Origin of the sequence: Rhizobium sp. SG2393, from assembly GCF_042610495.1 — a bacterium.
GTDB lineage: Bacteria > Pseudomonadota > Alphaproteobacteria > Rhizobiales > Rhizobiaceae > RU20A.
Genome location: NZ_JBHGAP010000007.1, coordinates 115,344 through 171,726 on the forward strand (window position 1 = coordinate 115,344; position 56,383 = coordinate 171,726).

Below are 56,383 nucleotides of genomic sequence, written 5' to 3' on the forward strand. Positions count from 1 at the left end.
CGGAAAGCGCGTCCTGTGGCACGAAATAGATTGGTGGCACTGTTTTGCGCAGCATGTGCGACACGCCGGCCGTCGATCCGTCCGTGATGATCACGTCGCTCATGTCATAGAAGGCGGCCGAGTTCAGATCGGGCGCTGCAACGCGAACGCGCGGAACGGTTTTCAGCGTCTCGCACAGCTGTGCAATCTGGGGGCGGAACAGGTCGCCGGGGTAAGGCTTGAAAAGGATGGAGCACTGGGGAAAGCGCTCCAGGATCATTTTCAGGATCGGGATGATGCTGTTGTACAGGCTGATATTCGCCGGTATTGCCTCGATATAGGTCGGCAAAATGCCAACGGTAAATCCTTTGGACGGGATGGCCGACTGCGATGCGGAATGGACCTTGTCATTCTTCATCGGGAGGCTTGGCATGCAAAGGGTCCGGCGCATATCTGTGCGCACAGCCGTTGCGTGTGCCGGTCGAGCGCCCTGTCTGCGCCCTGCTCGATAGTCGGACATTCCCTGTGCCGTCAACGCCTGCAAGGAGCGGGAGGAAAGCGCAACCACATCGTAGCTCGCCATCAACTCCGCCATGAAGAACGGCGACAAGGTTGGCATTGGTACGGATCCGTGCGTCACGCAGACGGCCGTGATCGTCTCTTGGATCTGACTCCCAAAGGTGCCGTCGGTGCAGATAATCGCCTGAAAATCCTCATCATTCCAGTCGTGCACATCGCCATATCCGATATCATGCACCCGCATTTCCAGAATTGCTGCGACATCCTCAGCTTTCATGCCGGTCACTTCTGGCACGTTGAACGCGGTGACTTCGATGCCCTCGGCCAGTGCGGCTTTGCTCTGCTTGAGATACTCGACGTAGACAGGTCCGCCATTTTGCAGCCCATGCAACAGAGCAACGCTCCTCGTTCTCGTCATCTGGCTGCCTTTCGAAACATCGCTGCAAATCGCCTGCGTCATCCCCCGTGGCAATGGCCGGCTTTCGTACAACTATGATGATCGAGGCTGGAACGAACCTGACGTGTTGCAGACTTATGGTTGATTTCTACTTACTAATATCCCTTAATGGTAATTATTATCTTACATATCCTAATACTCTAATGTATCTGACGAGATGAACGACGTCCTGCCTTTCCCTCTTTTTCGCGACGAAGCGGAAAGGTCGGGTCTGGGTTTGCGTGTCTGTCGTTCCCGTCCGGTCGGCGACGTCTTTGCTTGCCTCGGGGTCCGGCCAAGGGGCGGTCGTCGTTCAGACGATCAGGCCCTTCAGTTCTGCCTGGGCATTCAGCAGCGCTGGGAGGTAGCGGGCGACGAGATCTTCCATCGTGCCGCTGGAGGCCGCGACGCCGACATTGAGGGCTGCGACCGTTCGACCGCGGACGGTTTTGAGCGGCACGGCCAGCGATCTGAGCCCGATCTCCACTTCCTGGTCGATCATGGCGTAGCCCCGCGCTGACGTGGCGTCGATCTCCGCCATCAGCGCATCGATGTCCGTCACGGTCATCGGCGTGCGCGCGGTGATGCCGGAGCGCTCCAGAAGCGCGCGGCGTTCCTCGACGGGAAGTGCGGCAAGCAGCACGCGGCCCATGGAGGTGCAGTAGGCGGGCAGGCGGGAGCCCGGCATCAGCGCGATCGACATGACGCGGCGCTGGGCGGCGCGGGCGACATAGACGATTTCGGTGTCGTCAAGGATCGATGCGGAGGTGCTCTGGCCGATCTCTTCCGACAGGGTGTCGAGGAAGGGCTGGACGATGCGCGGCAGCGGCATCGTGGCAAGGCAGCCGGTGCCCAGCCGCAGCACCTTCGGGGTGACGGTGAAGAACTTGCCGTCATAGGCGGCGTAGCCGAGTTCGGCGAGCGTCAGCAGGCAGCGCCGCGTGGTTGCCCGGTCGAGACCGGCGATGTCGGCCGCTTCGGAGATCGACAGCCTGGGGCGCTCTGCGCTGAAGGCCTCGATGACGGCCAGCCCCTTGGCGAGACCGCCCATCATGTCGCGTTCCTTGACCACCATTCCCGTCACCCGTGCTGTCGTTTTGTGCGATAATCGAACAAAGATTTTATATCGCACAAATTGCTTGATGTCGAGGCGGCCTTGGATTTACCTGCCTCCCAGAAGACGAGGCTGCGCGGCCATCCGCTTTTCCGGCGGGCGCGCTCCAGAGGAGGACCGAATGGACAAAAGGATCGACAGTCTGGCCGACGCCGTGGCCGGCATCGAGGATGGCGCCACCGTAATGATCGGCGGCTTTGGCGGCTCGGGCGCGCCGATCGAGCTCATTCACGCGCTGATCGACCGCTTCAAGGCCACCGGCAGCCCGGCGAACCTCACCGTCATCAACAACAATGCCGGCAATGGCCGCATCGGTATCGCCGCGATGATCGATGCGGGCATGGTCAAGAAGATGATCTGCTCCTTCCCGCGCTCCTCCGATCCGCGCGCCTTCAGCGACCGCTATCTGGCGGGTGAGATCGAGCTGGAGCTGGTGCCGCAGGGCACGCTCGCCGAGCGCATCCGTGCCGGCGGCGCCGGTATTCCGGCCTTCTACACCCCGACGGGCTTCGGCACGGAACTGGCCAACGGCAAGGTGATCGCCGAGTTCGATGGCCGCTCCTACGTTCAGGAGCGCTGGCTGAAGGCGGATGTCGCCATCGTCAAGGGCCACATCGGCGACACCATGGGCAACCTGACCTTCCGGCTGGCCGGCCGCAACTTCAATCCGCTGATGTGCATGGCCGCCGCCGTGACGATCGCGCAGGTGTCGAAGATCGTCGCTCCCGGCGAGATCGATCCCGAGCAGGTGATCACCCCCGGCATTTTCGTCAACGGCGTCGTCGAAGTCGCCGATCCCAAGCAGGAAGAAGAGCTCATCCGAGCCGGAGTGGCCTACGCATGACCGACGCAGCGACCATCAACACCCGCGAGGACATCAAGCTCACCAACGCCCAGATCGCCTGGCGTGCCGCGCAGGACATTGCCGACGGCGCCTATGTGAACCTCGGCATCGGCTTTCCGGAAATGGTGGCGAAATTCCAGCCGCCCGGCCGCGAGGCGATCTTCCACACCGAAAACGGCGTGCTGAACTTCGGGGAAGCCCCTGCCGCCGGCGAGGAGGACTGGGATCTCATCAATGCCGGCAAGAAGGCGATCACGCTGAAGAAGGGGGCCTCCTTCTTCCACCACGCCGACAGCTTCGCCATGGTGCGCGGCGGCCATCTCGACGTCGCGATCCTCGGTGCCTATCAGGTTGCCGAAAACGGCGACCTCGCCAACTGGCGCGTCGGCTCCAAGGGCGTTCCGGCCGTTGGCGGCGCCATGGACCTGGTGCACGGCGCCAAGCAGGTTGTCGTCATTACCGAGCATGTGACCAAGGACGGCAAGCCGAAGCTGGTCGAGCGCTGCACCTTCCCGCTGACCGGCGTCGGCTGCATCACCCGCGTCTATACGAGCCATGCCGTGATCGACATTGTCGCGGGCAAGTTCGTGGTGCGCGAAAAGCTCGCCGCCATGACCATGGACGAGCTGCAGGCCATGACGGGCGCGACGCTGCACACGGACGGCCCTGTCGCCGACCTCGTCGTGCCGACACTCTAAGGACAAGCATGATGACCGAAGCCTTTATCTGTGCCTATATCCGCACGCCCATCGGCCGTTTCGGCGGGGCTCTTTCTTCCGTGCGCGCCGACGATCTCGGTGCCGTTCCGCTGAAGGCCCTGCTGGCCGCGTATCCGACCGTCGATTTCGAGGCGGTGGACGATGTCATCTACGGCTGCGCCAACCAGGCGGGCGAAGACAACCGCAACGTCGCGCGCATGTCGCTGCTGCTCGCCGGCCTGCCGGTCTCGGTGACGGGCACGACCATCAACCGCCTGTGCGGCTCGGGCATGGATGCCGTCATCACGGCGGCCCGCGCCGTGAAGTCGGGCGAAGCCGAGCTGGTCATTGCCGGCGGCGTGGAATCGATGAGCCGCGCGCCCTTCGTCATGCCGAAGGCCGAGACGGCGTTTTCCCGGCATGCCGAGATCCACGACACCACCATCGGCTGGCGCTTCGTCAACCCGTTGATGAAGAAGCAGTATGGCGTCGATTCCATGCCGGAAACCGGCGATAACGTCGCCATCGACTTCAAGATCTCCCGCGAGGACCAGGACGCCTTTGCCGTGCGCAGCCAGGCCAAGGCAGCCGAAGCGCAGGCCAATGGCCGTCTGGCGAAGGAAATCACGCCGGTCAGCGTTGCCCAGAAGAAGGGTGATCCCCTGCTCGTGGATCGCGACGAGCACCCGCGCGCGACCTCGATCGAGGCGCTGGCCAAGCTGAAGCCGGTCAACAAGATCGAGGGCGGCACGGTCACGGCCGGCAACGCCTCCGGTGTCAACGACGGCGCGGCGGCCCTCATCATCGCGTCCGAAGCCGCGGCAAGGAAGCACGGTCTGACGCCGATTGCCCGCGTCATCGGCGGTGCCACGGCCGGTGTTGCCCCGCGCATCATGGGCTTCGGCCCCGCACCCGCGTCGAAGAAGCTTTTGGCGCGTCTCGGGCTGACGCAGGACCAACTCGACGTCATCGAACTCAACGAAGCCTTCGCCTCCCAAGGCCTGGCGACGCTGCGGGATCTCGGCATTGCCGACGATGACCCGCGCGTCAACATCAACGGTGGCGCCATCGCGCTCGGCCACCCGCTCGGCATGTCCGGCGCGCGCATCACCGGCACGGCAGCGCTGCAGCTTGCGCTGTCGGGCGGCCGCTACTCGCTGTCCACCATGTGCATTGGCGTCGGCCAGGGCATCGCGGTCGCGCTCGAACGGGTCTGATCCGGGCGCGTCTGAGCCGGGCGGCTCAACCGCTTCCGTCCCATCGCCTCGTGTGATGGCGGCACCGGCGACGTGAACGGCACGCCTGTCAGAGACTGTCGCGTTTCCAGACAGGCTCTCAGGCCGCCGTTCCGTGGCGGGCCGCCTCGCGGATGGCGTCGATCATCATCGCGAGCGAGGCCGGAACCAGAGTGTCGGTCCGCATGGTCAGGCCCACGGGACCGCGGGTGTCCGCGGTGTCGAAGGGCAGGACGGAGAGCGTCCCTGTCACGACATCGCCCGCGACCACGCCTTCTGAAATGATCCACACCGCATCGCTCATGCGCACATAGGCGCGGCCGAAGGCATCCGAGACCGTCTCGATCTGGGTGGGCGGCATGGCGATGCCCTGCGCGATGAGAAACTGCTCGACGATCGGCCGGATGACCGAATTGCGGGTCGGGACCAGCATCGGGTAGGCCGAAAGCTCCGCGAAGGCGTCGGCCGCCGGCGAGAGCAGCGCATGGCCCGGCCGGACGACGAACACCACCCGCTCGGAATAGAGATGTTCGAAGGTGAGGCCGGTCATCTTTTCCGGTGCCGCCAGACGCCCGACGACCAGATCGAGATCGCCCTGGCGCAACTGTTCCAGCAGGATGGCATTTTCCCCGGTGACGATCTTCACCGGCGCACCGGCCGCGTCGATGAGAAATCGTGTCATCGCATGCGGCATGATGCGTGCCGATACCGTCGGCAGGGCACCGATGCGGACCGGCGGGCCGGACTGCGCGGCCTCCCGCGAGACGGCGTCGATCGCCTGGCGCAGCGTGGCCATCGTCGCGCCCGCATGGCGCAGGAAAATCTCGCCCAGCCGTGTCGGGCGGATGCCGCGCCCCTCGCGCTCGAAGAGATCGACGCCGAGCACCTCTTCCAGCTCCCTTATGGTCTTTGTCACCGCCGGCTGACTGACATGCAATACCTCGGCCGCGCGGATCACGCTCTTCAGTCGCGCGACCTCGACGAAGGCTTGCAGATGCCGGAGCTTGATGCGGGGGTCGATCAGGAAAGCCATAACCGCCAAGTTATAGAAGAGGAGGAAAATCTCATTTTACTTAACCGGAATGATCTTGCAATGTCCGGACAAGAGGAGTGAGCCATGAACTTTCTGCAAATCGACGATACGGCCATCCACTACCGGGCCGTCGGGCTTGCACCGGGCAAGCCGGTCATTGCCTTCGTCAATTCGCTCGGCACGGATTTTCGCATCTGGGACGCCGTCATGGACGAAATTGGCGATGCCTATGCCTATGTGCTTCATGACAAGCGCGGCCATGGCCTGTCCGGCACGGGCACGCCTCCCTATACGATCGAGACCCACGCGGACGATCTCGTCGCCCTTCTCGACCACCTGAAGATCGGCAAGGTGATTGTCTGGGGCCTGTCGGTCGGCGGCCTCATTGCGCAGGCCATCGCCGTCGCGCATCCCGAGCGCGTCGCGGCCCTGGTTCTTTCGAACACCGCCGACAGGATCGGCACGGCCGAGATGTGGAACGCCCGCATCGACGCCATCGGCGCGCAGGGTCTTGCGAGCCTGGTCGATCCCGTCATGGAGCGCTGGTTCACGCCCGCCTTCCGCCGCGACGACAATGCGCTCTATGCCGGGGCCCGCGCCATGCTGGTCCGCCAGCCGGCGGACGGCTATTGCGGCACCTGCGCGGCGATCCGCGATGCCGACTATACCGAGGCCGTGACCCGTATTGCCGTGCCGACGCTTTGCGTGGCCGGCGATCAGGACGGATCGACGCCCTCTGATCTGGTGAAGGCCCTGTCCAGGCGCATTGCCGGCAGCCGTTTTGCAGAGATTGCCGGGTGCGGCCACATTCCCTGCCTTGAACAGCCGGCGGCCTACGCCGCCGTGGTTGCAGATTTCCTGAAGAGCGTTCTCGTAGCAGGGTCTGCAACGGCGCCCGTGGATCGTTACGGCCAGGGTATGGTGACGCGCCGCGCGGTGCTTGGCGATGCGCATGTGGACCGCGCCAGCGCGCAGGCCACGGTCTTCGACCAGCCGTTCCAGACATTGATCACCGAAGCCGCCTGGGGCACCGTCTGGTCCGGCGACCGCTGGACGAAGCGCGAGCGCTCGAACGTGACCATAGCGCTTCTCGCCGCCCTTGGCCATTACGACGAGGTGGCCATGCATGTCAGGGCGACGGCGAACACGGGCGCGACCGAAGAGGATATCCGCGAGGCCTTGATGCATGTGGCGATCTATGCCGGCGTACCGGCGGCGAACCACGCCTTCAAGATTGCCAAGCAGGCGCTGGCAGACCGGACCGCATCCTCCCAGCAGAAGGAGCAGACGACGTGAGCAATCGACCCCCTGAAACCGGCCCGTTCTTCGCACGCGACCGCGACCTGCAGCCGCCGGCCTATGCGCCCTGGTACAAGACCACTATCCTCAGGTCCCCCCAGCGTGCGCTGATTTCGCTGGAAGGCACCAAAAGCGAAATCACCGGACCGGTTTTCGGCCATTCGCTCCTGAACCCGCTCGATAACGATCTGATCCTCAACTATGCCCGGCCCGGCGAAATGCCGATCGGACCGCGCATCCTCGTGCATGGCCGTGTGCTCGACCAGCGCGGCGTCGGTGTGGCCGGAGCGCTTCTCGAATTCTGGCAGGCCAATGCCGGCGGCCGCTACCGCCACAAGAAGGAAAGCTATCTCGCGGCCGTCGATCCGAATTTCGGCGGTGTCGGCCGCACCATTACCGACGAGAATGGCGCCTACTGGTTCAAGACCATTCTGCCCGGCCCCTATCCCTGGCCGAACGGCGTGAACGACTGGCGCCCGGCTCATATCCACTTCTCGGTCTTCGGCCATGGCTTTCAGCAGCGGCTGATCACGCAGATGTATTTCGAAGGCGATCCGCTCATCTGGCGGTGCCCGATCGTCAAGACCATTCCGGACGAGGATGCCATTCGCCGTCTGATCGCACCGCTGGACATGAATGCCGCGATCCCGATGGACATGCGGGCCTACAAGTTCGACATCGTGCTGCGCGGGCGCCGCTCAACCTTCTTCGAGAACCGCCCGGAGGGCAACTGACATGGTGCAGCCTCTCGACTACCTCAAGGAAAGCGCCTCCCAGACGGCCGGCCCCTATGTCCACATCGGCTGCGCGCCGAATTTCGTCGGCATCCACGGCGTCTTCGAGCGCGATCTCGGTGCGGGCAAGCTTTATGACGACGCGGCGACCGGCACGCGGATCACCATTCGCGGCACGGTGTTCGATGGCGGCGGCTATCCGCTGAAGGATGCGCTGGTGGAGATCTGGCAGGCGGACGCCGCCGGGCTCTACAACAGCCCGAGCGAGACCGGCGGCGCCGCCGACCCCCATTTCATCGGCTGGGGCCGCTCGCCGGGCGACATGGACACCGGCGAATTCGTCTTCGAGACCATCAAGCCGGGTCGGGTCGCCTTCAAGGACGGCCGCTGGATGGCGCCTCATGTCACGTTCTGGATCGTCGCGCGCGGGATCAATATCGGCCTGCACACGCGGATGTATTTCCCCGAGGAAAGCGCCGCCAACGCGCAGGATCCCGTACTGGCCCGCATCGAGCACAAGGACCGGATCGCAACCCTCATCGCAAAGCCCGAGGGCGAGAACGCCTATCGTTTCGACATTCGCCTGCAGGGCGACGGCGAAACCGTGTTCTTCGACATCTGATCCGCCATGAGCCTCTCGCCCTTCGATCATCCCTTCCTGTCCGGTCTCTTCGGCGATGCCGAGGTCGCGGCGCAGTTTTCGGCAGAGGCCGACATTGCCGCCATGGTTCGCTTCGAGCGGGCCTTGGCGCTGGCGGAAGCGGAATGCGGTGTTCTCGATGCCGACATCGCGACGGCGATTGATGCGGGGCTTGCCGGTTTTTCGCCTGATATGGCGGGGCTTGCCGATGGCGTGGCAAACGACGGCGTCGTCGTTCCCGCCCTCGTTCGGCAGATGCGGGCTGCTGTGGGGGGTCCGGCGGGGGAGAAAGTACATTTCGGCGCTACGAGCCAGGATGTGATCGACACCAGCCTGATACTGCGCCTGAAGGCCGCGACCGAGGGGCTCGATGTCAGGCTTGCGGATGTGATCGGCGACCTCGATGGTCTTCTGGAGCGGGACGGAAGCCGCCTGCTGATGGGCCACACGCGCATGCAGGCCGCTATCGACATTCATGCGGGCGACCGTCTGGGTGCCTGGCGCGCACCGCTGGAGCGGACACGCTCGCGTCTTGCGCTGTTTGCCGTCGATGGCTTCGCGGTGCAGTTCGGCGGCGCGGCGGGAACGCTGGAGCGCTTCGGCGACGCCGGGCCGTCCGTGCGCGCCGCGCTCGCTAGCCGCCTCGGTCTGTCTGACCGCGCGCAGTGGCACAGCCAGCGCGACGCGATGGCCGAGTTCGCCGGGCTTTTGTCGCTGGTAACCGGCAGCCTCGGTAAGGTCGGACAGGATATTGCGCTCTTGGCCCAGGCCGGTGGCGAGATCAGCCTTGCCGGCGGCGGCGGGTCATCGGCCATGCCGCACAAGCAGAACCCGGTTGCCGCAGAGCTGCTCGTCACGCTGGCGCGCTTCAACGCGGTACAGATTTCCGCGCTCCACCAGTCGCTGGTCCATGAGCAGGAGCGCTCGGGCGCGGCGTGGATGCTGGAGTGGATGACATTGCCACCCATGGTCATGGCGACCGCGACGGCCTTGCGGACCGCACATCGGCTGTTTGGTGATCTCAGGCGTATCGGGCGGGAGCCCGGAGAGGCAGGGGATCATCTGAACTGACCTGCGAACATCGCATTGATGCGTTTGGCAAGAGGCAGGCCCCGGCCCGGGCTCTCTCCTGCTATGCGTTGATATAATTGAGTATTTGGACTGTCTGTGCTTGGAAAATCGCTGAGAAATGCTGCTTTTCGTTCTCCTCAAGCGTTGACTCTGAAATGAACTAACTGGTACAAACATTCATCGGTCGGGTTCGGGGCGGCTTGGGAGAGCTCATTCGAAACACAACCCGGCAGAACAAGGGAGCGTTCGAAGCCCTCGGGTCGCGAACGGGAGACGGCTGAAACACCGTCTCATGCCTGGCCGAGAGGCCGTGGAGGAACCATGTCTTACAGTCTCGATTTCTCGGTGGTCATCGATCGCCTGCCTGAGTTGCTTGTTGCGTGTCTCGCCACCATCGGTCTGGCGATTGCCGGCATGTCGCTGGCGACCGTCATCGGCGTTCTTGGCGTCGTGGCGCGCCGGTCTCGCTTCAAGCTGCTGCGCGGTCTGGTCATCGGCTTCGTCGAGCTGATCCGCAACACGCCCTTCCTGGTGCAGATCTTCTTCATCTTCTTCGCGCTGCCCCAACTTGGGCTGCGCCTCAATCCGACGACGACCGCCATTATCGCGCTTGCGCTGAATGGTGGCGCCTATGCGATCGAGATCATCCGCGGCGGTGTGGATGCCATTCCCAAGGGGCAGGTCGAGGCCGGTCTCGCGCTGGGCCTCGGCCGCGCGCAGATCTTCCGCCACATCATTCTCAAGCCGGCGCTGCGGGCGGTGTATCCCTCGCTCACCAGCCAGTTCATCATGCTGACGCTGACAACGTCGGTCTGCACCTCGATTGCGGCCTACGAGCTGACCTCCGTCGCCCAGAAGATCGAGGCCGACACCTTCCGGTCCTTCGAGGTCTATTTCTCGATCACGCTGCTCTACCTCGTGATTTCGTCGCTGATGATGGGCGTGTTCGGCCTCATCTCGCGCATCTCCTTCAGCTATCCGGTCAAGTGAGGGCAGGACAATGGCTACCATCGGTCCCAACGAACTGTTCTTCCTGATGCAGGGCCTGAAGTGGACGATCGCGCTGACGCTGATCGGCTTTGCAGGTGGCGGTGTCTTCGGTCTTGTCGTGTCGCTGGCCCGCACCGCCGAAGCCCCGGCCATCCGCCGCGGCGCGGCCGGCTATATCGCTATCTTCCAGGGCACGCCGCTCCTCATGCAGCTTTTCGTGGTCTACTACGGCGTGGCGCTGCTCGGCTTCAACATCGACGCCTGGATCGCGGTCGCCATCGCCTTCACGCTGCATGCCAGCGCCTTCCTTGGCGAAATCTGGCGCGGCGGCATCCAGGCCGTGCCGAAGGGGCAGACGGAAGCGGCACGTGCGCTCGGCCTGCACTACACGTCGATCATCAAGGATGTGATCCTTCCGCAGGCCTTCCGCATCTCGCTTCCGGCCACCATCGGTTTCCTGGTGCAACTCATCAAGGGCACCTCGCTCGCCGCCATCGTCGGCTTTGTCGAACTGTCGCGTGCCGGCCAGATCGTCTCCAACCAGACGTTCCGCCCGCTGACTGTCTTCGCCATCGTCGGCCTCATCTACTTCCTGATCTGCTGGCCGCTGTCCCTTTGGGGCGCCAGCGTCGAGAAGCGCCTTCAGACCGCCTCCCGTTAGGCGATCTGCTTTCGTGACCATGCCATTCATCAGCTTTTACAAGGAGGAGAACATGATGAAATCCAGCATGACTTTTGGTCGCCGCACCGTTCTTGCGCTCATGGCAGCCACTGCCGCCCTTTCCCTGATGGGTCCGGTCGGTGCTTCCGCCGGCACGCTTGAGGAGGCCAAGGCCAAGGGTAAGGTCGTGATCGGCATCCAGGGCGACAATGCGCCATGGGGCTTCGTGAATTCGAGCGGCGTCCAGGACGGCTTCGACGCCGACATCGGCAAGGCCTTTGCCAAGAGCCTGGGCCTGGAAGCCGAGTTCGTTCCGCTCGCCGTTGCCAACCGTATCCCCGCACTCGTCACCGGCAAGGTCGATGTCCTCTTCGCAACCATGGGCATGACCGCCGAGCGCGCTAAGACCATCCAGTATTCGCAGCCCTATGCCGGCAACGTGCTGTCGGTCTACGCCGCCAAGGACAAGAAGATTGCCGGCTTCGACGATCTGAAGGGTGTCTCCGTCGGCGTGCCGAAGTCCAGCGCCATGGATACCGCTCTCACGGCCGGCGCCGGCGACAAGGCCAATATCCTGCGCTTCGACGATGACGCCGCCAACATCCAGGCGATCGTTTCCGGCCAGGTGGAGGCCGTCGGTGGCAACCAGTTCTACGGCGATCGTCTGAACGCCGCCGCTGCCGACAAGTATGAGGCCAAGTTCGACCTGACGACGCTCTACAACGGGGCCGGCACCCGCCCGGGCGAGAAGGACTGGAACGAAGCCATCAACACCTTCCTCGACAAGATCAAGGCCGATGGCGAGCTGCAGGCCATCTACACCAAGTGGATGAAGCGCGAGGTTCCGAAGTTCCCGGAATCGCTGCCCGACATCCCGTTCACCGTGAAGTAAGGGAGGTTTCCATGCCGCAATCCGCCGCCTTGGCTCCGCTTATTGCCCTTGAGGGCGTCGGAAAGTGGTATGGAGCCTACCACGCCCTGAAGAACGTCAATCTAACGGTCCGCAAAGGCGAGAAGATCGTCCTTTGCGGCCCGTCCGGCTCCGGCAAGTCGACGCTGATCCGCTGCATCAACCATCTGGAGGAAATCCAGGAGGGCAAGATCATCGTCGAGGGCACCACGCTGACCGACTCCGCCCGCGCCATCGACGCGGTGCGCCGCGAAGTGGGCATGGTGTTCCAGAGCTTCAACCTCTTCCCGCACAAGACCATCATGGAAAACTGCACGCTCGCACCGATGCGTGTGAAGGGTCTTTCGAAGGCGGCCGCGGAGGAAACCGCACGCAAATATCTCGATCGCGTGCGCATTCTCGACCAGGCCGACAAATATCCTGCCCAGCTTTCGGGCGGGCAGCAGCAGCGCGCCGCGATCGCCCGGGCGCTCTGCATGGAGCCCAAGGCCATGCTCTTCGACGAGCCCACCTCGGCGCTCGATCCGGAAATGGTCAAGGAAGTTCTCGATACCATGATCGGCCTTGCCCGCGACGGCATGACCATGATCTGCGTGACCCACGAAATGGGCTTTGCCCGCCAGGTTGCCGACCGCGTCGTCTTCATGGCGTCCGGCGAGATCATCGAGGAAGGACCGCCGGAAGAGTTCTTCCGCGATCCGAAGCACCAGCGTACGCGCACCTTCCTGGGCGAAATCCTGGCGCATCACTGACGTCGGCGGCGGGCCTGCCCGCCGCGCCTTCGACGCCGCACCCCCAAGCCGCACGAACGGTTCAGATCCATGACAGAACGCACCGCCTATCGCGTCGGCCTGATCGGCGCCGACATCCAGCTTTCGAAATCGCCGGCGCTCCACATGCGCGAGGGCCGGGCCCATGGCCTCGACTATGTCTACGAACTCGTCGACATCAGCGCCCGGAACGTGCCGGAAAGCGCGCTTCCGGACCTCCTCAGCGAACTGGAAGAACGCGGCTTTGCCGGCACCAACATCACGCATCCCTTCAAGCAGGCGGTGATCCCCCATCTGGACGATCTCTCCGAAGATGCGCGTATGCTGGGCGCCGTCAATACGGTTGTCTTTTCCGACGGCAAGCGGATCGGCCACAACACGGACTGGTACGGCTTCCATGAAAGTTTCGAGCGCGGCCTGCCGGGCGCGCGGCGCGAGCGGGCACTGCTGGTCGGTGCCGGCGGCGCAGGCGTGGCCGTCGCCCATGCGGCCCTGAAACTCGGCATCGCCCGGCTCGATATCTACGACCAGGATCCCGCCCGTGCCGGCCGGCTTGCGGCCGATCTCAACGGGCGCTTCGGCGAGGGCCGTGCCGCCGTTGCCGAAGCGCCTGCCGCCGTGCTTCCCGAGGCCGACGGGCTGATCCATGCGACGCCGGTCGGCATGCCCGCCCACCCCGGCATGCCGGTTGCTGCCGATCTGATCGAGCCGCGTCATTGGGTGGCCGACATCGTCTATATGCCGCTGATCACCCAGCTTATCGCGACCGCTGCGGCGAAGGGGTGCCGCACGCTGCCCGGCGGCGGAATGGCGATCTTCCAGGCGGTCGGTGCCTTCCGCCTGTTCTGCGGGCGTGAGCCGGACGCGGAGCGGATGAGCGCGCATTTTGCCGAGATGTTCAATGCCGAGGCTGCCGCATGAGCCTCTTCTTCGTCCTCAACGGGCCGAACCTGAACCTGCTCGGCCAGCGGCAGCCGGAGATCTACGGGCGCGAGACGCTTTCCGATGTCGAGGCTGCATGCCGGGACATTGCGGCAGCGGCCGGCCATGAGATCTTCTTCGCCCAGAGCAATCGCGAGTACGAACTGATCGACTGGATCCACGAGGCCCGCGGCAAGGCTGCCGGCATCGTCATCAATCCCGGCGCATTTACGCACACATCGATCGCCATCCTCGATGCGCTAAACGCCTTCGAGGCGCCGGTGATCGAGGTGCACATCTCCAACATCCACAAGCGCGAGGTCTTCCGCCATCATTCCTACGTCTCGACACGGGCGGAAGGCGTGATTGCGGGTCTCGGAATCGAGGGCTACGGCGTGGCGCTTCGCTACCTTATCGGCCGCGAGCCTCGATAGAGCCCATATGGTCGGGCTGGAGCACATAGCGCAGCACCATTTCAGCCACATGGTGGGAGAGTTTTTCCTGCGCCTGCGGCGTGAACAGCCCATCACCGAAAATATAGGAAAACGTCGCGGCATTCGAAACGTTGAAGAAGGAGAGGGCGCTGATCTGCCAGTGCAGTTCGAGGGCGTCGACACCCTGCCGAAAGACGCCGGTCTCCTGTCCGCGCTTCAGCACCGCTTCCAGCGCCTCGATGGCCGGGCGGTTGAGGCTGCGGATCGTCTTCGACATCTGCATGTGCCGCCCGTGATGGATGTTCTCGATCATCACCATGCGGATAAAGTCCGGGTTGCGGCGGTGGTGTTCGAAGGTGTAGCGGCACAGCGCGTCGAGAGCCGCCGCCGGATCGAGGTGGTCGAGCGCAAGGCCGCTTTCGCCACCACGGACCTTGGCATAGGCCTTCTCGAGTACCTGCTGGTACAGGCCCTCCTTGTCCGAAAAATAATAGTAAATCATGCGCTTGGAGGTCTTTGTCCGTGCCGCGATCTCGTCTATGCGGGCGCCCGACAGGCCGTTCTTGGAAAACTCTTCCATCGCCACCGACAGGATGTCGCGCCTCACGCCTTCAGGATCGCGCTTGACCGTGCGGACAGGCTTCGCGTCAGTGCTGGTCGTGTCGTCGGTCATCTCTCCCCCGGTCATTTTGCAATCGCGCTTCGACGCTGTATTATTAACCAACTCGTACATAAAGCCGAAAGGTAAGGCAATATGGCCCAGTACCAGACAGGTAAGCAAATCGTTACGATGAGAACGTCGATGGCGACGGTATCGATCAGCGGCGAGTTTCCCGAGAAGCTGGCAGCGATCGCCCGCGCCGGCTTCGATGGCGTTGAGATCTTCGAAAATGACTTCCTGACCTACGACGCCTCACCGCGCGAGGTTGCCGATATCGTGCGTGATCATGGTCTCACAATCACGCTTTTCCAGCCATTCCGCGATTTCGAGGGCATGCCCGAGCCGCATCGGCGCCGCGCCTTCGAGCGGGCTGAGCGCAAGTTCGACATCATGGGCGAGCTCGGCACCGACCTGATGCTGATCTGCTCCAACGTCTCGCCGGTCTCGCTCGGCGGCATTGACCGGGCGGCGGCGGATTTCCATGAACTGGGCGAGATGGCCGCCCGGCATGGCGTGCGTGTCGGCTACGAGGCGCTGGCCTGGGGCCGTCATATCAACGACCACCGCGATGCCTGGGAGATCGTGCGGCGCACGGACCATCCGAATGTCGGCATCATTCTCGACAGTTTCCACACGTTGTCGCGCAAGATCGACCCGAATTCGATCCGCTCGATTCCGGGCGACAAGATCTTCATCGTGCAGCTTGCAGATGCCCCTCTGTTCGACATGGACCTGCTCTACTGGAGCCGCCATTTCCGCAACATGCCGGGTGAAGGCGATCTGCCTGTGGTCGAGTTCATGCGAGCCGTGGCAGCGACTGGCTATACGGGACCGCTTTCGCTCGAAATCTTCAACGATCAGTTCCGCGGCGGATCGGCCCGCGCACTGGCGGAGGACGGTCACAGGTCCCTCGTCAACCTCATGGATCGCGTTCGCCGCCACGAGCCCGACATACGCCTTGCCGTGCCCGATATGCCGGATCGTGTTGCGGCGAAGGGTGTGGAGTTCGTGGAGTTCACCTCTGCGCCAGAGGAACAGCAGAGTCTGGCCACGCTGCTCGGCACGCTCGGCTTTCGCCGCACGGCCCGGCACCGCAACCGTGCGGTCGATCTCTATACCCAGGGCGATATCCGTATCGTCATCAACACAGACAGCAGTGGTGACAGTTTCGCCGGCGCTTCCTATGCCGTCCACGGGACCAATGCCTATGCCTTCGGGCTGAAGGTGGACAATGCGGATCATGCACTGGCGCGCGCGCGCGCGCTCGGCGCACCGGTCTTTTCCGAGCCCCGCCAGCCGGGCGAAGTGGCGGTGCCGGCCATCCAGGGCGTGGGCAACGGCGTCATTTACTTCCTCGATGACCAGCCGGCCCTGACGGGCATCTGGGAAAGCGAGTTCGTGCCGCTGGCCGATGATCCTTCAACATCAGACGCGCATCTGACCCGTATCGACCATCTGGCCCAGACAACGCATTACNATCTGGGAAAGCGAGTTCGTGCCGCTGGCCGATGATCCTTCAACATCAGACGCGCATCTGACCCGTATCGACCATCTGGCCCAGACAACGCATTACGACGAGATGCTGACCTGGCTTCTCTTCTACACGTCGATTTTCTCGACGCGCCGCACGCCCATGGTCGATGTGATCGACCCGGGTGGGCTGGTGCGCAGCCAGGCGATCGAAAGCGAGCCGCAGCCGCTCTTTCGCCTGACCATGAACGGTGCCGACAATCGCAAGACCTTTGCGGGCAAGTTCCTCGCAGAAGGTTTCGGCACCAGCATCCAGCATATTGCGCTCGCCACGAATGACATCTTCGCCACGGCGAAGGCGCTGAAGGCCAATGGTTTCCAGGCGTTGCCGATTTCGCGCAACTATTACGAGGATCTGGAGGCTCGCTTTGGCCTGCAGCCCGATTTTTCGGATGCACTGCGCGAGGCGAGCATCCTCTATGATCGCGACGACAGCGGCGAGTATTTTCAGATCTACAGCCGCACCTTCGGCGAAGGCTTTTTCTTCGAGATCGTCGAGCGGCGAGGGGCCTACAACGGGTATGGCGCCATGAACGCACCGTTCCGCATTGCCGCCCAGCGCCGCTTGCTGCGGCCGGCGGGTGTGCCGAAACTTTAAGGACGGTTTCGCCGCCCGATATGCCCGAGGTGCGGGTGCACGGCCCGCTGCCGTGCGCAGGTATTTGTAGTGTTTGGTCGAAATGGACGGTTCGCGCGTTGAGGCGTCGGGCGGGGCATCGTGATGGCCCGTTCGGGCTGCAACGCGATGGAAGGAGACCGCGATGACCAAGAGAGTGAAGGCTGGCGACACGGTGACGTGGTCCACGAGCCAGGGCGAAACACGAGGCAAGGTCGTCAAGAAGCAGACAACCGACACGAAGATCATGGATCACAAGGTCAAGGCTTCCGCGGACGACCCGCAATACATCGTTGAAAGTGACAAGACCGGAAAGCGTGCCGCGCACAAGCCGGAGCAACTGCGCAAGGTCTGACCGGGCATTCAAGGCGGCCGCAGCGAAGGCGCGGCCTCCACCCCGTCGAGTCTGTGCTGTCGCCTCCGAAGATGATTTTGGTAGGACCAAAAATGCCTTTGAGAGGATACAGCGTGCCAATATTGACAACTTTGGCCGATAAGCGATATTAGATCCCGTGTTCCTCCTTCTTTTGGTTGGACCAAATGAAGGAGATGCTGGTGTCTTTCCTCAATCGCTTTTGTCTCAGGCTGTGGCGCTTCCTTCCGCTTGGTCCAGTCGTTGCCTCTGTGGGCGGGCGTCCAAACCTGCGAACGCTGAAAGGGGCATTCGCCAACGCCATAGGGATCCGGCGCGCCGCTACAAAGACAGTTCGCTTTCGCCAGTCGCATCCTGCGGCGCGGCATCGCGATCCGGTCGGTCCGGGCGCCGGCACGGTGCTCTCATCATGATATCCACAGCCGATCCGTCCGAAAGCCGCCGTGTCACCGACAGGGTCGAGCGGGCCGTGGAGGCGCTGATTGCGGAGAGGCGACTTTCGGTTGGTGACCGGCTGCCTGCGGAGCGGACACTTGCCCTGCAGTTGGGCATATCCCGCAACAGCCTGCGCGAGGCGCTGATGCGGCTTGCCGCGCGCGGGCGGATAGCCCTTCGAAGGGGCGGAAACATCATTGCCGAAGCGCCGGAAACGCGCTGGACGCATGTCACGATCGCCGATCCCCTGGCGCCGGTCGTGGCGGGCAATCCCGGCTTCGGGCAGGATGTGCTGGAGGTGCGCCGCGGGCTCGAGGGGCAGGCGGCCTATCATGCCGCGCTGCGGGCGTTGCCGGATGACATCGACGCGATCCGCCGGTGTTTCGATGCGCTCGCCGACTGTCATATCAAGGGTGACGCGGCCGCCGAGGCCCATGCGGACGCAGCCTTTCACCTTGCGATCGCCGATGCCTCGCACAATGCGGTGCTGCGCTCGGTCATGTCGAGCATGTTCGGGCTCCTGCAAAGCAGCATCTCCGAAAGCCTCGACAAGCTCTACAACGTTCCCCGAACCTTCGAGCGGTTGTCAGACCAGCATGCCGCCCTGCTTGACGCGATCGCGCGTGGGGATGCGGATGCGGCCCTGTCTGCTTCCGACGCCCATATCATCTTCGTTGCCGACACCATCCGTACCATCGACGAGGAACGGGCGCGCCGTGCGCGGGCCGACAGTCTTCGCCGCACGACCTCCCCAAGGATATGACGCCATGATCATCTCGTCGCCCACCGATTATCGCGAAGCCGCCCGCCGTCGCCTGCCTCCGTTCCTGTTCCACTACATCGATGGGGGCGCGAATGCGGAGCACACGCTGCGGCGCAACGTTTCCGATCTCTCCGACATCGCGCTTCGCCAGCGTGTTCTCAAGAATGTGGAAAGCCTCAGCCTGACGACGGAGCTTTTCGGGCGCACGCTCTCCATGCCGGTGGCGCTTGCGCCGGTTGGTCTGACGGGCATGTATGCGCGGCGCGGCGAGGTGCAGGCGGCGCGTGCAGCGACCTCGCGCGCCATTCCCTTCACGCTCTCGACCGTCTCCGTCTGCCCGATCGAGGAAGTGCAGAAGGCGACCAGCGCGCCGATCTGGTTTCAGCTCTATGTGCTCAAGGACCGCGGCTTCATGAAGAATGCGCTGGAGCGCGCCATGGCTGCGGGCATCACCACGCTCGTCTTCACCGTGGACATGCCGACGCCGGGTTCGCGCTACCGTGACGCTCATTCCGGCATGTCGGGGCCGAATGCAGCGTTCCGGCGAATGGTGCAGGCGGCGCTGCATCCGCAATGGGCCTTCGACGTCGGCCTCATGGGGCGGCCGCATGATCTCGGCAATATCTCCGCCTACCGGGGTCAGCCGACCAAACTGGAGGACTATATCGGCTGGCTTGCCAACAATTTCGATCCTTCGATTTCGTGGAAGGATCTCGAATGGATCCGGGATTTCTGGAAGGGGCCGATGATCATCAAGGGCATTCTGGATGCTGAGGATGCCCGCGACGCGGTGCGCTTTGGTGCCGATGGCATCGTCGTTTCGAACCATGGCGGACGGCAGCTTGACGGGGTGCGCTCGAGCGCGCGGGCGCTGCCCGACATTGCCGATGCGGTGAAGGGGGAGATGAAGATCCTCGCCGATTCCGGCATCCGCTCAGGCCTCGATGTGGTGCGCATGCTGGCGCTTGGCGCGGATGCGGTCATGCTCGGGCGCGCCTTCATCTACGCTCTGGCTGCAGACGGCGAGGCAGGCGTTGCCAATCTGCTTGATCTCGTCGCCAAGGAAATGCGGGTGGCGATGACGCTGACCGGAGTGCGCTCGATCGCGGAGATCGACCGGTCGTCCCTTGCCCTTTGAGGAGCTGCGAGCGACGGACATCATGAAAAAGGGCCGGTCGCATGCCGGCCCTTTTTCCTTGACGCTCAGGCGAAGGCCGCGGGGGCGATCAGCCGTTTTCCTTCGGATGCAGAGCGACCTGGCGGGCGACCGAAAGCGACAGCAGCGTGCAGACCGCGCCCGACAGGAGATAGGCACCCGATGCCGCCAGGCCGAAGGTGCTCGACAACAGCAATGCGGTGACCGGCGCGAAGCCGGCGCCGAACATCCAGGACAGGGCCGAGACGAAGGCCGAGCCGGTATAGCGGTTCCGCTGGCCGAAGAGCGATGCGACGGCGCCCGAGGACTGGGCGAAGCTGAAGCCCAGGATCGCGAAGCCGACCAGCACATAGGCTGCCTCGCCGGTCTTTCCGCCATTCAACAGGATCGGCGCGACGAGCGCGAAGCCGCCAATGGCCCAGGCGCCCCAGACAAGGATCTTCTGGCGGCCGATACGGTCCGACAGCCAGCCGGAAAACAGCATCGTCACCGTGCCGACGCAGGCGCCAAGCGCTTCGATCAGGAGGAAGGAGGCGGGCTCCTGATCCGTGTAGAGGTTGACCCAGGACAGCGGGAAGACGGTGACCATGTGGAACATGGCGAAGCTTGCCAGCGGCACGAAGATGCCGAGCAGAACCGTCCGGCCGTCTTCCTTCACGGTGCGGCCGATGCCGCTCGGCACCAGTTCCATAGTCTTGAAGAGCGCGCGGAATTCCGGCGTGGCGATAATGCGCAGGCGTGCAAAGAGCGCTACGACGTTGATCGCAAACGCGACGAAGAAGGGATAGCGCCAGCCCCACTCGAGGAAGTCCTGCTTCGGGAGGGTGGAGACAAGATAGGCAAACAGGACGGTCGCAACGGCAAGGCCGATCGGTGCGCCGAGCTGCGGGATCATCGCGTAGAAACCGCGGCGATGCTTGGCCGCAGTGACGGCGAGCAGTGGAGCCAGACCGTCCCAGGCGCCGCCGAGCGCCAGGCCCTGACCGATGCGCAGCAGCGCCAGGATCAGGATCGCCCACCAGCCGACCGTGGCATAGGAGGGAACAAGGCCCATGGCGACGGTGGAGGTGCCGAGCAGGAAAAGCGCGATGGTGAGCTTCGTGGTACGGCCATAGCGGCGGTCGAGCGACATGAAGAGCACGGTGCCGATCGGGCGCGCCACGAAGGCGAGTGCCACGAGCACGAAGGACCAGAGCGTGCCCGTCAGCGGATCGAGGAAGGGAAAGATGCGCGCCGGGAAGACCAGCACCGAGGCGATGGCGAAAACGAAGAAGTCGAAGAACTCCGAGGCGCGGCCGATGACGACGCCGACGGCGATGTCGGACGGCGAGACGTGATGCTCGTGCGCATCATTGGCAGGGCTGGGATTGTTTCCCGGACGGGACATTTCGACGCTGGTGGCCATGAATTTCAAACTCCGCGCGAGACGGTCGATGATCGGCGAGACCCATAAATAGCTGGATTTGCGGGCCTCGTCCTGTGATGATTTCTGCATGCACCAGCAGGGTCCGATTTGACAGGCGACAAATTGTCGTATGTTGCAATTGCTCAGTTCAAATTAGGTGCTCAGACGAAAACAAAGTCCGAACGACCGTCCTCCCGGTCGATGACGAGGTTAGATATGCGCCCAAACGGCCTGTTGAAGTCTTGCATCCTATTGCTTCCATTGATGTTCCTCTCCGCGTGCAAGGCGGAGGTGCTGGCTCCCTCAGGTGATGTTGCGGCGCAACAACGCGATCTCCTGGTGATGTCGACGCTCTTGATGCTGATCATCATCATTCCCGTGATGGTGCTGACGGTCTGGTTTGCGTGGCGCTACCGGGAATCGAACCGCGCCGCGGTCTACCGCCCGAACTGGGACCACTCGGCCAAGCTCGAGCTGATTATCTGGGCCGTGCCGCTGCTGATCGTGGTTTCGCTCGGTGCGCTGACCTGGGCCGGCACGCACCTTCTCGACCCCTACCGTCCGCTGGCGCGGGTCTCTTCCGAGAAGCCGCTGGACGCGCAGGAGCCGCTGCAGGTGCAGGTGGTGGCGCTCGACTGGAAGTGGCTGTTCATCTACCCGCAGTACGGCGTCGCCGCCGTCAACGAACTTGCCGTTCCCGTCGATCGCCCGGTCCAGTTCACGCTGACCTCGTCGTCGGTGATGAACGCTTTCTACATTCCCGCCATGGCCGGCATGATCTATGCCATGCCGGGCATGCAGACCACGCTGCACGGCGTCTTCAACACGGAAGGCACCTATCAGGGGCTTGCCTCGCATTATTCCGGCGCCGGCTTCTCCGGCATGCGTTTCAAGGCCAATGCGACCGACGCGGCTGCCTTCGACAAGTGGGTGGCCGATGCGCGTGCCGCGACGAAGACGCTCGATCGCCCGGCCTATCTGGAGCTTGAAAAGCCGAGCGAGAACGTCAAGCCGGAGCGCTTTGCGACTGTCGATCCCGAACTCTTCCCGCGCGTTGTCAACATGTGCGTGGAGCCCGGCAAGATCTGCATGGCCGAGATGATGGCGATCGACAAGCAGGGTGGGGCCGGACTTGCCGGTACCATCAACGTCTCGCAGCTGACCTATGACAAGCATGCGCGCCGCGGCACGCGCGAGCCGGTGTTTGGATGGGATCCCTTCCAGGTCACGGGCTTCTGCTCGACGGAAGAACTGGAGCGCATGCTCGGCGCCCAGCCGGCCTCCGCGACGATCGCGCCCGTCGACCAGACCCCGCTGCGTGGCCACGGGCTCACCCAGCCCGGCTCCCTCTTCGGTCGCAGTGCCGACCAGGCATTGACCCTCGCCGTGCCGTCCGTCGGCACCGCGTCGAAACTCTGACAGGACACGGCCATGGCCAATATCGATTATTCCACGACCCTGCTTTTCGGTCGCCTGAACTGGAGCGCCATTCCGTCCGAACCGATCGTGCTGGCGACCTTCGTCGTCGTCGCCATCGGGGGCGCGGCGGTGCTCGGCGGCCTCACCTATTTCCGTCTCTGGGGCTATCTCTGGAAGGAATGGTTCACCTCCGTCGATCACAAGAAGATCGGCATCATGTACATTATCCTGGCCCTCGTCATGCTGGTGCGCGGCTTTGCCGACGCGGTGATGATGCGCATCCAGCAGGTCTGGGCCTTCAATGGTTCGGAGGGCTATCTCAACGCCCACCATTACGACCAGATCTTCACGGCGCATGGCGTGATCATGATCTTCTTCGTGGCGATGCCCTTCGTCACGGGTCTCATGAACTATGTGGTGCCGCTGCAGATCGGCGCGCGTGACGTCTCCTTCCCCTTCCTCAACAATTTCTCGTTCTGGATGACGGTCGGCGGCGCAGTGCTGGTCATGGCCTCGCTCTTCGTCGGCGAGTTCGCGCAGACCGGCTGGCTTGCCTTCCCGCCGCTGTCGGGCATCGGCTACAGCCCATGGGTCGGGGTGGACTATTACATCTGGGGCCTGCAGGTGGCGGGTGTCGGCACGACGCTGTCGGGCATCAACCTGCTGGTCACGATCGTGAAGATGCGTGCGCCGGGCATGACGCTGATGCGCATGCCGGTCTTCACCTGGACCTCGCTGTGCACCAACATCCTCATCGTCGCCTCGTTCCCGGTGCTGACGATGACGCTGATCCTGCTGACGCTCGACCGCTACCTCGGCACCAATTTCTTCACCAATGACCTTGGTGGCAATCCGATGATGTACATCAACCTCATCTGGATCTGGGGCCACCCGGAAGTGTACATCCTGATCCTGCCGCTTTTCGGTGTTTTCTCGGAAGTCACCTCCACCTTCTGCGGCAAGCGGCTGTTCGGCTATTCCTCGATGGTCTACGCCACCGTCTGCATCACCGTTCTCAGCTACCTCGTCTGGCTGCACCACTTCTTCACCATGGGCTCGGGCGCCTCGGTCAATGCCTTCTTCGGCATCACGACCATGATCATCTCGGTGCCGACGGGCGCGAAGATCTTCAACTGGCTCTTCACCATGTATCAGGGCCGGGTGCGCTACGACCTGCCCATGATGTGGACGGTCGCCTTCATGCTTACCTTCACGGTCGGCGGGATGACCGGCGTGCTTCTCGCCGTGCCGCCGGCGGACTTCGTGCTGCACAACTCGCTGTTCCTGATCGCCCACTTCCACAATGTGATCATCGGCGGCGTGCTGTTCGGCTGCTTTGCCGCGATCGCCTACTGGTGGCCGAAGGCCTTCGGCTTCAAGCTCAACGTCTTCTGGGGCAAGGTGTCCTTCTGGTGCTGGGTCGTGGGCTTCTGGGCCGCCTTCATGCCGCTCTATGTGCTCGGCCTGATGGGCGTCACCCGCCGCATGCGCGTGTTCGACGATCCGGATCTGCGCATCTGGTTCATCATCGCGGCGCTTGGCGCGGCGCTGATCGCCTGCGGTATCGCGGCCTTCTTCGTGCAGATCGGTGTGTCGATCTGGAAGCGGAAGGAAAACCCGGACCTTTCGGGCGACCCCTGGGATGGCCGTACGCTGGAGTGGGCGACCTCCTCGCCGCCCCCGGCCTACAACTTCGCCTTCACCCCGGTCGTCCATGGTCTGGACGCCTGGGCGGAGATGAAAGAGCAGGGCCAGAAGCGTCCGAAGGCTGCCTATATCCCGATCCACATGCCGCGCTATACCGGCACGGGCGTCATCCTCGCCGGCCTCTCGACGGTCTGCGGCTTCGCGCTGGTCTGGTACATCTGGTGGCTGGCAGCGCTTGCCTTCCTCGGCATCATCGTCGTGGCGATCGCGCACACCTTCAACTATGACCGCGACTACTATGTCCCGGTCGAAGAGGTCTCGGCCGTCGAAGGCGAACGCGACCTGCAACTTGCCAAGCTCGGAGCCTGATCGACATGAGCACAACCGCCCATTCCTCGGCTGCCGCCATTTCCTACTGGGAAACCGAGCCGCATCATCATCCGGAAGGCGCGTCCACGAGCCTCGGCTTCTGGATCTACCTGATGAGCGACTGCCTGATGTTCGCCGTGCTGTTTGCCGTCTTCGGCGTGCTCGGGCAGAGCTATGCGGCCGGCCCGGGTCCGAAGGTTCTCTTCGACCTGACGCTGGTTGCGATCAACACGGCCTTCCTGCTCGTCTCGTCCATCACCTTCGGCTTTGCGATGCTCGCCATGCATGAGGGGCGCCAGTCGCGCATGCAGGCATGGCTCTTCGTGACGCTGCTGTTCGGCCTCGCCTTCCTCGCGGTCGAGCTCTACGAGTTCCACCACCTGATCGAGGAGGGTGCCGGTCCGCAGCGCTCGGCCTTCCTGTCCTCCTTCTTCGCGCTGGTCGGCACGCACGGGCTGCACGTCACCTTCGGCTCCATCTGGCTGGTAACGCTGATGGTTCAGATCAACCGCAAGGGTCTCATTCCCGCCAACCAGCGGCGGATGAATTGCCTGAGCATGTTCTGGCACTTTCTGGACGTGATCTGGATCGGTGTCTTCACCTTCGTCTATCTCCTGGGGATGATCTGATGTCGACGCATTCCATCGAGCCGCACAGCCACCACGAGGGTGCCTCGCATGACGGTCACGACCATGGCAGCTACAAGTCCTACATCACGGGCTTCGTACTGTCGGTCATCCTGACCGCCATTCCCTTCGCCATCGTCATGACCGGCGGCTTTGAAAGCCGCGCGGTGACGGCGGTCATCGTGATCGCCTTCGCGGTCGCGCAGATCCTCGTGCACATGGTGTACTTCCTGCATATGAACAGCCGCTCTGACGAGGGCTGGACGATGCTGTCGATGATCTTCACCGTCATCGTCGTCGTTATCATGCTCGCGGGTTCGCTGTGGGTCATGTACCACCTCAACACCAACATGATGCCGCAGATGGATCACAGCCAGATGCAGGGCATGGGTTCCTGATGCCACGGGCTGGCGCGCAGATGCGGCGAAAGGGCCTCCTTTTCGGCGTCGGCGCGCTGGTCGTCCTTCTGCTCTTCGGGCTCGGCGTCTGGCAGGTCCAGCGCCTTGCCTGGAAGACCGCGCTCATCGCCCGCGTCGAGCAGGGGCTGTCGGCCGCTCCCGTCGCAGCTCCGGGGCCCGAGAGCTGGTCCGGTCTTGCCTTCGATATGGACGAGTACCGCCGCATCACGGTGACCGGGCGCTACCTGCCATCCGCGGATGTTCTGGTGCAGGCCGTCACGACGCGCGGTCCCGGCTTCTGGGTCATGACGCCGTTCAAGGCGGATGCCGGCTTTACCCTCTTCATCAATCGCGGCTTCATACCTGCCGATCGCCGCGAACCGGCCGACCGCCCCGTGCCGCAGGACACGCAAAGCCTGACCGGTCTCCTCCGCCTGACGCAGCCGAACGGCGCCTTCCTCAGGTCCAACGATCCGGCCGCCGGGCGCTGGTTCTCGCGCGATACGGCGGCGATGGGCGATGCGCTCGGCATCGGTGCGGTTGCGCCATACTTCCTCGATGCCGACAGGGCGCCGGATGGCGACACGTTGCCGATCGGCGGCTTGACGGTGGTGACTTTCCCCAACAATCACCTGAGCTATGCGATCACCTGGTTCGTCATGGCCGGCGGGCTTGCCTTCCTGCTCTGGCGGGTGCGCCGCCACGCGGATTGAGCGTGTCGCGGCGGCATTGGCGGAACCTGCTCGGAAGCCTTACATTGTGCTCCTGATTTGCTCGCCGCGATGGCTGCGGGCCGTGAGAGGAGTGTCATCGTGAGTGTTGCCTTCGTGAAGGAAGAGAGTGCCGAGGCTGCCTCGGAGACCCAGCTTCCGGATCGCCCGATTTCTCCGCATGCCAATCTCGTCACTGCGAACGGCTTGAAGATGCTGGAGGCCGAGCTCGAGACGGCGCGCGCGGCGGCGGAAGCGGCCATGGCGATCGACGACATCAACGAGCGTCGGCGTCAGTCGGCCCATCCCCTGCGGGACCTACGCTATTTCACCGAGCGGGTGCGTACTGCCGAAGTCATCCCGGCGCCGGAGACCACGGACAAGGTCGCCTTTGGCAGCCACGTGACTTTCGAGCGCGAGGACGGCCGCGTGCAGGCCTACCGGATCGTGGGCGAGGATGAGGCGGACCCGAAGGCCGGCACGCTCTCCTATGTCTCGCCGGTCGCGAGACTGCTGATGGGTCGGGCGGTCGGGGATGTCGTGACCCTGAACGGGCAGGAGCTCGAGATCACAGCCATCTCCTGACGGGCTTCCGACACGCACAAAAAGAGGACCGGATGGGAGGGCATCCGGTCCTCAAGGTTGAGCGACGCTTTTTTCAGACATCGTGCTCGCGCAAAGCCGCTGATGCGACGTGGCTCGACAATGCCCGGTTGGCTCTTGCGTCAGCTCTTCACGGACCCCGCCGTCATGCCGGCGAGGAAATAGCGCTGGGCGACGAGGTAGAGCACCAGCAGCGGCAGCGATCCCAGCACGCTCATGGCCATCATCTCGTTCCACTCGAAGGCATGCTGGCCCATCAGCAGCTGGATGCCGATCGGCACGGTGCGAAGATCCATGGACTTCGTCAGGGTCAGTGCGAAGAGGAACTCGTTCCAGGCGAGCAGGAAGGTATAGACCCCCGTCGCGACGATGCCCGGGATGGAAACGGGCACGATCACGCGCCACAGGGCCGTCCAGCTCGATCCGCCATCCACGAGAACGGCCTCGTCCAGCTCCTTTGGCAGCGTATTGAGGTAGCCCGTCATCAGCAGCACGGCATAGGGCAGGGTGAAGACCAGGTAAGTCAGGATCAACGCGAAATAAGTGTCGAAGATCCGGAACGCGACGACCATGCCGAAGTAGGGAATGAGGAGCGTGATCGGCGGCACCGTCTGGGTGGAGATGATGAAGATGTTCAGCACGTTCTTGAAGCGGAACTGGTAGCGGCTGAAGCCGTAGGCCGTCAGGATCGCGATGACGAGTGTCAGCGCCGTTACCACGCCGGCGACGAAGTAGCTGTTGATGAAGAAACGGACCTTGGTCGGATCGTTGAAGATGGTCATGTAGGCGGCGAGCGTGAAATTCTCCGGCAGCAGGCGCGGCGGCAGTGCGAAGATCTCCGTGTTCGACTTCAGCGAGGTGAAGAACATCCAGACGATGGGGAAGGCCGCGAAGACGAGGCCGATCGCCAGCCCGAGCCAGGTGAGCAGGGTCGGCAGGACATGGGATTTGAACGAGCGTTTGCGGGCCATCTCTTACCTCGCCTGCTGATGCTTGATGTAGAAGTAGGTCACGCTCATCGAGATGATGAGAATGATGATGGCGCTCGCCGATGCCAACGAGAATTCGTACTGCGCGAAGGCCAGCTTGTAGGTGAAGGTCGAGAGCATCTCGGTCGAATAGATCGGGCCGCCGCCGGTGGTCATCCACACGAGCGGGAAGACCTGCATGGTCCAGATGAAATCGAGCAGCGCAATCGAGATGATGATCGGCATGAGCTGCGGAATGGTGATGTACCAGAACTTCTGCACCTCGTTGGCGCCGTCGATGCCAGCGGCCTCATAAAGTTCCTTGGAGATGCCCTGCAGGCCGGCGAGCAGGCTGACCATGAAGAGCGGATAGCCAGCCCAGATGTTGGCAAAGGTCAGGGCATGGATGGCTGTCTTTGTCGAGGAGAACCACTCCACCTTGAAGTCGATGATGTGCAGCGCCATCAGCACGCTGTTGACCACGCCGTTGGGGTCGAGCAGCAGGCGCCAGATGATGGCGATGATGACGGCGGTGAAGAGCCAGGGCAGGATGAAGAGCACGCGCAGGATGCTGCGGATCAGCGGATCGATGCGGTTGCTGTTCAAGAGGATCGCGAAGGCAAGCCCGATGACGAGGTGGAAGACCACGCTCATCACGGTGAAATAGAGGGTCTGCCACAGGGACTGCCAGAAGACCGGGTTTTCGAAGATGGTGACGTAGTTGGCAAGCCCCGCGAAGGCGGCGTCCTTCTTCATGATGGCGCCATCCATCAGGGAGTAGCGCACCACCATGATCATGGGGAACAGCATCAGGAGAACGAGCAGCGCTGTCGCCGGGGAGACGTAGAGATAGGGCGTGAGCTTGCGCAGCAGCTTGGTGCCGGCGGTCGCCTTGCGGCGCATCCGCGGGGACGCGGCGGCGATGGCTGGGGCGGAGCGGGTCATGAGCATCAGTCTTTCCGATGGTGCAGGCCGGCGGACCGATGGCGTCGTGCCGTCGGTTGAGGCCGGGCGGAAACGGAAGGGGCCGACGGCGTCTCATTCGCCGCCGGCCGTCTCGATGTTCAGGTGATCAGAACTTTGCGAGCCAGGCCTTGTTGGCATTGGCGGCTGCATCCTTGGCGGACTGGCCGCCGTCGAACATCTTCTGCACTTCGACGTTCAGGTCGCGCATCAGCTCTTCTGCGACCGGCAGGCCGACAAACTCGTTTGCCGGATAGCCGCTCTGGTAGATCTTGAAGGCTTCGGCGAAGATCGGGTCGGCGGCCACAAAGTCGGGCTTGGCGTTGACGTTGCCCGGGAAGGCGTTGGCGATGGAGACCAGCTTGCCGTTGATCTCGGCGCTCATCAGGAATTCGACGAGCTTCCAGGCTTCTTCCTTGTGAGCGCTGCCTTCGCTGACGCCGATGCCCCAGGAGGCATAGGGCATGCCGCGCTTGCCTTCATAGCCATCCTTGGCGGGCAGGGCGGAGAGGCCGAACTTGAGGTTCGGATTGCGCTCGCGGATCAGGTTCACGTGGGCAAGCGAGTCGACCATCATGCCGACGCGGCCGTTGACGAATTCCTCGACCTTGTCCTGTTCCTTCTTGGCGAAGATGCCGGGCGAGATCACGCCGTCCTTGTTGAGCTTCTCGATATACTCGAGCGTGCCAACGACATTCTCGTTCTCGAGATCCGGCTTGCCGTCCTTCAGCATCGTGCCACCGGATGCCCAGACCCAGGACATCACGTCGTTCTGGATGCCGCTCGGCGACTGCAGCGACAGCGGCAGAACCCAGCCATACTGGTTCTTGGAAGCGTCCGTCATCTTCTTGGCGGCCTCCTCGAACTCGGTTCGCGTCGAGGGCATCTTGTCGACGCCGGCGGCCTTGGCGAGATCAAGGTTGACGAAGACCGGGTAGACGAAGGAGGCGACGGGGAACATGTAGCTCTTGCCATCGACCTTCACGATGTCGGCGATCTGGCTCTTGTCGTAGTTCGCCTTGGTCATGAGTTCGTCGAGCGAGGCAATGGCGCCCTGCTTGGCGAGGCCGTTGACCCAGGCTCCGTCGAGGCCGACGACATCGCTCAGCGTGCCCGAGGCAGCGCCAACGACGATCTGGTCGCGGGTCGTCGCATAGGGGCCGCTGACCAGCTTGACCTTGATGCCGGGGTTCTTGGCTTCGAACTCATCGACGAGGCCACGCAGCGCGCCGGCCGGCAGCTCCGGCTCCCACCACTGGATGAACTCGATCGTGGTGTCGGCCATTGCTGCGGTGGCGCAGAGCGCCCATACCGCTGCTGCGGCCTTCATCGTTCTGCTGAATGATTTGAAGTTCATGATCGCCTCCCGTTGAAACTTTTGTTTCGATCCTCCCAGATCGCGGGGCAAAGTAGGGTCCCGCCGGGGGTGGGCTGTCAACGTCGGCAAGCATCCGAAACGGCTCCGCAAAGCCGAAAAAACGGATAATTTTCTCTTAGGCTCATGATTTCAAACGGATAAAATTTTTTACGCGCGGTACATTTTCGGGTTCTGTCGATATTGCTTGCGATGGATTTTTTCTTTACATTCGTAAACAAATGAAAGTTTGCCCAAACAAACGAAATAGGCCGTTGGTGTGCCAGCCTGAGGGGGCGGTGCGCGAGAGGGCAAACGCCAGGGTTTTCATTTCGGTTTTCGTAAACTGGTCACGCAACTCTTGCGTACAGCCGAGGTGGCGGGCACCGAGTGCAGGCACCCTTGCCAAATGCGGCGGCGCATTGGAAGTGTTCAGTGGAAACGGGGACTATCCGGCAATCGGACGCCTGCGGGCGCGGTGTCAGGGCGGGGAATGGCAAAGAAGACTTACCGATCCATGGACGACTTTGCCGCCGCGAGCGGTGTCTCCCGGCCAACGCTTTCAAAGTACTTCGACGATCCCACGCAGGTGAAGGAGATCACCCGCAAGCGCATCGAGGCGGCGCTGAAGAAGTCGAATTTCGAGCCCAATCTGTTTGCGCGCCATCTGAACCGCAAGCGGACCAAGAACATCGGCATTCTCGTGCCGACCATGTCCGATCCCTTCTATGTGCAGGTCGTTTCGCTGATCGAGCTTGAGCTGCGCGCAAGAGGCTACTGGCCGGTGCAGCTTTCTTCCCACCAGCGCCCCGAGCTGGAAGAGGAGGCGGTGCGCACGCTGCTGTCGCTGAAGGTGGCAGGCGCCATCGTCGCGCCGCTGGGCGCGCATTCCCGGCGCTCGGCGCTGGAGCGGCTGCGCGATGCCATCCCGGTGGTCTGCTTCGATGGGCCGGCGATCTACGACCTGCCTTTCGTCGGCAATGACAACCAGCAGAGCGTTGCGGCGATCGTTACCTATCTCTGTCGGTCGGGTGAGCCGCCCGTGTTCCTCGACATTCCGCATCTGGTCGAAAACGCCGGCGAGCGGCCGGACAGCTATCGCGCCACGATGATCGCCGAGGGGCATGCGCCCATCGTCATCGACTGCGATGCGCCACCGTCCTGGGAGTTCGAGCGGCTGGGTTTCGAGCAGATGCAGCGGCTGCTGAAGCGCGACGGGTTGCCCGGAAAGACGCTGCTTTGCGCCAATGACCGCTTTGCTTTCGGTGCGATGGCGGCGGCCTTTGCGGCGGGCCTGAAGATCGGGCGCGCCGAGGGTTGCGATCTCAGGATTGCCGGCCATGACGATCATCCGCTCAGCCGCTATGCCTGTCCGTCGCTGACCACCATGGCGCAGAACGCGCCGGAGATGGCGGCGCGATCCGTCGAGTTGCTGCTCGCCCGGCTGGACGAGGAAAGCGATGCGGCGACGGAAACCCAGAAGGTTATCCTCGAGGCGACGCTGGTGATGCGCGATTCGGCCTGAGGTCGATCCTGCCTATCGCGCCGCGTCTATCGCCCGCCAGGCTGCCACGATAGCGGCGAGCGCCTCCGCCGCTTCCGGAATGCGTCCGCCGTTGGAGACGAAGCCATGGATCTGGCCGGGCCAGATCTTTGTCGTGCACCATGCTTCCGACGCCAGCCGGTCCGCATAGGCCTTGCCCTCCGAGAAGAGGACATCCGCACCGGCGAGAATAACGATCGCGGGCGCAACGCCAGCAAGGCTTTGCGCCTTGAGCGGCGAGGCGCGCCAGTCGTCCCACTCTGCTTGCGAGACGTAGTGATCGCGAAACCAGCGCATGCCCGCGGCGGTGAGGCCATAGCCTTCGGCGCAGTCGGTGTAGCTCTGGCCCGTCTGGCTCTGGTCGGTGACGGGATAGATGAGGACCTGTCCGATGATGGCGGGTACGCTGCCGTCGCGCGCCATCAGGGCGGTCACGGCTGCGAGGTTGCCGCCGGCGCTGTCGCCGCCGACGACGATGCGGGCCGGGTTGATGCCGAGCGTCGCGGCCTCATCTACCATCCATCGAAGCGCCGCCGCACAATCCTCCACGGCGGCCGGGAAGCGGTGGTCGGGCGCCAGCCGATAGTCCGGCGACACCACGACGGCGCCGACCGCATTGGCGAGAATACGGCAGATATCCTCGTGGGTTTCCGGCGCGCCGATCACCCAGCCGCCGCCGTGGAGATAGAGCAGGGCCGGCGCGCCTGTCGCGGGCGCTCCCTTGCCCCGCCAGATCTTCAGGCGCAGGCCTTCGAGGTTCCGTTCCTCGACACTTGCCACCTCTTCCGGCGGATGCTGTGCGGCGGCAAAGCCGTCGAGATATTGCTGGCGGGCGGCTTGCGGCGAGAGACGCTCGACCGGCGTTTCGGGTTCGCCGGGCCAGGCAAGCGCGCGACGGGCGGAATCATCAAGCGTGATCATGCGAGCAGGCTTTCAGCTTCGTCTTCACGCAGTTCCGCCGGCTGGGTGACCGAGCCGCCGATTGCCTGCGCAGTTCCGGTCTCGCCGGCCTTCAGGATGGCTTCCATAACTTCCAGCACATGCAGGGCCAACTGGCCGGAGGCGCGGGGCGTGCGTGCCTCGACAAGTGCGCGCGCGAGATCGGCAAGGCCGAGCATGCGGTAGTTGGCACGATCGGGATTGACGACCGGCCAGTTGACGGCGCCGTAGAGATCGGTGGCGGTGTTCATCTCCTCCCACTCCGCCCCGCGCCGCGACAGGCCGATCACGCCGCCGAACGTGTCGGGATCGGGCAGGCGCAGCGAGCCTTCCGTCCCGTGCAGTTCGATCGGATGGTTGGAGTGGCGGAAGACGTCCCATGACGCGCCGAAGGTGACCGTTGCACCGCAGGCAAATTCCAGCAGCGACAGCACGCTTGTCGGCGTTCCCACCTTGAAGGTCGTGCCCTTCTTCGGGCCGTCGGCCGTGATCAGCCGGTCCTCCTGCCCGCTGGTGGCGACGGCCTGCACGCGCCGGATGGGGCCGAGCAGGTTGACCATCATGGTTAGGTAATAGGGGCCCATGTCAAGGACAGGGCCGGCGCCCGGCTGGTAGTAGAAGCTCGGATCGGGGTGCCAGTGCTCCATGCCACGGCCCATCATGAAGGCGGTGCCGGTGACGGGCTTGCCGATAATGCCGCCCTCCATCAGGCGCCGTGCCCGACGGCCGGCAGCACCGAGGAAAGTATCGGGCGCCGAGCCTATGGCGAGACCCCTGGCGCTGGCCGCCTCGACCAGCGCACGGCCCTCCGCCGCATTCACGCCCAGTGGCTTTTCCGTAAATACATGCTTACCTTCTGCCAGCGCCCGGCTGGAGATGTCGTAATGGGCGGCGGGGATGGTCAGGTTGAGGATCAGGTCGATGTCGGGGTCTGTGATCAGCGCGTCCACATCCGTCACGCGCAGGCCGAATTCGCCGCCGCGCCGCTCGGCGGCTTCCCGGTTGAGGTCGGCGCAGGCGGTGATGACGACATCCCGAAACAGCGGCGCATTGCGCATGTAGGCGAGCGAGATGCTGCCGCAGCCGACGACGCCGATGCGGAGCTTTGAGGACGAGGATTGGTTCATCGCGTGTTTCCAGATGATGGCCGCCGGTGCGCGCCGGCAGGCACGTTGCGTTCTTGTTATAATATAGCGCGTGTCAGGAATTAAGTTGACGCACGGTAACATTCTGCCTTACGACATGGCAAGACGTTCGGAGGCGTCGTTTCGCAACATCCCTTTCCCGCTCATGTCTCAGCCGGCGTCTGCGCAAGCCCGTCGGCGAGACCGGTGCGGAAATGGGCGCGTAAATCCAGGATCGGGAGAGAATGTCATGACGCAGACGGCGCTGAAGATCGGTTGCCAGACCTTTACCTGGGAAATGCTGGGCGACGGCTGGACCGGCGGTCCGGACGATCTCCTGAAGGCGATCGCCCAAGGCGGCTATGCCGGCATCGAGATCACCGATACGATGATCGGGCATTACGCGGACAAGCCGCAGGCGTTTGCGGCCGCCCTCGCCGGTCACGGGCTGGCGCTTGTATCCTTCGCGTTCGGCTCGAAAAGCGGCTTCACGGAGCCGTCGCTTCTGTCTGCCGATCTCGAAACGGCGCGGCGCTGGGCCGACTTCGTGGCGCATTTCCCGGGCGCGCTGATTTCCATGGGTTCGGCAACCGTCATGTCCGAGGGCGCGCGCGACGGAAAATTCGATGTCGCCGCCGAGGTCTATAACAAGGCTGCCGAGATCGGTTGCCGCACCGGCGTTGCCTTTGCCGTGCATCCCTCCTCGCATCACAATACGCTGATCTTCACCCGTGCCGATTACGATGCGCTGTTTGCCCGGCTCGAGGCGAATGTCGGCTGGGTACCGGATACGGGCCACATCCTGCGCGGCGGTCAGGACATCGACGATACGCTGGCCACCTACCGCAGTCGGATCCGCTACGTGCATTTGAAGGACGTCGATGCGGCCGGCGACTGGGCGATGCTGGGTGCCGGTGTCTGCGACGTGCCGGCGGTGATCGCGTCGGTGCGACAGGGTCCGCAGTTCAACGGTTGGATCGTGGTGGAGGAGGAATCGGAAGAAGCCGGTCGTGATCCGGCTTCCGCCGTCGCACGCAATCGCGAGACGATGCGCCGGATGGGTTTCTGACCCGCCGCCTCTTCTCGCGTCAGGCATAGCGCACCTCGACGCCGAGCTTTTCCAGCCGGTTGCGGATGCTTAGCGGCATGTTGCTATCGGTGATGATGAGATCGACGCGCGACAGGGAAAAGGCTTTGGACGAGGCGCCGATGTCGAACTTGCTGGAATCGGCCACCAGCACCACGCGCCGCGCCATGCGCACCAGATTGCGCTTGGTGCGGGCGATATCCTCCGACACATCCACGACATCGAAGGAATGGTCGATGGCGTGGGCGCTGACAAAGGCCTGATGTGCGACGAGGCCGCCGAGCACCTTGTCGCTGTCCGATATCATCGTGCTGACCGTGCTCGGGAAAACGCGGCCGCCGATCATGTGCACGTCGAGGCCGGGGCGATACATCAGATGCTGGGCGATGTTCATCGCCGTCGTCGCCACCACGACATTGTTGACCGGCGGCATCTGCATGGCGACCTGCAGCAGGGTCGAGCCGCTGTCGAAGACGATCGACTGGTTGTCGATGATCTGTTTGGCGGCGATCTGCGCGATGCGACGCTTGGCCTCGAAGTTCTTCTGCATGCGCTCTTCGAAGGCGGCGGCGGGTGAATCCGCGGGGATGGCGATCGCGCCCCCATGGGTTTTGATGAGTTGCTTCTTGGCGTCCATGATGTCGAGGTCGGAGCGGATGGTGACCTCGGATACACCGAACGTTTCCGCCAACTGTTTCGTTCGTGCCTGACCGACCCGTTGCAATTCGAGCAGGATCTGGTGACGGCGCTGTTCGGCGAGCATGAAGAGCCTTTCCAGGTTTTGCGGTCTTTTGAAAATCGAAAGACGAACAGAGATTTCCTTTGATGTTGTCCTCCGAATAGCCGAAAGTTTACGCATTCGCATCTGAAAAATGATCAAGAAAACATAATTCGAAAGAAATCGGAAGATTGAGTGTTGTTTTGTTTTCGAGTTAGGGTCCGCCTCATCAGAACGCGACCAACCTGAAAGGACATGTCGTCATGGGTCTCGGAGCCAAAATCCGCCTTTCCCGAATCTTCTCCAATCCGTCGGGAAACCTGTTCGGCGGTGCCGTCGATCACTTCGTCGGCTACGGCAATGTCCGTGAGGGCGGGCTTGCCGACCTGCCGGGTGCGCTGAAGCGCGTGATGGCGGGCGGGCCAGACTATGTCAGCATCCAGCCGGGGGCAGCGCGCCACCTCTGGTCGGATTATGCGGGCAAGGCGGCGCTGGTCATCCAGGCCGGCTGCTTTACCGCCGACGACCGCATCCGCCAGCTGATCGCGACGCCGGAAGACGCTGTCCGCTACGGCGCCGATGCGCTCGCCGTCGCCATTCCCGTGCGCGGCAATACGGAAGGCGAGTACATCCGCTGGCTGACCGATACGGTGAACGCCGCCGCCCGCTATGAAATGCCCGTGATCGCCCATGTCTATCCGCGCGATTTCACGCAGGGCGGCAAGATCGTCTTCACGCCGGACGAGATCGCCTATGCGGTGCGCATCGGCTACGAGACGGGCGTCGACGTGGTGAAGGTCGGCTATACCGGCGACTTCGCCTCCTTCAAGGATACGGTCGCCACCTGCCCCATCCCGGTCGTCATTGCCGGCGGCCCGAAGACCGACACGCTGCTCGGAGCCCTGCAGCAGACCTCGGATGCGCTGCGGGCCGGTGCGCGCGGCGCGGTCGTCGGCCGCAATCTCTGGGGTCACGGCGACACGACCAAGGCGGCGCTCGCCTTCAAGCATGTCATCCATGGCGGCAAGTCGCCCGAAGAGGCGCTGGCCGCCTCCGGCGCCTGATCCCATGGTGGCCCGCGCCTTCGATGTGCTCGGCTTCGGGGCCCTTGCGATCGACGACATTCTCTATGTCGATGCGCCGCTCGGTGCCGAAAAGGGCAAGGTGATCCGGCGGGCCACCGATCACGGCGGCAATGTCGCCACGGCTCTCGTGGCCGCGCGCCGGCTTGGCGGGCGGTCGGCCTTCATCGGCTGGCTTCCCGATGATCCCGAGGCCGATATCGGCGGGCGGGAGCTGGCGCGCGAGGGCGTCGATGTCTCCTTTGCGCCGCGCCACGCCGATGCCTTGCCGATCCGCTCCGTCATCACGGTCGGCAGCGATGGCGATCGCTTCATCGCCTATGATGACGACATCCGGCATGGCACATCGGATGCCCTGCCGGACGATGTCTTCCGGCAGGCGCCGGTCCTGCTGATCGACGGTTACGCCATTCATTCGCTTGCTGCCGTGCGGCAGGCGCGGGGTCTCGGCCTGTCGATCGTCGCCGACATCGAATGGAGCAAGGGGGACGCGACCGACGCTCTTCTCGGCCTGTCCGACCACCTCGTTCTGCCGATCGCCTTCGGCCGCGCGGCGACGGGGTGCGATCGCCCCAATGACATTCTCGATGCGCTCTGGACGCCTGATCGTTCCGCCGTGGTGCTGACGGACGGCGCACAGGGCTCCTTTCTCCGGCAGGCCGGGGACGCCGCTCTCTGGCATCTTCCGGCCTATCCCGTCACCGCAGTCGACACGACCGGTGCGGGGGACTGCTATCACGGCGCCTATGCTCTGGCGCTGGCCGAGGGCAAGTCGCCACTCGACTGCGTGCGCTTTGCCACTGCGGCTGCGGCTATCTCCGTCACCGCCCGTGGCGGGCGTCGTGGCCTGCCGGGACGGGACGCCTGCCTCGCGGCGATGGCATCGGCCGACGCGCCGGTGGCCGTCACTCTTTTGCGCGGATGATCGCTGACACACCTGCCGTCATGCAGATGTTCCGCACCCCGTCCTTCCGACTAAAATGTTACGCGCGTTAAAAAATAATATGCCATGAAATAATGGCTGATTATCCAGAAAATACTCTTATTTTCAATTTGATAGATGAACTACGCGCGACGTCTGTCGCCTGTCTTCGGAAAATTTCCTGTTGACTTTGCGGTCGCGCGGAGGCGTCATTCGGGCAAAGGATTGAAGGGGCGTGCGGCCGCGAGGAGGCGGTCTGGCGCGCTGACAGGCAATCGGGAGGAAGAAGCGTGGCCGTCGTCGTACTTGACAAGATCTGCAAGACCTACGGAAACAACTATCACGCCATCAAGGATCTCAACCTGACGATCAATGATGGCGAGTTCCTGATCCTCGTCGGCCCGTCCGGCTGTGGCAAGTCCACGGCGCTGCGAATGATCGCGGGGCTCGAAGAGATCACCAGCGGCACGCTGACCATCGGCGGGCAGGACGTGGTTGATCTGCCGCCGAAGGATCGCGACATCGCCATGGTGTTCCAGAGCTACGCGCTCTACCCGCACATGAGCGTATTCGACAACATCGCTTTCTCCATGAAGCTCGCCGGCAAGAGCAAAGCGGAGCGCACCAAGCGCGTCAACGAGATCGCCAAGATCCTGCAGCTCGAAACACTGCTTCAGAACAAGCCGGCCCAGCTTTCGGGCGGCCAGCGGCAGCGCGTGGCCATGGGTCGCGCCATGGTGCGCGAGCCGGCGGCCTTCCTGATGGACGAGCCGCTGTCGAACCTCGACGCGAAGCTGCGCGTGCAGATGCGCGCCGAGATCGCCAGCCTGCAGCGCCAGCTCGGCGTCACCACCATCTACGTCACCCACGACCAGACGGAAGCGCTGACCATGGGCGACCGCGTGGCGGTGCTGAAGGGCGGCGTGCTGCAGCAGGTGGATACGCCGAAGGTGCTCTACCATCACCCGGTCAACGCCTTCGTCGCCGGCTTCATCGGCTCGCCGTCCATGAACCTTTTCGAGGGGCGGCTGGAGGGCGGGGCGCTGAAGGCGCCGGGCTTTTCCATCCCGCTGCCGGAGGGCGTGTTGCAGCGCGTGCCGGGTCTTGCGGCCTATGCCGGCAAGCCTGTGGTCTTCGGCATCCGCCCGGAAGACCTCTATGACAGCCGCCTGCCGTCGGGCGCCGCACTGCCGACCATTCCGGCCCAAATCAAGTCCATCGAGGAGCTGGGCTCCGAACTCATCGTGCATCTGAAGCTCAATGCGAGCAGGGTCGATTCCGGCGATCCCGATGCCGTCGAGGATCTGAGCGGCGCGGCCAATACGGTGGCCCGCTTCGAGGCGACGAGCACGGTGAAAGCGGGAGAGGCCATTCAGCTCGCCATCGACCCCGCCAAGCTGCATTTCTTCGACATCCAGACCCACCGGGCGATCTGATCGCCCCTTTCGTGCCTGCCAGCAGAGGTTTCCTTCCATGCCTGTGAAACAAGACAAGCGGCTTCGCGTCGGCGTTCTCGGCGCCGGGCAGATCGCCCAGGCCGCCCATTTCGAAAGCTGCACCAAGGCGGCCAATGCCGATCTCCATGCGATCTGCGATGTGGCGGACGATCTGCGCGAGCGCATGGTCATCACCCACGGCGCGGCGAAGGGCTATAACGACTACGACCGCATGCTCGCCGACCCCGAGATCGACGCCGTCATCATTGCGACCGCCGATGCCTTCCACGTCCCGGCCTCCATCCGGGCGCTGGAAGCGGGCAAGCACGTGCTGTGCGAGAAGCCGATGGGCCTGACGGTGGAGGAATGCGAGACGCTGAAGGCGGCGGTTGCGGCCTCCGGCAAGGTGTTCCAGGTCGGCCATATGAAGCGGTTCGATGCGGGTCTGCAGGCGGCTAAGACCTTCATCGACCAGGAGATGGGCGAGATCGTCGCGCTGAAGGCCTGGTACTGCGACAGCACGCATCGCTATCCGATGACCGATGCCGTGCAGCCGCTGATCGTCACCAGCGCCAATGCCCGCAAGCCCTCTGCCAATCCGAAGGCGGATCTGCGCCGTTACTACATGCTGGCGCATGGCTGCCATCTCATCGACACGGCCCGTTACTTTGCCGGCGATATCGTCGCCGTCACGGCGCGCCTTTCGGAACGGGCCGGCATCTGGTGCTGGTTCGTGGATGTGGAGTTCGCCTCCGGCACGCTCGGTCACCTCGACCTGACGGTGCAGGTGCGCATGGACTGGCACGAAGGCTTCCAGATCTATGGCCGGAACGGCAGCGTGATCGGCAAGACCTACAACCCCTGGTACTACAAGACCAGCGATGTCGATATCTTCCGCGAGGCCGATGGCGCGACGCACCGGGTGCTCGGCGCCGACGGGCATTTCTATCGCCGCCAGCTCGAAGGCTTTGCCCGCACCGTTCTCGATGGCACGCCGATGGAGGGCGCCGATATCGATGACGGCCTTGCCTCCGTCCGCGCCATGGTGGCGATCGCCCGCTCGGCCGAAAGCGGCAAGCGGGTGGCGCTTGCCGATGTCTCCGGGGGCGTGTGATGAAGCTCGGCATCTTCGCCAAGACCTTCGAGGGCACCGACCCTGCCACCGTGCTTTCCGCGGTGGCCGCGGCCGGCTATCAGGCGGCGCAGTATAACATGGCCTGTTCCGGCCTGCCTTCGATGCCCGATGTGATCTCGGATGCGCAGGCCGATGCTGTGGCCGCGGCGGCCGTTGCGGCCGGGGTGGAGATCGTCGCGGTTTCCGGCACCTACAACATGATCCATCCGGACCGGTCGGTGCGCGAGGCGGGGCATCGCCGGCTGGAGGTTCTGGCGTTGCAGGCGCGGCGCATGGGCACGGATCTCATCACGCTCTGCACCGGCACGCGCGATGCGAAGGACCAGTGGAAGGAACATCCGGACAATGACACGCCGGAGGCCTGGCAGGATCTGCTGGAAGCGATGCGGATTGCCGTCGCTATTGCAGACCGGTACGACGTCTATCTCGGCATCGAGCCGGAACTCGCAAATGTCATCAACTCCGCCGAGAAGGCGGCGCGGCTGATTGCCGAGACGGGAAGCGCGCGCATCCGCATCGTGCTCGACCCGGCCAATCTCTTCGAGGTCGCGACCATCGAGGAGCAGCGCCGGACAGTGTCGGCAGCGGTCGATCTCCTGGCCGACCGTATCAGCATGGCGCATGCCAAGGACCGCACGCCGGATGGCGGCTTTACCACGGCCGGCAAGGGCGTGCTGGATTACGGCCATTATCTCGGCTGCCTGAAAGCCATCGGCTTTACGGGCAGCCTCGTCACGCATGGGCTTTCGGCTGCGGAAGCGCCTGCTGTCGCGACGTTCCTTACCGGTGCGCTCTCCGAGGGCGCGCGATGAGCGGCGACAGCTTCGTCACGGCAGATGGCGTACGGCTGCATGTGGATGCGGCGGGCGAGGGACCGGTGGTGGTCTTTCAGCACGGGCTCTGCGGCGATTGTGGCCAGACGTCAGAGGCGTTTCCGGCTGATGCCGGGTGGCGCCGGGTAACCGTCGAGGCGCGCGGGCACGGGCGGTCGGAAGCGGGCGATGTCGGCCGCTTTTCAATTGCGACATTTGCGGCCGATGTTGCCGCTGTCATCGAAGAGCGGATCGGCGCTCCGGTGGTGGTCGGTGGCATTTCCATGGGCGCGGCGATCGCGCTGCATCTTGCCGTTCACCGTCCCGATCTCGTGCGCGGCCTCGTGCTGGCGCGTCCGGCCTGGGTGACGGCGGCGGGGCCGGAGAACATGGCGCCGAATGCCGAGGTCGGCGACCTCCTGAAGCGCCTGCCACCGGAAGAGGCAAGCGCCGCATTTCTCGAAGGGGAGACGGGTCGCCGGCTGGCCGACGAAGCGCCGGACAATCTCGCCTCGCTGACCGGCTTCTTCTCGCGCCAGCCGATCGCGGTGACGGCGGCGCTTCTCACCGCCATTTCCGCCGATGGCCCCGGTGTCAGCGAGGCCGATCTGGCGCGCATCGTCGTGCCGACGCTTGTCATCGGCCATGGCCGTGACGTCATCCATCCGCTCGGCCATGCCGGGGCTCTGGCCGCGCTCATTCCCGGTGCGCGCCTTGTCGAGATCACGCCGAAGGCGGCCAGCCGCGCGCAGTATGTCTCCGATTTCCATTCCGCTCTTTCCGCTTTCCTCAGGGAGTTCTGACCCATGCCCACCCCTTCGAAAACCTGGCTCGATGACCTGCCGCGCGACCGGCTGATCGCCGAATTCTCGACATGGTCCGCCAATCTCATGGGGCTTGCCGATGATCTCGGCCGTGTCGAGCGCCATGTCGATGTGCTGCATGTCGATGTGGCCGACGGTCACTTCGCGCCGGCCATGCTGTTCTTCCCCGATCTCGTTGCCGGCATCCGCAAGGTGTCGGCCAAGCCGATCCACGTGCATCTGATGGTCGCCGATGCGGTCGTGCTCTCGCAGATCGAGCAGTTTGCCGATGCCGGGGCCGACCTCATCAGCCTGCATGTCGAAAACGAAAGCGTGGCGGATGCCGCCCTTGACCTCATCGAAAAGCGCGGTCTCGTTGCCGGCATGGTGCTGCGGGTCGAGACGCCGGTGGAGCGCATTCGCCCCTATGTGAAGCGGCTCGGCTTCGTAACGCTGCTCGGCACGGCCATCGGCGTGAAGGGCCAGGGACTCGACGAAAAGGCCGGCGACCGGCTGAAGGAAGCGGCTGCCATCATCGCCGGAAGTGGTGCGACGCATCGCATCGTGCTGGCTGCCGATGGCGGCATCCGGGAGCACACCGTTCCCCTGCTGCGCGCCGCCGGAGCCGAGACGGTGGTGCTCGGCTCGCTTGCCTTCAATGCGCCGTCGCTCGATGAGCGCATGGCCTGGCTGCACGCGCTGTAAGCCGGAGCGCCCGGCATGACGCGCCTCGCCATCGGTGTGGATCTCGGCGGAACGCAGGTTCGCGCTGCCCTCGTGGAGGAGGGCGGTGCGATTGTCGCGCGCGCCGAAACGGATACCGATGCCATGGCGGGCCCGCAGGCCGTCCTCGCACAGATCGAGGCGCTGGCCCATGGACTGGCCGGGACGGTCGATCCGGCCCGCATCGTCGGTGTCGGCGTCTCGACGCCGGGGCCAGTGGATACGCTGACCGGTGTCGCGTCGGACATTCCGACGCTGGCCGGTTTTGCGGGATTTCCGCTGCTGGCGGAACTGCGCAAGCGGTTCGGGCAGCCCGTCAGCCTCGAGAATGACGGGATCGCGGCGGCGATCGGCGAATGGCAGTTTGGCGCCGGGCAGTCACTGGATCATATCGTCTACGTGACGGTAAGCACAGGCATTGGCGGCGGCGTGATTTCGGACAAGCGCGTGGTGCGCGGGCGAAAGGGCATGGCGGGGCATGTCGGCCACATGGTGCTGGAGCCCTGCGGTGCGGCCTGTCCCTGCGGCGGACTTGGGTGCTTCGAAGCTTACGCTTCAGGAACCGCACTGGCACGGCGCGGACGGGCGGCAGCGGCGGCCCATCCGGGCAGCTTTTCGGGCATGGCCTGCGAGGCGGTGGATGGCCGCGCGATCTTTGCGGCGGACCGGGCCGGGGATCCGGTGGCGGTGCGGCTGGTCGATGAGCAGGCCGAATGGCTGGGGCGCGGCTTCGTCAACCTGCTGCACGTCTACAGCCCGGACATCATCGTCATGGGTGGAGGGATCGCCCAGGAATTCGATCGGCTGCGGCCGGGCATCGAGGCGTATATTGCGCAGCATGCCATGCCGGCCTTTCGCGATGTGCCGGTTCTGCGCGCCGCGCTCGGCGCCAATTCCGGTCTCGTGGGCTCGGCGGCGCTGGCCTTTCTCGACCGTTCACAAGGTAAGTAATTGCGCACATAGATTGCGCAGGACAGGAGACGACCATGCTCACCATCAAGCGGCTCAGCCTTGCCGATGCCGGCATCATTCTGGCCGGCGCCCGCGCGAAGGCGGACGAGATCGGCGTTCCCATGTGCATCGCGGTGACGGATGAATCCGGCCAGCTGATTGCCTTCGAGCGCATGGATGGCGGCAAGGTGACGAGCACGATCATCGCGCAGGACAAGGCCTATACGGCGGCGGGCGCCAAGCGCACGACGGAAAGCTACGGCGAGGTCAGCCAGCCGGGCAAGCCGGCCTATGGCATCAACAGCGCCATCGGCGGCCGGCTGATGGTGGTGGGCGGAGGCATTCCGGTCTTGGTGGACGGGCAGGTGGTCGGCGCGGTCGGCGTCAGCTCCGGCACGCCGGCCCAGGACAGCGCATGCGCTCAGGCCGGCATCGACGCGCTTCTTGCCACGCTCTGAGTGACGCCTACAAAACCTGGAAGCCGTGGCGCAGCGGGTCGGCATCGTCCACGAAGATGGTGTTGTGGCCGATGATGCGCGCCCAGCCGGCAACGCTCGGGCGGATGCCGTCGTGATCGCCGATGCGGGCTGCCGTTTCCGGCCGGCAGTCGAAGAGCGTGCCGATGATGCTTTCATGCACGAAGTCCTCGCCGATGGCGAGGCGTCCCCGCGCGACGAGTTGCGCCATGCGGGCAGACGAGCCGGTGCCGCAGGGCGAGCGGTCGATGGCCTTGTCGCCGTAGAAGACGGCGTTGCGGGCCGTGGCGCGCGGATCGCGTGGCCGGTCGCACCACATGACGTGGCTGACGCCGGAAATGCGGTTGTCCTGCGGGTGCACCGGTGCCAGCTTCTCCTGCGCGGCCTTGCGCACCAGGGGGCTCAGTCGCTGGATTTCCGAGGCCGGCATGCCGTCCAGACCGTCCCAGTTCTCCTGCGGCTCTACGATCGCATAGTAGTTGCCGCCATAGCTGAGGTCTATGGTGATGCGGCCGAGCGTTGGCACGTCGAGCTCCACGTCGCGGGCATGCAGGTAGCTTGCGACGTTGAAGAGGCGAACCTGATCGACGCGGTCGCCGTCCATGCGATATTCTATGTCGACCTTGCCGGCCGGCGCCTCGATGGAAAGGCGGCCCGGCTCGCGCGGGGTCACCAGACCCTCTTCGATCGCTACCGTCACCGTTCCAATCGTGCCGTGGCCGCACATGGGCAGGCAGCCGCTGACCTCAATGAAGAGAACGCCGATGTCGCAATCTTCGCGTGACGCGGGGTAGAGGATGGAGCCCGACATGACGTCGTGGCCGCGCGGTTCGAACATCAGGGCGCGGCGCACCCAGTCATGGTCGCGAAGAAAGATCTGGCGCTTCTCAGCCATCGAAACCGGCGGCAGCGCCGGCCCGCCGCCGGCCACCACGCGCACGGGATTGCCGCAGGTGTGGGCATCGATGCAGAAGAAGGATTTGCGGGCCATGGCGGGTTCCAGCATTCAGTTCAATTGACGAGGCCTTGCAAAGGTCTGCCGCCTTTGATGGAAAGGCAAGGGCCCCCAAAGGCAAGAGTGGCACGTCACACGGACCAAACACGGGCTTCAGTGACAATGACGACTGCGCAGAGGATAATCGTGGTGATCGAGACGGCGAAGGCGATCGAGACATAGAGAAAAGCCCTGAGCCAACCGAGCCCCGCATCACGGCGAAACCAGCCGATCTGCACCGCGCCATACCAGAGAAGTGACAGTGCACCGAGCGCGAGACCCGCAGGCGTTGCGGTTTGTCCGCCCAATCGCAGCAGGTTGATGCCCGTGCTGATGCCGAGCGCGAATGGGGCCGCGACATAGCCCTGGCTGTAGAACGGGGAGCGAAGGGTTTCCCGGTTCAGCGTGACCCGCCGGGCGAGCATCAGTGTCACCGCCATGGCCAGGGGAAAGATGCTGAAGAGGAGCGCCCGCAGGATCAGCAGATTGGAGTCCGCTTCCAGCAGGCGGGGAAGGTTCGGCTGTGAGAGCCGTTCCAATAGCGCGAGTTCGACACCGTGGGAAATCAACAGCGTGATAAGGAGAAACAGGGGAGGGCTCAGCATGTCCGCAAAGCGGTCTTCAGGCCGGTCGTCCAGCTCGCGATCGGCATAGTTCATCATGCGGAAGGGTTGTGTTGCCGCTCTCCACAAGGTGAGCGGGTAGAAGACCAGCCAGGACGTGACTTCATAGAGCAGTTCCTCGAAGGATTTCAGAAGTCGCATGAAATCCATTGTGTGCCCCGTCTCTGTTCGGCCATCGCTTACCATTCCGCGCCGAGTCTTGCGACAGATGCTGCCGGTCGGCAAGCTGCGCAGCCCTGCCGGGCCGCGCAAGGCAAAGAAAAAGCCGGTCCGCGGGGGCAGACCGGCAAGTTGGCTGAACAAGTGGTAGATGTCTGAAGAAATGAGGGCGGTGGTCAGTGGCCGGCAGTCGATCCGCCGATCGACTGCGTCATGTCACGTGCCTCGGCATTGCGCTGGGCGGCGCGCTCGCCATAGCCCCAGTTGCGCTCGGCAAACCGGTGGGCGAGACGTTCGGCCTCGGCGCTTGTGGCGACATCGCGCAAGACCTTGCTGCGCGGACCGCACTGAAGAAGTGCCGTCCGGCTGGCAGGATCGTACTGCACGTTGAGATGGTGCTGCGGCATGTTCATGATGGTTTCCTCCCACGCGTCTTCATTTCTACGCATGAACGCGCTGACTGCGGTAAGGTTCCACCGCATTTTGCATTTCTTGCCGTTGCGTCTTGCTGCACTGCGGAACCTTCCGGGCCTTTGCACGTTGATGTCGGCAAGGACGCCGGGGTTCCGTCACAAATCGTTTCGTCACAGGGATGTGCGGCGCCATTCCCCGGCTTCTATCCTTTTGATTATCAAAGAAGCGGTGGACCCGAATGACCTTCTCCTTCTCGACCCTTGATTTCGTGAAGCCCGAACTGGGTGCCGAGTTTACCGGCGATGGTGTGCATTTCGCGGTGTTCTCCGCCCATGCGGAGCAGGTCGATCTCTGCCTTTTTTCGGCCGATGGCCAGGAGGAAATCGCCCGTATGCCGCTGCCGCACCGCGAAGGTGACATCTGGTCGGGCTATGTTCCCGGCCTGAAGCCCGGCCAGCTCTATGGCTACCGGGTGCATGGCCCCTACGACCCACAGAACGGCCATCGCTTCAACCCCAACAAGCTGCTGCTCGACCCCTATGCCAAGCAGATCGCGGGCGAGGTCAAATGGGACAACGCGCTTTACGGCTACACGATCGGCCACGAGGCGGAGGACCTTTCCTTCGACGAACGCGACAGCGCGCCCTTCATGGTCAAGGGCGTGGTGCAGGATCCAGCCTTCGACTGGGATGGCGATCAGGCCATTCGTCGCCAGTGGCATGACACGATCATCTATGAGGCGCATGTGCGCGGCATGACGATGACGCATCCGCATGTGCCCGACGAGCTGCGCGGCACCTTTCTCGGCATGTGCAGCGATCCCATCATCGAGCACCTGACGAAGCTTGGTATTACCGCCGTCGAGGTCCTGCCGATCCACTATTTCATCGATGACCGCTACCTGGTGGAGAAGGATCTCCGGAACTACTGGGGTTATCAGTCGCTCGGCTTCTTCGCGCCGCAGCCGCGGTTCCTCTCCGGCAACAAGATCACCGAATTCAAGACGATGGTGAAGCGGTTCCACGCCGCCGGTATCGAGGTGATCCTCGACGTCGTGTACAACCACACGGCCGAAGGCTCCGAGCGCGGACCGACCTTGTCCTTCCGCGGTCTCGACAATCTGAGCTACTACCGCTTGTCTCCGGATGATCCACGCCACGCCTACGACACGACGGGCACCGGCAACACGCTCAACGTCTCCAACCCCTTCGTGCTGCGCATGGTGCTGGACAGCCTGCGCTACTGGGTCGGCGTCATGCATGTCGACGGCTTCCGCTTCGACCTTGCCAGCACGCTCGGCCGCACCCGTCACATCGAATTCGATCGCGACGGCGCCTTCTTCGACGCCATTCGCCAGGATCCGATCCTTGCCGGCGTGAAGCTGATCGCCGAGCCATGGGATGTCGGCGACGGCGGCTACCAAGTCGGTGGCTTCCCGCATCCTTTCCGCGAGTGGAACGACAAGTACCGCGACGACGTACGCCGCTACTGGAAGGCCGATGGCAGCATGGTGCCGAGCCTTGCGGAGCGCCTGACGGGATCGGCTAGGCAGTTCAACCATTCCGATCGCGGGGCCTCCACGTCGGTCAACCTGCTCAGTGCCCATGACGGCTTCACGCTGATGGACACGGTTTCCTTCAACGACAAGCACAATGATGCGAACGGGGAAGAGAACCGGGACGGCCATTCCGACAATCATTCCGACAACATGGGTGCGGAAGGCGCGACCGAGGATGCCGGCATCAATGCGGCCCGCGAACGCCGCCGTCGCAACATGATGGCGACGCTGCTGCTGAGCCAGGGCGTGCCGATGATTCTCGGCGGCGACGAACTTGGCAACAGCCAGGGTGGCAACAACAATGCCTATTGCCAGGACAACGAGATCGGCTGGACCGACTGGAGCGGCCTCGGCACGCCGTTCTACGATTTCTGCTGCAAGATGGTGGAGTTCCGCAAGGCGCATGAGGCGCTGCGCCCGGTCCGCTTCCTGAGCGGCGATGCCGAGGGCGGTCCGGTGCAGATCGCCTGGTATCGCGAGGATGGCGAGCCAATGGGCGAAGGCGAATGGAACGATCCGGAGCGCAGGTCCGTTATGGTCTACATCGCGCGGCCGGCCGACGCTGCGCTCGGCGAGGAGGGCATCGTGGACCAGTTGCTCATGGTCTTCAACGCCGGTGATCAACGTGACTATGCCCTGCCGCAGCCGAACGGCGTGACGGGCTGGAAGCGCGTTCTGGATGTCGGCGGCGACGAACCCTTCGAGACCGCCGATGCCACGGCGCCGATCATCGTGCCGGGCGCATCCATCATGGCCTTCGTGCCCAAGGACTAGGAGACTTCGCAGGCATGAAAACGACGGTGGCGGATGGTCTGGTTTACGTCAGTGACACCGAACCCGGCATCCGCCGCCTTCGTCGAGGCAAGAATTTTTCCTACCGCCTGCCCGATGGCAAGACGGTCACCGACCCTGACCTGAAGAAGCGCATCCTCTCGCTCGGGCTGCCGCCGGCCTACGAGAATGTCTGGATCTGCCTCGACGAGCGCGGTCATCTGCAGGCAACAGGCCTCGATGCCCGCGGCCGCAAGCAGTATCGCTATCACCGCGACTGGCAGGCCGCGCGCAGCCTCGACAAGTTCGGTCAGCTGGTCGCGTTTGGCGAGGTATTGCCGGGCCTTCGGCGTCGCGTGCGCACGCTGCTTGAGGGGGAGCCGGGACGGATCGAGACGACGCTCGCCGCGCTTCTCACCCTTCTCGATGAAGAGCACCTGCGGGTGGGCAATGCGGCCTATGCCGCGGAAAACCGGACCTACGGCGCGACGACACTGCTCAAGAAGCACCTGCGGCTTGGCGAAGGCTTTGTGGGCCTGAGCTTCGTCGCAAAGGGCGGCAAACGCGTGCGGCGCATCCTCAAGAATCCGCGGCTTCACCGCCTTCTCGAAGCCACCGCCGATCTTCCCGGACGGCATCTGTTCGTCTGGCGGGACGAAGAAGGCGGCGTGCACCCGGTCGATTCGGGGCGGCTCAACACCTTCCTCAACGAACAGACCGGGCTCGACGTGTCCGCCAAGACATTTCGCACCTGGGGCGGCAGTGTCGCGGCCTTTTCGGAAGCACGGCGGATCATCGCGACGGGCGAGCGGCCGAGCGTGAAGGCGATCAGCGAGGCGGCGGCGGAGGCGCTGCACAACACGCCGGCGATCAGCCGCTCCAGCTACATTCACCCCGGCATCCTGGCGCTTGCCGACCGATCGGCCTTCGATGACAAGGTGGCGGAGACGGTGCTGAAGGCGAGGACACGCGGCGACCTGCGGGCCGACGAGGGTCGGATGCTGCATTTTCTCGCGAGCGCATAAGAGCACAAGCTGCGGGGCTTTATCTGACGAGGCTTTGCCCTCCATCGATCCAGAGCGGTGTTCCCGTGATGTGGCGGGCGGCATCCGAGACGAGGAAGGCGATGGCTTCGGCGACTTCTTCACTGGTGCCGGCGACATTGCCCGTCAGCGGGATCTGCCCTTCTGGCCAGATTGAGGGCACTTCGGTTTTCTCGCGGTGGCGTATCGTCGTGCTCTCTTCTATTTCCGTGTCGATGGCGCCGGGGCAGACGGCATTGATGCGGATGCGGTGCCGGCCAAGCTCCGGGGCCAGTTGCTGGACAAGTGCCAGCTGCCCTGCCTTGGTCACGGCGTAGGCGGAAGCACCTGCTGTCGTGAAGGTGCGCGTGCCGTTGATCGACGAAACGACGACGATGGCGCCGCCCTCCGCCTTCAGATGGGGGATGGTCAGGTTGAGCGTCAGATAGGTGCCGCGCAGGTTGATGCGGATCGTCTGGTCCCATTCTTCCGGCTTGAGATCGTCGATGGGCGCCCAGACACCGTTGATACCCGCATTGGCGACGACCGTGTCGAGACGGCCATAGGTCCCGATGACTGTTTCGACGGCCGCGCGCATTGCCGCTTCGTCGGAGACGTCGACCGGGATGGCGATCGCCTCGCCACCGGCCTGGCGTATATGCTTGGCGACCGTCTCGATGTCATCTGCGCTGCGGGCGAGAACGGCCACGGCGTAACCCGCTCTCGACAGGATGCCGGCCGTGGCGGCGCCGATCCCGGAACCGCCGCCCGTCACCAGGGCGGTCTTCATGGCGGCAGGTGTCATGAAGGCGGTTGTCATGGATGGCTCCGTGGTTGATGTCGTGTTTAGCGCAAACAACGGGAGCCCGGCGAAGTTCCGCGCTGAGTGCTCGTCATGCAGGCCGCGCCCGAAAATCGAAAATATTTCCAGGGGGATGGAACAGTCGTTGGGGGTCACGCGTTGAGCGGGTTGGGTAGGGGCGGACTTTCCGCCATCGGCTCCCGCATCTCCTGTCCAGACCGACCGGACGGTGCCGGAAACATTGGAAACGTGCCAGCCGTCATAGGGACGGCGCCAAATGCGGCCAAGGCACGGGAAAGAAGGGTACTTCCATGGACGATCTGCACGACCTCGTCAGCGCACGTGCCTACCAGCTCTGGGAAAAAGAGGGCAGACCGCACGGGCAGGATCAGCGCCACTGGGACCAGGCCTGGCGCGAAGTTGAGGCGGAACGCCTTGAGGCCGAAACCTCCAAGCCGGTCGAGCGGCCGGCCTTCCGCCGTATCGTGCTGCGCGCGCGCTATTCGCCGGCCAATGGCGAGGCTGCCTCGCAGCGCCGCGTCGCGCGCTGAACCAGGGGCCGGAAAAGAAGTGGCCGCTCATCGCAGGATGGGCGGCTTTTGCATGTCCGGGGGCGCCTTTCTCAGGCAATCTTGCTGGCACGCAGGTGGTGATCGTGCAGGGCCTCGAACAGCTGGCAATATTGCGCAGCGCTTCGCGACCACGAAAAGTCTGCGGTCATCGCCTGGCGCTGCAGGCGCTGCCACGTCTGTTGGTCGCGGAAGAACTCGCTGACCATGAAGATGGCGTGTCGCAGGCTTTCGGCGTTGACCGGATAGAACTGGAAGCCGGTCGCGACGTCGCGCGCCAGAGCGGCATCGTTGGCGTCGATGATCGTTTCCGAAAGTCCGCCGGTGCGGGCCGCCAGCGGAATGGCGCCGTAGCGCATGGCGTAGAGCTGCGTCAGGCCGCAGGGTTCGAAGCGGGACGGTTGCAGCAGCACGTCGGTTCCGCCCATGATGAGGTGGGCCATCGTTTCGTTGTAGCCGACGTGAATGGCCACCTTGTCGGGGTGGCGCCCGGCAAGTGCGATAAGCTTCTTCTCGATCGATGCATCACCCTCGCCGCAGATGATGATCTGCCCACCGGCGGCGAAGATTTCATCGGCAACCGGCTCGATGAGATCAGAGCCCTTCTGCCAGGCAAGGCGGGTCAGCACGGCAAAGAGGGGGCCGCCGAGATCCGGCAAGCCGACGCGATCGAGGAGTGCCGCCCTGTTCTGCGCACGACGGTCCAGGCTGTCGAGGCCGTAGGGAGCGGGCAGGAGCGCATCCTGTTCGGGCGACCAGATGTCGAGATCAATGCCGTTGACGATGCCGTAGAGGTCGTTGCGCCGCTTCTGCAAGACGCCTTCAAGCCCCATGCCGAGCGGACGGGCAAGGATTTCGCGCGCATAGGTCGGGCTGACGGTGGTGATCGCATCGGCAGTCATGATGCCACCCTTGAGGTAGCCGACATCGCCGTAATATTCGAGCCCGTCGATGGTGAAGGCCGAGGCGGGCAGGCCAAGCTCAGACGCGATGGCAAAGGCATATTGGCCCTGGAAGGCGATGTTGTGGAGGGTCAGCACCGTCGGCAGCGCGCTGCCCAGCCGATAGCGCAGATAGACGGGCGCCAGCGCGGTCTGCCAGTCGTGAACGTGGAGGAGTTGCGGTTCGATGCCGGCGATCTCTCCCGTTGCGATGCGGGCGCCGGCCAGTGAGAAGACAGCAAAGCGCAGCCAGTTGTCCTCGAACGGCGCGCCGCTCGCATCCTGGTAGGGGCCGCCTTCACGATCGAACAGGGCGGGCACATCCACGATGAGCAGATCAAGGCCAGACGCCTTGCACAGGAAAATGCGCGCCTCGAAGCCGAGCACATCCGCCAGCACCGCGATTTCCGTGCGGTCCGGCGTGGCGGCCATGACCTTGCGGTAACCGGGGATGACGGTCAGCGAATGAATGCCGTATTCGGCAAGCGCCGCCGGTAGCGCGCCGGCCACATCCGCCAGACCTCCCGTTTTGATCAACGGGTAGACTTCGGACACGACGGACAGAACATTCATAGGGGTGCGCTCGGGTAACCTGAGAAGGCGAGATGCCTGCAAAACCCCCGGCAGACCAAAAGGTTCCCGATTTTCTGGTGCGGTGCAAAATAAATCAGGCGCGGGTCGCAGCCAGCGCCGGATGAATGCTGCCCTGCCGGGCCGACAGCGCCTGCCAGTCCGCAAAGGCGGCCGCGTCAGGCGCGACCTCTTCGGCCAGCCGGCTCATGCCATCCACGGCGTTGCGGAAGCCCGCATACCAGCCGGCGCCAACGGCAGCCGACATGCCGGCACCGAGCGCCGAGGCTTCGTTGGAGAGGCTACGAATGACGGGAAGGCCGCTTGCATCGGCCACCATCTGCAGCCAGAGCGGGCTGCCGGCGCCGCCGCCAATGACGTAGATGCGATCGACGCGCGCGCCACTCGCACGCATTTCGGCAAGGGAGCGGACGAATTCGAGCGTGATCGCCTCCATCGAGGCGCGGTAGAGATGGCCCATGCCGGCTTCCGGGCCGAGGCCAACAAAGGCCGCGCGGGCCTGCTCGTCCCAGTGCGGGTCCATGCAGCCGAGTAGATAGGTTGAGGCCATGACCCCGCCCGAGCCTACAGGAAGGGCGCGCGCCTCGGCTTCCAGCCGCTCGAAGATGCGGGCATCGCTGCGCCCGCCGGCAAAGGTGTCGAGCAGCCAGTTGATGAAATAGGCGCCGGCCCGCTGGCAGCTTTCGAGCAGATAGCCCTCGCCGCTCGGCGAGGTCAGCGTGCGCCAGTAGCGGCTGAGTTCCGGGGTGGGCGACCAGGCGCCGCCGACGACGGCGGTGCCGAGGTTGAGATAGGCAAGGCCAGGACCGATGGCGCCGACGCCCAGGCTGGCGCACTGGCCGTCACCACCACCGGCATAGACGGGGGTGCCGGCCTTCAGGCCCGTGAGGCTCGCGGCTTCTTCGGTGATGGCGCCGACCTCAGTGCCGGGTCTGTGCACCGGCGGCAGCTTGTGGACGGGAATGCCGAGCGGATCGAGGATGTCGCGCGACCAGGCCTTTTTCTCGATGTCGAAGATGCCGAAGGGGTCGGCGCTCGTCCAGCTTGCGGCAGCATTGCCCGTGAGCTTCTGGACGAGGAAGTCGTGGACGCTGAGAATCTGCGCGGCCTTGTCCAGCATATCCGGATCGGTTTCGCGCAAGTGCTTCAGGCGGTAGACACAGGGGATGACGTCGACCGGCTTGCCGGAGATGGCGTGGATGCGCTCCCGGCCAATCTCCTCGGCGAAGGGGTGAACGACCGCGTGGGCGCGGCGGTCGAGCCAGAGGGTCGCCGGCGCCAGCGGCTGGCGCTTTGCGTCGAGAAGCACCATCGTTTCGCGCTGGTTGGAGATGGCGATGCCGTCGACCTTGTCCGGGTCGATTTTTCCGCTAAGCGCTGTCAACGCGGTGGCGGCCGCCGACCACCAGTCTTCGGCATTCTGCTCGGCCTTTAGCGGATGCGGCGTGCTGATGATGTGTGGTGCGCGACCCTCGGCGCGGGGCGTGCCGTCTCTCGTCCAGGCAACGGCCTTCACCGATTGCGTCGATGAATCGATGCCGATGACGTAGCGTTCCTCGGTCTGCATGCGCACTCCTCCCAAATTCATTTCCCGGGTGCCTCGTTCACCCGGTCTTTCCCCGGCTCTGCCGTCGCCTCCTACCGCGACAACAGGGCCTCCGCCGTCTTCATGTCGGTGACGAAATGCGTGGCGTAGCCGGCGTTCAGCGTCGCGGTAATGGCGGCGAGTTTTGTTGCGCCGCCGGCCAGACAGAGACGGCTCGGCACCTGCATCAGCTCGTCGAGCGTGATGCCGACCATGCGTTCGTCATGATCGCCGCCGACCGGCTTGCCATGGGCATCGATGAAGCGGCCGATGATGACCGCCACGGCGCCGCGCGCGACGTAATCGTCCAGTTCCTCGTTGCTGGCGATGCAGGCGACGCGCACCGTGGCGCGCGGGCCGATGTCGCCGACGCCGAAGAGGATGCGGTTGGCGGAATGCACGAGTTCCATCTGCTTCTGCAGGATCGGCTCGGCCAGAAGGGCAGCCTTCAGCGCGCGGGTGGAAAGCACGGCCGGCGCCAGAAGGTTCACGCAGCGCGCATGGATACGGTTCGACAAAAGCGAGGTGCAGAGTTCGGGAGAGAACTCCGGCTCGCCGGTCGAGCTGCCCGACACCTGCACGACGGTGAGATTGCGCAAGGGCCTGGCAAGCGCGATGCGATCGGCGGCCGCCAGGACGGTGCGGCCCCAGGCGACGCCGATCGTGTCGCCATCGGCGATCTGGTCGGCGAGGACGCGCGCGCCGGCATCCCCCAGACGCTCGGCAAGACTTGCATCATCCGTGCTTGGAATGACGAAGGCACCTTCGAGGCCGAAACGTTCCATCAGGGCGCGGGCAATGCTGGTGCGGCTGCCGGCAGCGGGGCTGATGTTGACCGAGACGATGCCGCGTTCGCGGGCTTCCTGCAGATAGTTGACGATGGTGGCGCGCGAGACCTTGAGCGTCTTGGCGATCTCGCTCTGCGTCATCTGGTCGGCATAGTAGAGCCAGGCGGCCCACATGATCGCGTCGTCGAATTCCGTGGGCACCTGCGCCCCGGATTCCTCGCCGTTTTTGCCGCTCATTCTGTCCGCGCTCGGGTCCTTTGCCATGGCGATATCTGGACCAAGCCAATGTCATTTGTCAACGAGGCCTGTCATGTGTCTTGACAATTGACATTGGCTGTTGTCATTTGTGCATAACGAACCAAAAACGGACGTGGGAACATGGAAACGGCAAGGAAAGCGGGCATCGCAACGAACGCGCCCGCAGGCGGCTGGACCGCGCTGATCGACGACGTGCTGGCTGGCCGCTGGGTCAATCCGGAGACCGGCAAGACCGCGACGGTTCCCTATGAAAGCATCGTCATCGAAGAAAGCCTCGATGGGGCCGAGGCCGATCTGGTGGCTGCGCTGAAGCTGGGCGAGCGGTTCACGGTCGTTGCCGATCACGCCACCTGGGATGCCATGGGCTCTCGTGTCGCGAAGGCGCTGAAGGCTCTCGGTCCGGTCGAAACCGTCATTCTCGACCATCCCCATGCCGACATGGCGGCCGTCGCCGATCTCACGGATAAGCTTCAGGGTGCCGAGGCGGTCGTTGCGGTCGGCTCCGGCACGATCAACGATCTCTGCAAGTTCGTGACCGGCAAGACCAATCGCCGCTATGCCGTCTTCGGCACGGCGGCCTCCATGAACGGCTATACCTCCACGACGGCCTCGATCACGCTCGAGAGCGGGCTCAAGGTCTCGCTGCCCTCGCATGCGCCCTCCGGCTTCTTCATCGACCTCGGCGTCACGGCGGCTGCGCCGCGCTATCTTTCGGCGTCCGGCTTTGCGGACTGCCTGGTGCGCTCGGTCGCGCAAGTTGACTGGTGGATGTCGCATCGCCTGCTCGGCAGCCTCTATTCGACCGTGCCCTACGTGCTGCAGCAGAAGGACGAGGACGAACTCAATGCCCGGGCGGCCGGTCTTGCGGACGGGGATATCGCTGCCAACGGCTATCTGCACCGGGTGCTGACGCTCTGCGGCCTCGGCGTTTCCTTCACGGGCATGTCGAACCATGGCTCGATGGGTGAGCACCAGATCTCGCATTACATCGACTGCTTTGCCGGCGACAGGCATCCCGGCACGCTGCATGGCCAGCAGGTCGGCGTGGCGACGCTCACCATGGCGCGGATCCAGCGGCATTACCTGGAAAGCGAAAAGCCGCCGGTGATCCGTCCAACGGTCATCGATCCGGCCGACATGGCGCAGCGCATGGGCGACGAAATCGCGGCGCAGTGCTTTGCCGAGATCCAGCCGAAGATCTTCGACGCGAACGGCGCTGCTGCCATCAACGAGAAGCTTGCCGACATGTGGCCGACGCTGCGCAAGGAGCTGC

Annotated in this window: 55 protein-coding genes and 2 pseudogenes (2 of these 57 only partly in view); 39 read left to right on the top strand and 18 right to left on the bottom strand. The window is 63.9% G+C overall.

Annotated features, from left to right (window positions below; all coding sequences use genetic code 11):
* Positions 1-958 carry the 5' portion of a hypothetical protein gene (locus ACED18_RS15135; protein WP_377293675.1) on the bottom strand. It extends 278 nt beyond the left edge of the window, so 958 of the gene's 1,236 nt are visible here — the first part of the coding sequence; its start codon is at positions 956-958; the stop codon falls past the left edge of the window.
* 289 nt (positions 959-1,247) lie between these two features.
* Positions 1,248-2,009 carry an IclR family transcriptional regulator gene (locus tag ACED18_RS15140; RefSeq protein ID WP_377293677.1) on the bottom strand — a complete coding sequence of 254 codons (762 nt, stop codon included), beginning with the start codon at positions 2,007-2,009 and terminating at the stop codon, positions 1,248-1,250.
* A gap of 160 nt (positions 2,010-2,169) precedes the next feature.
* Between ACED18_RS15140 and ACED18_RS15145 the strand changes: the two genes are divergently transcribed.
* The 3 genes from ACED18_RS15145 to pcaF are packed head-to-tail and all read left to right on the top strand — an operon-like array spanning position 2,170 to position 4,807.
* Entirely contained in the window at positions 2,170-2,892 is a 723-nt protein-coding gene (locus ACED18_RS15145; RefSeq protein ID WP_377293679.1) for a 3-oxoacid CoA-transferase subunit A, read from the top strand.
* Complete coding sequence (locus tag ACED18_RS15150) at positions 2,889-3,590, top strand: 3-oxoacid CoA-transferase subunit B (protein WP_377293681.1); 702 nt, start codon at positions 2,889-2,891, stop codon at positions 3,588-3,590. Before ACED18_RS15145 ends, ACED18_RS15150 begins: the two co-directional genes overlap by 4 nt.
* Before the next feature lie 11 nt (positions 3,591-3,601).
* On the top strand, positions 3,602-4,807 hold the full coding sequence (gene pcaF / locus ACED18_RS15155) for a 3-oxoadipyl-CoA thiolase (RefSeq protein WP_377293683.1): 1,206 nt from the start codon (positions 3,602-3,604) through the stop codon (positions 4,805-4,807).
* Positions 4,808-4,925: 118 nt separating this feature from the next.
* Here the strand turns inward: pcaF and pcaQ are convergent, their stop codons facing one another.
* Complete coding sequence (gene pcaQ, locus ACED18_RS15160; protein ID WP_377293848.1) at positions 4,926-5,849, bottom strand: pca operon transcription factor PcaQ; 924 nt, start codon at positions 5,847-5,849, stop codon at positions 4,926-4,928.
* A 93-nt stretch (positions 5,850-5,942) separates the two neighbouring features.
* Here pcaQ and pcaD point away from each other — a divergent pair.
* The 11 genes and pseudogenes from pcaD to aroQ form a co-directional block, all read left to right on the top strand.
* A pseudogene (gene pcaD / locus ACED18_RS15165) lies at positions 5,943-6,728 on the top strand (3-oxoadipate enol-lactonase); the annotation flags it as partial.
* Between the two features lie 27 nt (positions 6,729-6,755).
* A complete protein-coding gene (gene pcaC, locus ACED18_RS15170) occupies positions 6,756-7,154 on the top strand; it encodes a 4-carboxymuconolactone decarboxylase (protein ID WP_377293850.1) in 399 nt (132 codons plus the stop codon).
* On the top strand, positions 7,151-7,891 hold the full coding sequence (gene pcaH, locus ACED18_RS15175; protein ID WP_377293685.1) for a protocatechuate 3,4-dioxygenase subunit beta: 741 nt from the start codon (positions 7,151-7,153) through the stop codon (positions 7,889-7,891). Before pcaC ends, pcaH begins: the two co-directional genes overlap by 4 nt.
* A 1-nt stretch (position 7,892) precedes the next feature.
* Entirely contained in the window at positions 7,893-8,513 is a 621-nt protein-coding gene (gene pcaG / locus ACED18_RS15180; protein WP_377293687.1) for a protocatechuate 3,4-dioxygenase subunit alpha, read from the top strand.
* 6 nt (positions 8,514-8,519) lie between these two features.
* On the top strand, positions 8,520-9,602 hold the full coding sequence (locus ACED18_RS15185; protein WP_377293689.1) for a 3-carboxy-cis,cis-muconate cycloisomerase: 1,083 nt from the start codon (positions 8,520-8,522) through the stop codon (positions 9,600-9,602).
* Between the two features lie 321 nt (positions 9,603-9,923).
* Entirely contained in the window at positions 9,924-10,592 is a 669-nt protein-coding gene (locus ACED18_RS15190; protein ID WP_377293691.1) for an amino acid ABC transporter permease, read from the top strand.
* A gap of 10 nt (positions 10,593-10,602) precedes the next feature.
* The gene (locus ACED18_RS15195) at positions 10,603-11,253 is read left to right on the top strand and encodes an amino acid ABC transporter permease (protein ID WP_377293693.1); all 651 of its coding nucleotides are present in this window, start codon (positions 10,603-10,605) and stop codon (positions 11,251-11,253) included.
* Positions 11,254-11,305: 52 nt separating this feature from the next.
* Positions 11,306-12,145 carry a transporter substrate-binding domain-containing protein gene (locus ACED18_RS15200; protein ID WP_377293695.1) on the top strand — a complete coding sequence of 280 codons (840 nt, stop codon included), beginning with the start codon at positions 11,306-11,308 and terminating at the stop codon, positions 12,143-12,145.
* Between the two features lie 11 nt (positions 12,146-12,156).
* Positions 12,157-12,915, top strand: coding sequence for an amino acid ABC transporter ATP-binding protein (locus ACED18_RS15205; protein ID WP_377293697.1), 759 nt, complete (start codon positions 12,157-12,159; stop codon positions 12,913-12,915).
* A 69-nt stretch (positions 12,916-12,984) separates the two neighbouring features.
* Entirely contained in the window at positions 12,985-13,854 is an 870-nt protein-coding gene (locus tag ACED18_RS15210) for a shikimate dehydrogenase (protein WP_377293700.1), read from the top strand.
* Positions 13,851-14,288: a type II 3-dehydroquinate dehydratase gene (gene aroQ, locus ACED18_RS15215; protein WP_377293702.1), complete on the top strand. Its 438-nt coding sequence runs from the start codon at positions 13,851-13,853 to the stop codon at positions 14,286-14,288. The genes ACED18_RS15210 and aroQ overlap by 4 nt, the downstream gene beginning before the upstream one ends.
* Here the strand turns inward: aroQ and ACED18_RS15220 are convergent.
* Positions 14,266-14,961, bottom strand: coding sequence for a TetR/AcrR family transcriptional regulator (locus tag ACED18_RS15220; protein WP_377293704.1), 696 nt, complete (start codon positions 14,959-14,961; stop codon positions 14,266-14,268). The genes aroQ and ACED18_RS15220 overlap by 23 nt on opposite strands.
* A gap of 117 nt (positions 14,962-15,078) precedes the next feature.
* On the opposite strand from ACED18_RS15220, the pseudogene ACED18_RS15225 reads away from it, so the two are divergent.
* From ACED18_RS15225 to lldD, 4 genes and pseudogenes are all read left to right on the top strand, one after another.
* A pseudogene (locus ACED18_RS15225) lies at positions 15,079-17,077 on the top strand (bifunctional sugar phosphate isomerase/epimerase/4-hydroxyphenylpyruvate dioxygenase family protein).
* A 163-nt stretch (positions 17,078-17,240) separates the two neighbouring features.
* On the top strand, positions 17,241-17,450 hold the full coding sequence (locus ACED18_RS15230) for a DUF2945 domain-containing protein (protein WP_377293706.1): 210 nt from the start codon (positions 17,241-17,243) through the stop codon (positions 17,448-17,450).
* A 427-nt stretch (positions 17,451-17,877) separates the two neighbouring features.
* Positions 17,878-18,666 (top strand): FCD domain-containing protein, encoded by a 789-nt coding sequence (locus tag ACED18_RS15235; RefSeq protein ID WP_377293708.1) that lies wholly within the window; start codon positions 17,878-17,880, stop codon positions 18,664-18,666.
* A gap of 4 nt (positions 18,667-18,670) precedes the next feature.
* Positions 18,671-19,804: an FMN-dependent L-lactate dehydrogenase LldD gene (gene lldD / locus ACED18_RS15240; protein WP_377293710.1), complete on the top strand. Its 1,134-nt coding sequence runs from the start codon at positions 18,671-18,673 to the stop codon at positions 19,802-19,804.
* Between the two features lie 88 nt (positions 19,805-19,892).
* Here the strand turns inward: lldD and ACED18_RS15245 are convergent, their stop codons facing one another.
* Positions 19,893-21,209, bottom strand: coding sequence for an MFS transporter (locus tag ACED18_RS15245; protein ID WP_377293852.1), 1,317 nt, complete (start codon positions 21,207-21,209; stop codon positions 19,893-19,895).
* Positions 21,210-21,443: 234 nt separating this feature from the next.
* On the opposite strand from ACED18_RS15245, the gene cyoA reads away from it, so the two are divergent.
* The 6 genes from cyoA to greA all read left to right on the top strand — a co-directional run bounded on the left by cyoA (position 21,444) and on the right by greA (position 26,981).
* Positions 21,444-22,646, top strand: coding sequence for a ubiquinol oxidase subunit II (cyoA, locus tag ACED18_RS15250; RefSeq protein ID WP_377293712.1), 1,203 nt, complete (start codon positions 21,444-21,446; stop codon positions 22,644-22,646).
* Positions 22,647-22,658: 12 nt separating this feature from the next.
* Positions 22,659-24,662 carry a cytochrome o ubiquinol oxidase subunit I gene (gene cyoB / locus ACED18_RS15255; RefSeq protein WP_377293714.1) on the top strand — a complete coding sequence of 668 codons (2,004 nt, stop codon included), beginning with the start codon at positions 22,659-22,661 and terminating at the stop codon, positions 24,660-24,662.
* A gap of 5 nt (positions 24,663-24,667) precedes the next feature.
* The gene (gene cyoC / locus ACED18_RS15260) at positions 24,668-25,291 is read left to right on the top strand and encodes a cytochrome o ubiquinol oxidase subunit III (RefSeq protein WP_377293716.1); all 624 of its coding nucleotides are present in this window, start codon (positions 24,668-24,670) and stop codon (positions 25,289-25,291) included.
* Positions 25,291-25,686, top strand: coding sequence for a cytochrome o ubiquinol oxidase subunit IV (gene cyoD / locus ACED18_RS15265; protein ID WP_377293718.1), 396 nt, complete (start codon positions 25,291-25,293; stop codon positions 25,684-25,686). The genes cyoC and cyoD overlap by 1 nt, the downstream gene beginning before the upstream one ends.
* Positions 25,686-26,399 carry an SURF1 family protein gene (locus ACED18_RS15270; protein ID WP_377293720.1) on the top strand — a complete coding sequence of 238 codons (714 nt, stop codon included), beginning with the start codon at positions 25,686-25,688 and terminating at the stop codon, positions 26,397-26,399. The genes cyoD and ACED18_RS15270 overlap by 1 nt, the downstream gene beginning before the upstream one ends.
* A 99-nt stretch (positions 26,400-26,498) precedes the next feature.
* Positions 26,499-26,981, top strand: coding sequence for a transcription elongation factor GreA (greA, locus tag ACED18_RS15275; RefSeq protein WP_377293722.1), 483 nt, complete (start codon positions 26,499-26,501; stop codon positions 26,979-26,981).
* Positions 26,982-27,121: 140 nt separating this feature from the next.
* Here greA and ACED18_RS15280 read toward each other — a convergent pair whose 3' ends face one another.
* The 3 genes from ACED18_RS15280 to ACED18_RS15290 form a co-directional block, all read right to left on the bottom strand.
* Positions 27,122-27,970 (bottom strand): carbohydrate ABC transporter permease, encoded by an 849-nt coding sequence (locus tag ACED18_RS15280; RefSeq protein WP_377293724.1) that lies wholly within the window; start codon positions 27,968-27,970, stop codon positions 27,122-27,124.
* A gap of 3 nt (positions 27,971-27,973) precedes the next feature.
* A complete protein-coding gene (locus ACED18_RS15285; protein ID WP_377293854.1) occupies positions 27,974-28,912 on the bottom strand; it encodes a carbohydrate ABC transporter permease in 939 nt (312 codons plus the stop codon).
* 127 nt (positions 28,913-29,039) lie between these two features.
* A complete protein-coding gene (locus ACED18_RS15290; protein WP_377293726.1) occupies positions 29,040-30,287 on the bottom strand; it encodes an ABC transporter substrate-binding protein in 1,248 nt (415 codons plus the stop codon).
* Positions 30,288-30,777: 490 nt separating this feature from the next.
* Between ACED18_RS15290 and ACED18_RS15295 the strand changes: the two genes are divergently transcribed.
* On the top strand, positions 30,778-31,809 hold the full coding sequence (locus tag ACED18_RS15295) for a LacI family DNA-binding transcriptional regulator (protein WP_377293728.1): 1,032 nt from the start codon (positions 30,778-30,780) through the stop codon (positions 31,807-31,809).
* 12 nt (positions 31,810-31,821) lie between these two features.
* On the opposite strand, the gene ACED18_RS15300 is transcribed toward ACED18_RS15295, so the two are convergent.
* Together ACED18_RS15300 and ACED18_RS15305 are read right to left on the bottom strand one after the other, a co-directional pair.
* Positions 31,822-32,748 carry an alpha/beta hydrolase gene (locus tag ACED18_RS15300; protein ID WP_377293730.1) on the bottom strand — a complete coding sequence of 309 codons (927 nt, stop codon included), beginning with the start codon at positions 32,746-32,748 and terminating at the stop codon, positions 31,822-31,824.
* The gene (locus ACED18_RS15305; RefSeq protein ID WP_377293732.1) at positions 32,745-33,893 is read right to left on the bottom strand and encodes a Gfo/Idh/MocA family protein; all 1,149 of its coding nucleotides are present in this window, start codon (positions 33,891-33,893) and stop codon (positions 32,745-32,747) included. The genes ACED18_RS15300 and ACED18_RS15305 overlap by 4 nt, the downstream gene beginning before the upstream one ends.
* 247 nt (positions 33,894-34,140) lie before the next feature.
* Here ACED18_RS15305 and ACED18_RS15310 point away from each other — a divergent pair, with 247 nt between their 5' ends.
* Complete coding sequence (locus tag ACED18_RS15310; protein ID WP_377293734.1) at positions 34,141-34,959, top strand: sugar phosphate isomerase/epimerase family protein; 819 nt, start codon at positions 34,141-34,143, stop codon at positions 34,957-34,959.
* Between the two features lie 19 nt (positions 34,960-34,978).
* On the opposite strand, the gene ACED18_RS15315 is transcribed toward ACED18_RS15310, so the two are convergent.
* Entirely contained in the window at positions 34,979-35,740 is a 762-nt protein-coding gene (locus ACED18_RS15315; RefSeq protein ID WP_377293736.1) for a DeoR/GlpR family DNA-binding transcription regulator, read from the bottom strand.
* Between the two features lie 218 nt (positions 35,741-35,958).
* Between ACED18_RS15315 and ACED18_RS15320 the strand changes: the two genes are divergently transcribed.
* From ACED18_RS15320 to ACED18_RS15360, 9 genes are all read left to right on the top strand, one after another.
* The gene (locus ACED18_RS15320; RefSeq protein ID WP_377293738.1) at positions 35,959-36,759 is read left to right on the top strand and encodes an aldolase; all 801 of its coding nucleotides are present in this window, start codon (positions 35,959-35,961) and stop codon (positions 36,757-36,759) included.
* Positions 36,760-36,766: 7 nt separating this feature from the next.
* Positions 36,767-37,702, top strand: coding sequence for a PfkB family carbohydrate kinase (locus ACED18_RS15325; protein ID WP_377293856.1), 936 nt, complete (start codon positions 36,767-36,769; stop codon positions 37,700-37,702).
* 287 nt (positions 37,703-37,989) lie between these two features.
* Entirely contained in the window at positions 37,990-39,135 is a 1,146-nt protein-coding gene (locus ACED18_RS15330; RefSeq protein WP_377293740.1) for an ABC transporter ATP-binding protein, read from the top strand.
* A 37-nt stretch (positions 39,136-39,172) separates the two neighbouring features.
* Complete coding sequence (locus ACED18_RS15335) at positions 39,173-40,249, top strand: Gfo/Idh/MocA family protein (RefSeq protein WP_377293742.1); 1,077 nt, start codon at positions 39,173-39,175, stop codon at positions 40,247-40,249.
* The gene (locus ACED18_RS15340; RefSeq protein ID WP_377293744.1) at positions 40,249-41,082 is read left to right on the top strand and encodes a sugar phosphate isomerase/epimerase family protein; all 834 of its coding nucleotides are present in this window, start codon (positions 40,249-40,251) and stop codon (positions 41,080-41,082) included. Before ACED18_RS15335 ends, ACED18_RS15340 begins: the two co-directional genes overlap by 1 nt.
* On the top strand, positions 41,079-41,885 hold the full coding sequence (locus ACED18_RS15345; protein ID WP_377293746.1) for an alpha/beta fold hydrolase: 807 nt from the start codon (positions 41,079-41,081) through the stop codon (positions 41,883-41,885). Before ACED18_RS15340 ends, ACED18_RS15345 begins: the two co-directional genes overlap by 4 nt.
* 3 nt (positions 41,886-41,888) lie before the next feature.
* Positions 41,889-42,590 carry a ribulose-phosphate 3-epimerase gene (locus tag ACED18_RS15350; RefSeq protein ID WP_377293748.1) on the top strand — a complete coding sequence of 234 codons (702 nt, stop codon included), beginning with the start codon at positions 41,889-41,891 and terminating at the stop codon, positions 42,588-42,590.
* A 15-nt stretch (positions 42,591-42,605) separates the two neighbouring features.
* Complete coding sequence (locus ACED18_RS15355; RefSeq protein WP_377293750.1) at positions 42,606-43,559, top strand: ROK family protein; 954 nt, start codon at positions 42,606-42,608, stop codon at positions 43,557-43,559.
* A 35-nt stretch (positions 43,560-43,594) separates the two neighbouring features.
* The gene (locus ACED18_RS15360) at positions 43,595-44,017 is read left to right on the top strand and encodes a heme-binding protein (protein ID WP_377293752.1); all 423 of its coding nucleotides are present in this window, start codon (positions 43,595-43,597) and stop codon (positions 44,015-44,017) included.
* A 7-nt stretch (positions 44,018-44,024) separates the two neighbouring features.
* Here ACED18_RS15360 and ACED18_RS15365 read toward each other — a convergent pair whose 3' ends face one another.
* The 3 genes from ACED18_RS15365 to ACED18_RS15375 form a co-directional block, all read right to left on the bottom strand.
* Positions 44,025-45,026 (bottom strand): 4-hydroxyproline epimerase, encoded by a 1,002-nt coding sequence (locus ACED18_RS15365; protein ID WP_377293754.1) that lies wholly within the window; start codon positions 45,024-45,026, stop codon positions 44,025-44,027.
* Positions 45,027-45,121: 95 nt separating this feature from the next.
* On the bottom strand, positions 45,122-45,955 hold the full coding sequence (locus tag ACED18_RS15370; RefSeq protein WP_377293756.1) for a permease: 834 nt from the start codon (positions 45,953-45,955) through the stop codon (positions 45,122-45,124).
* 32 nt (positions 45,956-45,987) lie between these two features.
* Positions 45,988-46,224, bottom strand: coding sequence for a hypothetical protein (locus tag ACED18_RS15375; protein ID WP_377293758.1), 237 nt, complete (start codon positions 46,222-46,224; stop codon positions 45,988-45,990).
* Between the two features lie 239 nt (positions 46,225-46,463).
* Here ACED18_RS15375 and glgX point away from each other — a divergent pair, with 239 nt between their 5' ends.
* Positions 46,464-48,557, top strand: a complete 2,094-nt coding sequence (gene glgX / locus ACED18_RS15380; protein WP_377293760.1) for a glycogen debranching protein GlgX — start codon at positions 46,464-46,466, stop codon at positions 48,555-48,557.
* A 14-nt stretch (positions 48,558-48,571) separates the two neighbouring features.
* Positions 48,572-49,579, top strand: coding sequence for a DNA topoisomerase IB (locus tag ACED18_RS15385; RefSeq protein WP_377293762.1), 1,008 nt, complete (start codon positions 48,572-48,574; stop codon positions 49,577-49,579).
* A gap of 19 nt (positions 49,580-49,598) precedes the next feature.
* Here ACED18_RS15385 and ACED18_RS15390 read toward each other — a convergent pair whose 3' ends face one another.
* Positions 49,599-50,396: an SDR family oxidoreductase gene (locus ACED18_RS15390; protein ID WP_377293764.1), complete on the bottom strand. Its 798-nt coding sequence runs from the start codon at positions 50,394-50,396 to the stop codon at positions 49,599-49,601.
* 293 nt (positions 50,397-50,689) lie between these two features.
* On the opposite strand from ACED18_RS15390, the gene ACED18_RS15395 reads away from it, so the two are divergent.
* A complete protein-coding gene (locus ACED18_RS15395) occupies positions 50,690-50,929 on the top strand; it encodes a DUF2934 domain-containing protein (RefSeq protein WP_377293766.1) in 240 nt (79 codons plus the stop codon).
* Positions 50,930-51,000: 71 nt separating this feature from the next.
* On the opposite strand, the gene glgA is transcribed toward ACED18_RS15395, so the two are convergent.
* From glgA to ACED18_RS15410, 3 genes are all read right to left on the bottom strand, one after another.
* Complete coding sequence (gene glgA / locus ACED18_RS15400; protein ID WP_377293768.1) at positions 51,001-52,461, bottom strand: glycogen synthase GlgA; 1,461 nt, start codon at positions 52,459-52,461, stop codon at positions 51,001-51,003.
* A 94-nt stretch (positions 52,462-52,555) separates the two neighbouring features.
* Entirely contained in the window at positions 52,556-54,046 is a 1,491-nt protein-coding gene (locus ACED18_RS15405; protein WP_377293770.1) for an FGGY-family carbohydrate kinase, read from the bottom strand.
* Positions 54,047-54,117: 71 nt separating this feature from the next.
* Positions 54,118-55,089 carry a sugar-binding transcriptional regulator gene (locus ACED18_RS15410; RefSeq protein WP_377293772.1) on the bottom strand — a complete coding sequence of 324 codons (972 nt, stop codon included), beginning with the start codon at positions 55,087-55,089 and terminating at the stop codon, positions 54,118-54,120.
* Positions 55,090-55,230: 141 nt separating this feature from the next.
* Here ACED18_RS15410 and ACED18_RS15415 point away from each other — a divergent pair, with 141 nt between their 5' ends.
* Positions 55,231-56,383 carry the 5' portion of a sn-glycerol-1-phosphate dehydrogenase gene (locus ACED18_RS15415; protein WP_377293774.1) on the top strand. It continues 203 nt past the right edge of the window, so only the first 1,153 of its 1,356 coding nucleotides appear in the window; it begins with the start codon at positions 55,231-55,233; its stop codon lies off the right edge, out of view.

Coding starts and splice junctions, on each gene's coding strand:
- cyoC (WP_377293716.1), top strand. CDS start 24,668: ATGAGCACAACCGCCCATTCCTCGGCTGCCGCCATTTCCTACTGGGAA.
- aroQ (WP_377293702.1), top strand. CDS start 13,851: ATGAGCCTCTTCTTCGTCCTCAACGGGCCGAACCTGAACCTGCTCGGC.
- ACED18_RS15205 (WP_377293697.1), top strand. CDS start 12,157: ATGCCGCAATCCGCCGCCTTGGCTCCGCTTATTGCCCTTGAGGGCGTC.
- ACED18_RS15270 (WP_377293720.1), top strand. CDS start 25,686: ATGCCACGGGCTGGCGCGCAGATGCGGCGAAAGGGCCTCCTTTTCGGC.
- glgX (WP_377293760.1), top strand. CDS start 46,464: ATGACCTTCTCCTTCTCGACCCTTGATTTCGTGAAGCCCGAACTGGGT.
- ACED18_RS15280 (WP_377293724.1), bottom strand. CDS start 27,970: ATGGCCCGCAAACGCTCGTTCAAATCCCATGTCCTGCCGACCCTGCTC.
- glgA (WP_377293768.1), bottom strand. CDS start 52,461: ATGAATGTTCTGTCCGTCGTGTCCGAAGTCTACCCGTTGATCAAAACG.
- ACED18_RS15190 (WP_377293691.1), top strand. CDS start 9,924: ATGTCTTACAGTCTCGATTTCTCGGTGGTCATCGATCGCCTGCCTGAG.
- ACED18_RS15335 (WP_377293742.1), top strand. CDS start 39,173: ATGCCTGTGAAACAAGACAAGCGGCTTCGCGTCGGCGTTCTCGGCGCC.
- ACED18_RS15310 (WP_377293734.1), top strand. CDS start 34,141: ATGACGCAGACGGCGCTGAAGATCGGTTGCCAGACCTTTACCTGGGAA.
- ACED18_RS15410 (WP_377293772.1), bottom strand. CDS start 55,089: ATGAGCGGCAAAAACGGCGAGGAATCCGGGGCGCAGGTGCCCACGGAA.
- ACED18_RS15365 (WP_377293754.1), bottom strand. CDS start 45,026: ATGGCCCGCAAATCCTTCTTCTGCATCGATGCCCACACCTGCGGCAAT.
- ACED18_RS15385 (WP_377293762.1), top strand. CDS start 48,572: ATGAAAACGACGGTGGCGGATGGTCTGGTTTACGTCAGTGACACCGAA.
- ACED18_RS15345 (WP_377293746.1), top strand. CDS start 41,079: ATGAGCGGCGACAGCTTCGTCACGGCAGATGGCGTACGGCTGCATGTG.
- ACED18_RS15245 (WP_377293852.1), bottom strand. CDS start 21,209: ATGTCCCGTCCGGGAAACAATCCCAGCCCTGCCAATGATGCGCACGAG.
- ACED18_RS15150 (WP_377293681.1), top strand. CDS start 2,889: ATGACCGACGCAGCGACCATCAACACCCGCGAGGACATCAAGCTCACC.
- ACED18_RS15300 (WP_377293730.1), bottom strand. CDS start 32,748: ATGATCACGCTTGATGATTCCGCCCGTCGCGCGCTTGCCTGGCCCGGC.
- pcaG (WP_377293687.1), top strand. CDS start 7,893: ATGGTGCAGCCTCTCGACTACCTCAAGGAAAGCGCCTCCCAGACGGCC.
- cyoD (WP_377293718.1), top strand. CDS start 25,291: ATGTCGACGCATTCCATCGAGCCGCACAGCCACCACGAGGGTGCCTCG.
- ACED18_RS15145 (WP_377293679.1), top strand. CDS start 2,170: ATGGACAAAAGGATCGACAGTCTGGCCGACGCCGTGGCCGGCATCGAG.
- ACED18_RS15235 (WP_377293708.1), top strand. CDS start 17,878: ATGATATCCACAGCCGATCCGTCCGAAAGCCGCCGTGTCACCGACAGG.
- ACED18_RS15340 (WP_377293744.1), top strand. CDS start 40,249: ATGAAGCTCGGCATCTTCGCCAAGACCTTCGAGGGCACCGACCCTGCC.
- ACED18_RS15230 (WP_377293706.1), top strand. CDS start 17,241: ATGACCAAGAGAGTGAAGGCTGGCGACACGGTGACGTGGTCCACGAGC.
- ACED18_RS15140 (WP_377293677.1), bottom strand. CDS start 2,009: ATGGTGGTCAAGGAACGCGACATGATGGGCGGTCTCGCCAAGGGGCTG.
- ACED18_RS15350 (WP_377293748.1), top strand. CDS start 41,889: ATGCCCACCCCTTCGAAAACCTGGCTCGATGACCTGCCGCGCGACCGG.
- ACED18_RS15210 (WP_377293700.1), top strand. CDS start 12,985: ATGACAGAACGCACCGCCTATCGCGTCGGCCTGATCGGCGCCGACATC.
- pcaF (WP_377293683.1), top strand. CDS start 3,602: ATGACCGAAGCCTTTATCTGTGCCTATATCCGCACGCCCATCGGCCGT.
- ACED18_RS15355 (WP_377293750.1), top strand. CDS start 42,606: ATGACGCGCCTCGCCATCGGTGTGGATCTCGGCGGAACGCAGGTTCGC.
- ACED18_RS15185 (WP_377293689.1), top strand. CDS start 8,520: ATGAGCCTCTCGCCCTTCGATCATCCCTTCCTGTCCGGTCTCTTCGGC.
- ACED18_RS15305 (WP_377293732.1), bottom strand. CDS start 33,893: ATGAACCAATCCTCGTCCTCAAAGCTCCGCATCGGCGTCGTCGGCTGC.
- ACED18_RS15320 (WP_377293738.1), top strand. CDS start 35,959: ATGGGTCTCGGAGCCAAAATCCGCCTTTCCCGAATCTTCTCCAATCCG.
- cyoA (WP_377293712.1), top strand. CDS start 21,444: ATGCGCCCAAACGGCCTGTTGAAGTCTTGCATCCTATTGCTTCCATTG.
- ACED18_RS15220 (WP_377293704.1), bottom strand. CDS start 14,961: ATGACCGACGACACGACCAGCACTGACGCGAAGCCTGTCCGCACGGTC.
- ACED18_RS15315 (WP_377293736.1), bottom strand. CDS start 35,740: ATGCTCGCCGAACAGCGCCGTCACCAGATCCTGCTCGAATTGCAACGG.
- ACED18_RS15390 (WP_377293764.1), bottom strand. CDS start 50,396: ATGACAACCGCCTTCATGACACCTGCCGCCATGAAGACCGCCCTGGTG.
- ACED18_RS15360 (WP_377293752.1), top strand. CDS start 43,595: ATGCTCACCATCAAGCGGCTCAGCCTTGCCGATGCCGGCATCATTCTG.
- ACED18_RS15375 (WP_377293758.1), bottom strand. CDS start 46,224: ATGAACATGCCGCAGCACCATCTCAACGTGCAGTACGATCCTGCCAGC.
- ACED18_RS15290 (WP_377293726.1), bottom strand. CDS start 30,287: ATGAACTTCAAATCATTCAGCAGAACGATGAAGGCCGCAGCAGCGGTA.
- ACED18_RS15195 (WP_377293693.1), top strand. CDS start 10,603: ATGGCTACCATCGGTCCCAACGAACTGTTCTTCCTGATGCAGGGCCTG.
- ACED18_RS15285 (WP_377293854.1), bottom strand. CDS start 28,912: ATGACCCGCTCCGCCCCAGCCATCGCCGCCGCGTCCCCGCGGATGCGC.
- ACED18_RS15405 (WP_377293770.1), bottom strand. CDS start 54,046: ATGCAGACCGAGGAACGCTACGTCATCGGCATCGATTCATCGACGCAA.
- cyoB (WP_377293714.1), top strand. CDS start 22,659: ATGGCCAATATCGATTATTCCACGACCCTGCTTTTCGGTCGCCTGAAC.
- ACED18_RS15200 (WP_377293695.1), top strand. CDS start 11,306: ATGATGAAATCCAGCATGACTTTTGGTCGCCGCACCGTTCTTGCGCTC.
- lldD (WP_377293710.1), top strand. CDS start 18,671: ATGATCATCTCGTCGCCCACCGATTATCGCGAAGCCGCCCGCCGTCGC.
- ACED18_RS15295 (WP_377293728.1), top strand. CDS start 30,778: ATGGCAAAGAAGACTTACCGATCCATGGACGACTTTGCCGCCGCGAGC.
- ACED18_RS15395 (WP_377293766.1), top strand. CDS start 50,690: ATGGACGATCTGCACGACCTCGTCAGCGCACGTGCCTACCAGCTCTGG.